Genomic DNA, 54,487 nt, shown 5'->3' on the forward strand with positions numbered 1-54,487 from the left:
TTCCGAGCCCTTTTCCAGCACGACGACCGTCAGGTCAGGATTGACCTGCTTCAGCCGGATCGCCGCCGAAAGGCCGGCCGGCCCCGCACCGACGATCACAACGTCGAATTCCATGCTCTCGCGTTCGGGGAGTTCCATTTGTTCGCTCATTCTTCTCTCCACCCCGCAACCCCTCAAAAGCCGCGGAAAGTCCCTCAGGTCGACCTGTCATGACAAATACCGGAAATCTTGTCGAGCCGTTCTGCGACAGACTTTCCCCGCTTTTGCGCATGACCTCATGATAGGTTCGCGAGTTTATTGACTTTAACGTAAACGTCAACCGACCGCTGGACGCCTGTCCGGCGATTGTCGGGATGCCCTTCGGCTGCTTGCTTGATTCCGGCTGCGGCCGGGACTACCCATTGCTGCGAGCCAACCGGAGAGACCCAACCCGATGTCCGAGATTATCCGATCGCTGCAGCGCGACTTGAACGATTTCGGCGATGAACTCCACCTTGTCGGAAGCGAGCGGCTGGGCGAGCGGCACCCCGGCGAGCATCCCGACAATTTCGGCGCCGGCGCCATGGCGCAGCCCGCAACGCCCGAGGCCGCCGCCGCCGTGATACGCTGGTGCGTGGAAAACGGCGTGCCGGTCGTGCCGCAGGGCGGGCGCACCGGCCTCGTCGGCGGCGGCGTCAGCCGGCCGGGCGAGCTCATTGTCTCCACCGCGAAGCTCAACCGCATCGAGGCGATCGATCCCCTCGCCCGCACCGCCACCGTGGGCGCGGGCGTGACCCTGCAGGCCCTGCAGGAGGCCGCGGCGGAATTCGGCCTTGCGCCCGGCATCGACCTTGCCGCCCGCGGCAGCGCCACCATCGGCGGCATGATCGCCACCAATGCCGGCGGGATTCTGGCCTTCCGCAACGGCGTGATGCGCCATCAGGTGCTCGGCATCGAGGCCGTGCTGCCGGAAGGGAGCCTGTTCAGCGACCTGACGCAGGTGCTGAAGGTCAGCGCCGGCCCGGATATCAAGCAGCTTCTCATCGGCTCGGAGGGCGCCTATGGCTTCGTCACCCGCGCCGTGCTGAAGCTGGAAAACGTCAATGCGATGCGCGCCACCGCGCTTGTCGGCGTGCCGAGCGCCGCCGCCGCGCTCGCCCTCGTCGCCCATGTCCGCGCCCGGCCCGCCCTGCAGCTCGAAGGCGCGGAACTGATGTGGGCTGGTTTTTTCCGCGACAGCGCCCGCGAGCGCGGCTTCGATCTCGACTGGCTGGACGGCGAGACGCCCGCCGTTCTCCTGATGGAGGTTTCCGCCGCCAGCGAGGAAGAGGCGCGCACCGCGCTGGAGGACGGACTTGCCGAATGCTGGGAGGCTCAGGCGCTGACCAGCGGCATCGTCGCCGCCTCGCTCGACCAGGCCCGCCGCTTCTGGGCGCTGCGGGAGGAAAGCGACTTCATCTATCGCCTGCATCCGGCCGCCCCCTCCTTCGACGTCTCCGTGCCGTCGGGCGCGCTCGACGCCTATGTCGCGGATCTCGGCGCGCGGCTGAAGGCCATCGATCCGGGCTTCGACGCCTATGTCTACGGCCATATCGCCGACGGCAATCTGCACATTTCCGTTTTCGGCGACGGCGCGGCGGCAGCCGCCATGAAGGCGCCCATCGAGGACGCGGTCTATGGCGGCGTCGCGGACTGCGGCGGCATCTTTTCCGCCGAGCACGGCGTCGGGCTGGAGAAACGCCGGGCCTACCTGACCTACGGCAACCCCGCCCGCCGGGCGGCGGCGCAGGCGATCAAGGCCGCGCTCGACCCGCACAACCTGTTCAACCCGGGCAAGGTGCCCTTCCGGGCCGATTGAGCCCGCACATTTGAGGATATCGTCATGGATCTCGGCATCACCGGCAAACGCGCGCTCGTTCTCGCCTCCTCGCGCGGCCTCGGCAAGGGCATCGCCGTCGCGCTCGCCCGCGAGGGCGCGCATGTGCTTCTGTGCGGGCGCAGCGCCGAAACGCTGGCGGCCAATTGCGCCGCCATCAATGCCGAAGGTCCCGGCCGGGCCGACTGGGTCGAGGCCGACCTCGGCGCGGACAGTTTCGTCGAGACGGTCGTCCGGGCCGTCGCGGAAAAGCTCGGCGGCATCGACATCCTCGTCAACAATTCCGGCGGGCCGACGCCGGGCTCGACCGAGGACATGAGCGAGGAAAAGCTGACCACCTATTTCCAGTCCATGGTGCTGCGCCTCATCACCCTCACCAACCGGCTGCTGCCCGGCATGAAGGAGCAGCGCTGGGGCCGCATCCTCACCGTCGCCTCCTCCGGCGTCATCGAGCCGATCTCGGGCCTGGCGCTCTCCAACACGCTGCGCCCGGCGCTCGCCGGCTGGTCGAAGACGCTCGCCACCGAGGTGGCGCAATACGGCGTCACCAGCAACATGCTGCTGCCCGGCAGCATCTTCACCGACCGGCTGAAGAGCCTCGACGCCGCCGCGGCCGAACGCAGCGGCCGGAGCGTCGAGGAGGTGAAGACCGCTTCGGAAAAGGCGATCCCCGCCCGCCGCTACGGCACCGTCGAGGAATTCGCCGCCACGGCCGCCTTCCTGTGCAGCGCGCCGGCAAGCTATGTCACCGGCAGCCTCGTGCGCTGTGACGGGGGCGCCGCGCACTCCGTCTGAACGGACAATGGGCCGTCTGAACGGACAATGAGCCGCCTGAACGGACCGCGGGCCGTCTGAACCACCGGCGGGGGACGGCAAGCCCCCTTGCCATTCCCCCGCGCCTGTGCCATTTCGCGCCCTCTTCTTTCCGGAGCGCATGCGATGCGCCCTTTCGCGCGACGCTTTCAGCGGCGTTTCAACACAATTTTACGATCAAAGGGGCACGGCGATGGCACGGGCACTCGGGCTCGACTTCGGCACGACGAACACGGTTCTCGCGCTTTCCACCGGCGGCGTGGACACACGCTCCATGCATTTCGAAAGCAGCGTCGGCACCACCGACACGATGCGCACGGCGCTGTCCTTCATGAAGGATCCGCTCGTCGGCGCGCAGGCGCTGAAGGTCGAGGCCGGACAGGCGGCCATCCGCCAGTTCATCGACAATCCCGGCGATTGCCGCTTCCTGCAGTCGATCAAGACCTTTGCCGCCAGCGCCCTCTTCCAGGGCACGCTGATCTTCGCGCGCCGGCATTCCTTCGACGACCTGATGGAAATCTTTCTGCGGCGCCTGAAGGCCTATGCCGGCGCGGACTGGCCGGCGGAGGTGTCGCGCATCGTCACCGGCCGGCCGGTGCAGTTCGCCGGCGCCAGCCCCGACCCGGCGCTCGCCCTCGAACGCTACAATGCGGCGCTGACCAAGCTCGGCTTTCCGGAAATCCACTATGTCTACGAGCCCGTGGCCGCCGCCTACTACTTCGCCCAGACGCTGAAGAGCGACGCCACCGTGCTCGTCGCCGACTTCGGCGGCGGCACGACGGACTATTCGCTGATCCGCTTCGAGCGGGAGGCGGGCCGCCTGAAGGCGACGCCCATCGGCCATTCCGGCGTCGGCATCGCCGGCGACCATTTCGATTCCCGCATGATCGAACATCTCGTCGCGCCGGAGATCGGCAAGGGCACGCATTTCAAGAGCTTCGACAAGGTGCTGGAAGTGCCCTCGGGCTACTATGCCAACTTCGCCCGCTGGAACCAGCTGTCGATCTTCAAGACGACGCGCGAGTTCAACGACCTGAAGTCGCTGGTCCGCTCGGCGCTGGAGCCGGAAAAGCTGGAACTCTTCATCGACCTCGTCGAGCATGACGAGGGTTACCCGCTCTATCAGGCGATCTCGGCCACCAAGATGGCGCTGTCGGCCGCCGACGAGGCGGAATTCCACTTCGCGCCGCTCGGGGCAGCCGGCCGCAAGGCGGTCAAGCGCGCCGATTTCGAGACCTGGATCGCCCCGGACCTCGCACGCATCGAAGGCGCGCTCGACGAGGTGCTGGAAAAGACGAACACCGCGCCCGGCGCGGTCGACAAGGTGTTCCTCACCGGCGGCACCTCCTTCGTGCCGGCGGTGCGGCGCATCTTCACCCGCCGTTTCGACGCCGGAAAGATCGAAAGCGGCGGCGAACTGCTCTCCATCGCCCACGGTCTGGCGCTGATCGGCGAGAGCGACGACATCGCGACATGGGCGTCGTGAGCCGGGGCATCGTGATTTGGGGCATCGCGAGGTGGACCGAATGACTCTGGCGCTTTCCTCGCGCGGCCGGCTCCGATAGGGTGAAGGCCATGAACGCCGCCCGAGACCTTCACCCCGCGCAACTGCGCTCGCTCCTGCATTTCTATGCGGATGCGGGCGTGGAATGGCTGCTGGAGGAAGAGGCGGTCGACCGCTTCGCCGAGTTCGAGGCGATGCGCGCGGCGCGCGGCATGCCCGCCGAGCGCGAAGCGCCGCCCGCATTTCAGCAACAGTCTGGCCAGCAGCAGCCCAATCCGCAGCAAGGCACCCGGCAGGCGCCCACGCGGCAGGAGCAGCCCCGCGCCGCTGCCCCTGCCCCCGCCATGCCGACCGTGGCGATCCCCGATAGCCAGGCCGTCGCCGAAGCGGAGTTCGCCGCCGGCAGCGCCCGCTCGCTGGAGGAATTGCGCACGGCGATGGAGGCCTTCAACGGCTGCAACCTGAAGACCAGCGCGCGCTGCCTCGTCTTTGCCGAGGGCAAGGCGAAACCCTCCGTCATGGTGATCGGCGCCATGCCGAACGCCGACGACGACCGCGATGGCCAGCCCTTTTCCGGCCGGCAGGGCGCGATGCTGGAGCGCATGTTCGCCGGCATCGGGCTGTCCCGTGCCGATCTCCTGCTCACCAATATCGTGCCCTGGCGTCCGCCGGGCAACCGCCCGCCCTCGCAGCGCGAAGCGGATATCTGCCGGCCCTTCATCGAACGCCAGATCGCGCTCGCCGAACCGAATCACCTGCTGGTGCTCGGCAATTTCGCGGCGCGATTCCTGTTCCGCTCGGCCGATACGATCCATCAACTGCGCGGGGAATGGCGTGAAATCGCCGTTGCCGGCCGCTCCGTCCCGGCTTTTGCCACGCTGCACCCGCAGGATCTGGTCACGGCGCCGATCAGCAAACGGCTCGCCTGGCAGGACCTGCTTGCTTTTCGTGCAGGGCTGAACGGCTGATCCGCCAAGGCGGATTCAATATTTTCAAACACTTATCTTCTGCCACTTTTCAGGCAGTAAAATACGTGCCGCCAAATTGCCTTGAGCATGAACAAAATATTTCATCAGCCATGCAGATTGAACATATCTGCCGGGCAGAATGTCGCATTGCAAAATCAATGCTGCGGCGCAATATAAGACCACGGGAGGGACAGAGTTTAAGGAAACGACCCATGACCGCCCGCTTTCGGCCCATCCATTCGAGCTTCGAGACGCTCCGCCATTCCGGTCTTCGCACCGGCCGCGGCTTCGGCGGCATCGCTGCCCCGGCCAACGAGCAGCTCACGGCCGCCGGCTTTGCCCGCATCAACCGCCCCGCTCAGCTCTTCTCCGACTTCATCACCCGCTGAACGGAACGGCGCATCCGCGCCGCCCATCGAACCATCCAGGAGCACGCCATGGCCCATATCCGCAAGCTGATGTCCGACATCGCCGATATCCGCGCCGCCGTGAACGCCGCCCGGGAATATTCCGTGCTGGCGTCCCTGCCGCGCGACGCCGTCCAGCGCCGCGACCCGCTCAATGCCTTCCTGCCCAACTGAGGCGGCCCAACCGAGACGGGATCGGCCCTGACCCGGCCGCGACCAGAATGCCCATCGTGGGAAGGCAGGACGCCTTCCCTCTTCATTCTTCCGCGCCCTCCGGCGGAAGCGCTCCGACGCCCCGTCCCCGGTTCGTCCTGTCCGGCCTTTCCCCGGCATGCCTTTCTGGCACCCTTCTCCTGAAATTCCTGTGGGTTCGGCCTTCCGGCGGGCTTTCTGGTTTACGCCAGCCGCTGTCGCTGTGGACAGGGCGCGGCCGTCGCAATAGAGCGACACTTCACCGAATGCCCCTCTCCCCGGAGCCTTCCATGCTGGCGAGCCTTGTCTCCATCCTGAGCCTGATGCTGTCCACCCTTCTGATGATGGTGGCCTTCGGCCTGCAAAGCTATGTCGTGCCCGTGCGCGCGGTCGCGGAGGGATGGTCGACGCAGACGATCTCGATGATCGCGACGGGTTATACGATCGGCTTCACGTTGTCCTGCATCGTCACGCCGAAATTCGTGCTGCTCGTCGGCCATGTGCGGGTCTTCGTCGCGCTGATCACGCTGCTCGCCATCGCCATCCTGCTCTGCGCGCTTGTCGTCGACTGGCGGGCCTGGATGCTGTTCCGCGCCATATCAGGCTTTGCCATTTCCGGCAGCTATCTCATCATCGAAAGCTGGCTGAACGAGCGGGTGACGAACGAGAACCGCGGCTCGGTCTTCTCGATCTATCTGATCACCACCATGGTCGGCACGATCGGCGGGCAATATCTCGTGCCGCTCGGCGATCCCTCCAACACCTCGCTCTTCATCCTGTGCGGCATCATCTTCTCCGTCGCGCTGCTGCCGACGGCGCTCACCTCCTCGCCGCTGCCCGCCCCGCCGACGCAGGCCCGCTTCAACGTTCAGCGGCTCTACCGGCGCTCGCCGGTCGCCGTCGTCGGCGCCTTCCTTGCCGGCGCGCTCTCGGGGGCCTGGCTCAATCTCGGCGGCGTCTTCACCCAGCGCAGCGGCCTTTCGACGGCCGAGGGCGCGACGCTGCTCGCCTCCGTGCTGGTCGGCAGCGCCCTGTCGCAGATCCCGATCGGCCGCGCCTCCGACCGCATGGACCGCCGCCTCGTCATGGTCGCCTGCGGCATCGTCGGCACGCTCGCCTGCCTTGCCATGGCCTTCGTCGCCGGCGGGCCGCCGGTGCTGCTCTATATCGTCGCCGCCTTCGTCGGCTCGGTGATCTTCCCGATCTATGCGCTCAACGTCGCCCATGCCAATGACCGCGCCCAGCCCGACGAATATGTCGAGGTCTCCTCGGGCATGATGATCGTCTACGGCGTCGGCACGATTTCCGGCCCGCTGATGGTCGGCCCGGTCATGGACCGATTCGGGCCGGGCTCGCTCTTCGTGGTGCTTGCGGTCTATTTCCTGCTCTACGGCGCCTATGCCGCCTGGCGCATCAGCCGCCGCGAGGCCAATGACGGCCTCGTCGCCAAGACGGACTTCCAGGCGATGACGGCCCAGCCGCTCGGCGCTGACGCCGCCGCCGCGGCCCTCCAGCCCGACAGCGTGACGGACGAGCGCATCGAGGACACGACGACGCCGGACTGGCGCTGAGAGCCTCTCAGCCCTGCGTCGTGTGGTGCCGCAGCTCGGCGCGGCGCTTCAGTTCGAGCCGGTGCTCTCGGAAGATGACGAAGATGCCGGCGCTGACGACGATGGCGGTGCCCGTCAGCATGGTGCTGGTGGGCACGTCGTCGAACAGCACATAGCCGACGATGAGGCCGAACACGATCGAGGTATATTCGAACGGCGCGATGGTCGAGACGTCGGCATAGCGGTAACTCGCCGTCAGCAGCAATTGCGCGATGCCGCCGCAAAAGCCCGCGAGCGCCATCATGATGAGCCCGGTCCAGCCGAGATCGATCCAGCCGAAGGGCAGCGTGCCGAGCGAGAAGACCGAGGCGAAGAGCGAGAAATAGAGCACGATGGTGGGCGTGCGCTCGGTCTGCACCAGCTTGCGCACCAGCACCATTGCGAAGGAGCCGAGCACGGCGAAGGCCATCATCGCCAGCGCGCCCATCGCCTCCGAGGAGCCGAAGCCGCCCTCGCGAAACAGCGTCAGGCGCGGCCAGCTGATGATGCCGACGCCCACCAGCCCGATCAGCACCGCGCACCAGCGATAGGGGCCGACCCGCTCTTTCAGGAAAAGCGCGGCGACGACGACGGTGACGAGCGGCAGGGCATAGCCGAGCGCGATGGATTCGGGCAGCGGCAGGTGTACGAGGCCATAGAAGCCGCAGCCCATGGACAGGATGCCGACGAAGCCGCGCTTGAAATGGCCGAAGATGTCGTTGGTGCGGAAGGCGTCGCGCAACTGGCCCTGCACGCCGAGGAAGACGATGATCGGCACCATGGCGAAGGCCGAGCGCAGGAAGGTGATCTGCCCTGCCGGAATTTCCCTGCCGGCCGCCTTGATGAGCGTCGACATGCACAGGAAGATCACGACCGACGCGACCTTGAGGAAAATCCCTTTCATGGGATTGGGCGATTGCATGTCCATGCGGGAACTCGGCACGGCCGGCGGGCCGTGGCATTCAGGCGTTGAGAAGATCGGAGATCCGATTCAGAAGATTGCAAGTCTAGCGGGATCGCTGACGGGATGGGATGAATTCTGGTGATGCGTCGCGGATATTTTTGATCGGACCGTCAAGACGAACGCCGTGCCGGAACGGCACAAATTTCTGTTTCCCCGCCCGCCGTGGAAATGAGATGTTAAGCGAAGACGCATATCTATTCGTGGAACTTGGGGGCAGACCGTCCCGGCGATCCGCCCTATCCTGCACGGAAGGGACGGAAACCGGGCGGCAAAGAGCAGGACATTTCCATGCGGACAGAGAACGGCCGGATCATCCATCTGGCAGACTATCGCCAGACTGACTTCGTTCTCGAACGCGTCGACCTGACCTTTGAACTGGATCCCACGGAGACCAAGGTCGAGGCCCGCCTGATCTTCCACCGCCGCGAAGGCGCCGACCTTGCCGCGCCGCTGGTGCTCGACGGCGACGAACTCGTCATGACGGGCCTGCTCTTCGACCAGATGGAAATGGACGCCGCCCGCTACGACGCGACGCCCGACAGCCTGACGGTCCGCGACCTGCCGGCATCCGAGCCCTTCGAGATCACGATCACGACGCTGATCAATCCGGAAGCCAACACGCAGCTGATGGGCCTCTACCGCACCAACGGCGTCTACTGCACGCAGTGCGAGGCCGAAGGCTTCCGCCGCATCACCTATTTCCCCGACCGGCCGGATGTGCTCGCCGTCTACACGGTCAACATCATCGCCGACAAGGCGAGCTGCCCGCTGCTCCTGTCGAACGGCAACTTCCTCGGCGGCGCCGGCTATGGCGAAGGCAAGCATTTCGCCGCCTGGTTCGATCCGCACCCGAAACCCTCCTATCTCTTCGCGCTCGTCGCCGGCGATCTCGGCGTGGTGGAAGACACGTTCACGACCATGTCGGAGCGTGAGGTGACGCTGAAGATCTATGTCGAGCACGGCAAGGAAGCGCGCGCGGCCTATGCCATGGACGCGCTGAAGCGCTCGATGAAATGGGACGAAGAGGTCTTCGGCCGCGAATACGACCTCGACATCTTCATGATCGTCGCCGTCTCCGACTTCAACATGGGCGCCATGGAGAACAAGGGGCTCAACGTCTTCAACGACAAATACGTGCTCGCGGACCCGGAAACGGCGACCGACCAGGACTATGCGAATATCGAGGCGATCATCGCCCACGAATATTTCCACAACTGGACCGGCAACCGCGTCACCTGCCGCGACTGGTTCCAGCTCTGCCTCAAGGAAGGCCTGACGGTCTATCGCGACCACGAATTCTCCGCCGACCAGCGCTCGCGCGCCGTCAAGCGTATCGCCGAGGTGCGCCACCTGAAGTCGGAGCAGTTCCCCGAGGATGCCGGCCCCCTCGCCCATCCCGTCCGCCCGGTCAAATACCGCGAAATCAACAACTTCTACACGACGACCGTCTACGAGAAGGGCTCCGAGGTCACGCGCATGATCGCGACCATCCTCGGCAAGGACGGCTTCAAGAAGGGCATGGACCTCTATTTCGAACGTCATGACGGCGATGCCGCGACGATCGAGGATTTCGTCACGTGCTTCGAGGAGGTCAGCGGCACCGATCTCGGCCAGTTCTCGCGCTGGTATCACCAGGCGGGCACGCCGCTGGTCAGCCTTTCCTCCAGCTACGACCAGGCGAAGGGCGAATTCACCCTGTCGCTGGAACAGATGATCCCGCCGACGCCCGGCCAGAGCACCAAGGAGCCGATGCACATTCCGCTGCGCTTCGGGCTCCTGTCCGCCGACGGCACGGAGGCGACGCCCTCTGCCGTCAGCGGCGCCGAGGTGACCGGCGACGTGCTGCACCTGAAGGAGCGCCGCCAGACGGTGACCTTCTCGGGCATCGCCTCGCGCCCCGTCGTCTCGCTCAACCGCAGCTTCTCCGCGCCGATCAACCTGCATTTCGAGCAGGCGCCGGCCGACCTTGCCCATATCGCCCGGTACGACAGCGACCTCTTCGCCCGCTGGCAGGCCCTGAACGACCTTGCCCTGCCGAACCTCGTCGACGCCGCCCGGAAGGCCCGCGCGGGCGAAACGGTCGAAACGAACCCGGTCCTTGCCGACACGCTGATCGCCATTGCCGGCGACGAGACGCTGGAACCCGCCTTCCGCGCCCAGGCGCTGGCGCTGCCGTCGGAATCCGACATCGCCCGCGAACTCGGCAGCAACAACGACCCGGACGCCATTCGCACCGGCCGCGAAGCGGTGCTCGCCTTCATCGCCAACCGCGATCCGTCCGTCTTCGCAAAGCTCTTCGACAGCCGCCGCACCGAGGGCGCCTTCACGCCGGATGCGACGAGCGCCGGCCACCGCGCGCTGCGCAATGCGGCGCTCGCCTATCTCGCCGTCGCCGACGGCAATCCGGTCCGCGCGGCGGAAGCCTTCGCGGCCGCCGACAACATGACCGATCTCAGCGCGGCGCTGACCGTGCTGGCGCATCGTTTCCCCGACGCGCCGGAGACGGCGGCGGCGCTGGAAACCTTCCGCACGCGCTTTGCCGACAATGCGCTGGTGCTCGACAAGTGGTTCTCGATCCAGTCGACCATTCCGGGCGACGGCGCGCTGGGGCGCGTCAAGGCGCTGATGGAAAGCGCGCATTTCAACAAGACGAACCCCAACCGCGTGCGCGCGCTGGTGGGCACCTTCGCCTTCTCCAACCCGACCGGCTTCAACCGGGCGGACGGCGCGGGCTACCGGTTCCTGGTCGACCAGATCCTGGAGATCGATCCCAAGAACCCGCAGCTCGCGGCCCGCATCCTCACCTCCATGCGCTCCTGGCGGGCGCTGGAAGAGGTGCGCTCGGATCACGCCCGCAACGCGCTGCGCGCCATCGCTGCGGGCGAGAAGCTCTCCTCCGACGTCTCCGACATCGTGGAGCGCATGCTGAAGGGCTGAGCCCTTCCCTCCTCACTTGTCCGGCGGGCAGACGCGGATCCGGTGACCATCCGGATCCAGCGCCACGAAGGTGCGGCCGAAGACCGCCGTGAACGGCGGCTGCTCGATGGTGACGCCGGCCGCCTTCCATTTTTCATGGAGGGCATCGATCTCGGCGTCCTCGTCCACGACGATGGCGATCTCCGAGCGGTTGCCGGTGCCGGCGGAGACGAAATCGTTCGCCGTCGTCGCCCACAGGCCAAGGCCGAGGCCGTTGTCGAAACGGAACGCGACGAAGCCCGGCGACTGGGCGACCGGCGCGCGCTCGAAAAGCGCCTCGTAGAAACGGCCGCTTGCGGCGGGGTTCCCGACATAGAGGATGAGAAGGTTGGGAGAGATCATCGGATCGTCCTTTCGTTTGCCGTGACGGGAGGACCCTAGGCGACACCACTGCCAAAAAGTGGCAGTAGCGTGCCATGGCCCGATCCGAACGACTGCTCAGCCTGCTCCAGATCCTCCGCCGCCACCGCCATCCGGTGAGCGGCTCCACCCTTGCCGGGGAACTTGGCGTCAGCATCCGCACGCTCTACCGCGACATCGCCACCCTGCAGGCGCAGGGCGCCGATATCGAGGGCGAACCGGGCGTCGGCTATGTGCTGCGCCCCGGCTTCATGCTGCCGCCGCTGATGTTCTCGCAAGGCGAACTCGAGGCGCTGATGCTCGGCTTCCGCTGGGTGCAGAAATTCGCCGACACGCCGGTCACGAAGGCGGCGAGCGACGCGCTCGCCAAGATCTCGGCGGTGCTGCCGGCGGACCTCAGGGACGAACTGGAAAACACCGCGCTGCTGGTCGGGCCGCGCAAGATCGTCGACAGCGAAATCGTCGACCTCACCGTGCTGCGGGCGGCCATCCGGCGGGAGCGCAAGGTCCACCTTGCCTATGCCGACGGGGCGGGCAGCGCCTCGGAACGCACCGTCTGGCCGGTGGCGCTCGGCTATTTCGAGGAGACGCGCATGCTCGTCGCCTGGTGCGAATGGCGGCAGGGCTACCGGCATTTCCGCACCGACCGCATGCAGGCGCTCACGCTGCTGGATGCACGTTATCCGCGTCGTCGCGCGGCGATGCTGAAGGAATGGCGGGAAACGGAGATGGGTCCGCGCCGCCCGCAAGCCGCCCGGGATGCAAAATCCCAACCATAAGAAATGGTTAAAAAACTTTTACCATTTCCTATGGACAAGCCGAATCACAATTGATTCATTAGGGCAGATTCGGGCGAGCGGCGCGCCGAATCGCGAGAGGGTACAAGGTTTGAAGACTATGGCGGACGCGCAACGAGGACGCGCATCCGGCGGGTGGACTCGTCTCAGATTTCCGGGAATGGCGGCCTGGGAAGATGAGTTGACGGGCCAGGCGAAGATTTTCGCCGGACCTGCCGCACGGCATCTGACACGGGCCGAGCCCGTGCTGAAACGGTCGATACCGATCCTGATCATCGCCTTCCTGTTCGTGGTCGGCATTTCGCGCATGGTCGGCATCATCGTCGAACATGACCGCATGGATACCAGCGTCAAGGATGCGACCTCGCTGACGGCTATCGCCGTGGGCGCGGTGTTTTCCGGCCCCATGGCCGACAGCCTCGCGCAGTCCGACCGCATGGCGGCCGAGGCCGCGCTCTCCCTTCATCTGCCGCAGGACCGCATGCAGCCGGGCGGCATCGTTCTCTTCGTCGAGGAGAAGGGCCATGTCTTCGGCGCATCGCTGGCCGCGGCGCGCTATGTCGGCCAGTCGCTCGCGCGCTTTTCGCCTGAGCTTGCCGCCAGCCAGTATTTCGGCGAACCGGGCGGCGCCTTCCGCACCCGCATCGGCGATCAGGATTACTACGCCGCGCTGGTGCAGATGCCGAAAGAGGGCGGTTTCATCGTCGTCGCCAATCCGCTCGGCCAGCTCGCCGCCCTGTGGCGCGACGAGGTGGCGCTGAACGTCACGCTGTTCGCCGGCATTTCGGCCATCCTGCTCGTCATCCTCTACGCCTATTACATCCAGGCCAAGCGCGCGCGCGATGCCGATGCGATCTTCGCCGAATCCAACCTGCGGGTGGAGACGGCGCTCGCCCGCGGCCGCTGCGGCCTTTGGGATTTCGACCTTGCCAACCGGCGGCTGTTCTGGTCGCGCTCCATGTATGAAATGCTCGGCATGCCGCCGCGCGACAGCGTGCTGTCCTTCGGCGCGGCCGCGCGCCTGATGCATCCCGACGACGACGGCATCTACCAGGTCGCCCGCGCCGTCGCGCGCGGCGAGGCCAAGCAGGTCGATCAGGTGTTCCGCATGCGCCACGCCGAGGGACACTATGTCTGGCTGCGCGCCCGCGCCCAGCTCATCCGCATGGCCTCCGGCCGCATGCACATCATCGGCATCGCCATGGACGTGACGGAGCAGCACCGGCTGGCCCAGCGCTACCAGGAGGCCGATCAGCGTCTGGCCGACGCCATCGAATGCACGTCCGAGGCCTTCGTGCTGTGGGACAAGAACGACCGGCTCGTCATGTGCAACGCGCATTACCAGCAGGCCTACGGCCTTCCCGACGACGTGCTGGTGCCGGGCATCGAGCGCGCGGCGGTGCATGCCGCCGCGGCCCGCCCGGTCATCGAGCGCCGCATCGCGGATGCGGACGGCACCGGCGTGTCGCAGACCAGCGAAGTGCAGCTCGCCGACGAGCGCTGGCTGCAGATCAACGAGCGGCGCACCCGCGACGGCGGCCTCGTTTCGGTCGGCACCGACATCACCATGATGAAGCGCCACCAGGTGCGCCTGCGCGAATCCGAACGCCGCCTGATGGCGACCATCGGCGACCTGTCGGCCTCGCGCGCCAAGCTGGAGCGCCAGAAGACCGAGCTTTCGCTCGCCAATGCCAATTACCAGGCGGAAAAGGACCGCGCCGAGGCGGCCAACCGCGCCAAGTCGGAATTCCTCGCCAACATGTCGCATGAGCTGCGCACGCCGCTCAACGCCATCCTCGGCTTCTCCGAAATCCTGCAGAACCAGATGTTCGGCCCCATCGGCTCGGACAAGTACCGCGAATATTCCCGCGACATCCACGAGAGCGGCCAGCACCTGCTCAACGTCATCAGCGACATCCTCGACATGTCGAAGATCGAGGCCGGCCATATGCGCATCAGCTGCGAGACGGTCGATCTCGCGCCGCTAATCGAGGAGACGATGCGCCTCACCATGCTGCAGGCGGAAAAGAAGAACATCACCGTCGAGGAAGCCTGCCCCGACCATCTCTTCACGGTGGCGGACCGCCGCGCCATGAAGCAGATCCTGCTGAACCTCCTGTCCAACGCCATGAAGTTCACCAACGAGGGCGGCCGGGTGAAGGTGCGCGCGCGCCGGGTGGACGGCGCGGTGACGCTGACCATCGCCGATACCGGCATCGGCATTCCGAAGTCCGCGCTGCAGAAGATCGGCCAGCCCTTCGAGCAGGTGCAGAGCCAGTATGCCAAGAGCAAGGGCGGCTCCGGCCTTGGCCTTGCCATCTCCCGCTCGCTCGCGCACCTGCATGGCGGCGCCATGCGCATCCAGTCGATCGAGGGCAAGGGCACGATCATCTCCGTGCGCATCCCGGACCGTGAACGGCTGGCGGCCCTGCACCTGGCGGCAGCTTGAGGCAAACCCGCCTGCAAGGATGATCCCCTTTTAGGAGACATTCCCGTTCACCGGAATGTCTCCCTGCGGCGTCACCCCTTCACCACGCCCTGGAAGATCTTGCGCACCGCCTTCGACACCCGGCGGATTTCCGCCTCCAGCGTGCGCAGGTCCGGGCAGTCGCCCGCCCGGCAGACGAGGTCGACGAGGCCGGCCGGCGCTTCCTTCGGGTCGAAGCCGCCATCGACGCAGAGACGCACGATCTGCGAGACCTCGGTATAGAGCACGAGCGCCTTCTGCACCGTGTCGAGATCGTTCGGGTCCATCATCGCACCCAGCACCGACAGCGCATCGCCCGTCGCCACGGCCTTTTCCGGCTGCGCCGCGCCGCGCGCGGGGGCGACGAGCGCCAGGAACTGCGCGATGAACTCGATGTCGATGAGGCCGCCCGGGATCAGCTTCAGGTCCCAGATATCCTTCGGCGGCTTTTCCTTGTCGATGAGGTCGCGCATCTCCGCGACGTCCCTGGCGACCTTGCCCGTCTCGCGCTTGCGGCCGAGCACCGAGCGGAAGATCGCCTCCGCCTCCTGCATCAGGCTTTCATCGCCGCAGAGCACCCGCGCGCGGGTCAGCGCCATGTGCTCCCAGGTCCAGGCCTCCTCCGCCTGATACTTGGCAAAGGCGTTGATGCGGGTGGCGACCGGACCCTTGTTGCCGGAGGGGCGGAGCCGCATGTCCACCTCGTAGAGCACGCCCTCGGCCGTCGGCGCGGACAGCGCCGCGATCAGCCGCTGGGTGATGCGGATGAAGTACTTCATGTTGTCGAGGGGTTTGGGGCCGTCCGACTCGAAGGCATCGCTGTCGTGGTCGTAGAGCAGGATGAGGTCGATGTCGGAGCCGGCGGTCAGCTCGAAGCTGCCGAGCTTGCCCATGCCGACCAGCGCCACGCGCCCGCCGGGGAACTTGCCATGCGCCGCCTCGATCTCCTCCAGCACCGCCTTCAGCGCCGCCGCGACGATGAGATCGGCGACATGGGTCAGGGCGCGCGCGGCCTGCTTGCCGGTGATCGCACCCGTCAGGAGGCGGATGCCGATGAGGAAGCGCTGTTCGGCGGCGATGATGCGCAGCCGGTCGAGGATTTCCTCATAGTGCCTTGCGCCGGAGACGAAGCCCTCGATGCGCGCGGCAAGATAGGCCCGCGTCGGCAGTTCGGCGAGAAGGCCGGGATCCAGCATGCCGTCGAAGACATGGGGTTTGGCCGCGATCACCTCGGCAAGGCGCGGGGCCGACGACATGATGTTGACGATGAGGGACAGCAGCGCCGGATTGTTGCCGAGCAGCGAGAAGAGCTGGATGCCCGCCGGCAGGCCGGAGATGAAATTGTCGAAGCGCAGCAGCGCCTCGTCCGCCCGCTTGCTCTCGCCGAAGACGCGTAGCAGTTCCGGCGTCAGTTCCGTCAGCCGCTCGCGCGCCTCGACCGATTGCGTGGCGCGGTAGCGGCCATAGTGCCAGGTGCGGATGGTGCGGGAAATATCCGCCGGCCGCTCGAAGCCTAGGCGCTTCAGCGTCTCCAGCGTGTCGGGGTCGTCCTTCTGGCCGGTGAAGACGAGGTTGCCGGTCTCCGAGGAAAGCTTCGCCTCCTGCTCGAACAGCGCCGCATAACGCCGTTCCACCGTCTTCAGCACCTCGACCAGCCGCGCGGAAAAGCCGGCCGTATCGGCAAAGCCGAGCATGAAGGCGATGCGCTTCAGTTCGGCTTCCGTCTCCGGAAGCACATGGCTCTGCTCGTCGCGCACCATCTGCACGCGATGCTCGACATCGCGCAGGAACCAGTAGGCCTCGGTCAGTTCCTCGGCCGTCGCCGCGTCGATCCAGTTCGCTTTGGCCAGTTCCTGCAGCATGGGCTCGGTGGCGCGCAGGCGCAGCGCCGGCACGCGGCCGCCGGCAATCAGCTGCTGCGTCTGCACGAAGAACTCGATCTCGCGGATGCCGCCGCGGCCGAGCTTGACGTTGTGCCCCTTCACGGCGATCTCGCCATGCCCCTTGTGCACATGAATCTGCCGCTTGATGGAATGGATGTCGGCGATGGCGGCATAGTCGAGATATTTGCGGAAGACGAAGGGCACCAGCCCCTTGAGGAAGGCCTCGCCCGCCTTGAGGTCGCCGGCGATGGGCTTGGCCTTGATGAAGGCCGCCCGCTCCCAGTTCTGCCCCCGGCCCTCGTAATAGAGCATGGCCGAATCGAAGGAGATGGCGAGCGGCGTCGCGCCGGGATCGGGCCGAAGGCGCAGGTCCGTGCGGAAGACGTAGCCGTCCGCCGTGCGCTCCTGCATGATGCGGATGAGGCGGCGCACGAGGCGCGAGAAGGTCTCGACCGTCTCGGTCGGATCGACCGCGACATTGGCCATCGGGTCGAAGAAGACGACGAGGTCGATATCGGAGGAATAGTTGAGTTCCGCCGCGCCGAGCTTGCCCATGCCGAGCACGATGAGGCCGGATTTCTCGCTCGGATGGGCGGGATCGGGCAGTTTCAGCTTGCCGCTGTCATGGGCCGAGAGCAGCAGGTGGTCGATGGCCGCCGAGGTGGCCGCCTCGGCGAGCGCCGTCAGCAGCGCGGTGGTCCGGCGCGCATCGAAGATGCGGGCAAGGTCGGCAAGCGCGGTGAAGAAGGCGACCTCCCGCTTGGCGACGCGCAGCCGCGTCATCAGCATGGCTTCCGTCACCTCGCCCTCCTCCGCCTTCCAGGCGGCGCGGGCGCGGGCGATGGCCGCCTCGATGGCGGGCAGGACCGGCTCGTCCAGCGCGCGGGCGAGCAGGCGCGGATCGATGCGCGCGGTGTCGCGCAGATAGGGCGAGAGCGTGAAGGCGGCGACGATGAAATCCTTGAGCGGCCCCTCCCCGGCAAGAAGCCGGGCGATGGCGGCGTGTTCCTTGCCCCAGTCCTTGAGGTCGGACAGCACCGACTTGACTTCCGTCTGGCTCAGGGGCCGGATCGGGGATGCCGAAAGATCGGAAAACCGCGTCGCTTCCGTCACGCTCATGATGTCTCCTCGCCGTTTTGACGAGGTGTATCAGTCCGCAGGGATGGGGAAAACCATCCGCACCGTCAGCCCCCGATTGTTTTCCCGTTCGGGATGGGTGGCGTCCAGCTCCAGCCGGCCCTGATGCATCTCCATCACCGCGCCGACCAGCGACAGGCCGAGCCCCGTGCCGGGCTTGGAGCGGCTGGCGTCGAGCCGCACGAAGCGCTTCACCACGTCCTCGCGCTTGTCGTCGGGCACGCCGGGGCCGCTGTCGGCGACCGAAAGCACCACGTCGCCGTCCCGCCTTGCCAGGGTTACGCGGATCTCCGCCTCGCCGCCGCTGCCCTCGGCATATTTGACCGCATTGTCGATGAGGTTGCCCAGCGCCTGGCCGACGAGTTCGCGGTTGCCCTTGATCTCGATGCCGTCGGCGATGTCGGTGACGAGCGTCAGGCCGGCATCCTCGGCCACCGGCTCGTAGAGCTCGGCGCTGTCATGGGCGATGCCGCTGATGTCGATGGCGCGCATTTCGGCCGGGGCCTGCCCCGCCTCGACGCGCGAGATCATCAGGAGCGCGTTGAAGGTGCGGATGAGCTGGTCGGATTCGCCGATCATCTCCTCCAGCGCGCCGCGATGATCGGCTCTCTCGCCGCCGGCCAGCGCCGCCTCCGCCTTGTTGCGCAGGCGCGTCAGCGGGGTCTTCAGGTCATGCGCGATGTTGTCGGAGACCTGCTTCAGCCCCTCGTTCAGCTTCTCGATGCGCCCCAGCATGGTGTTGAGCGATTCCGACAGGCGGTCGAATTCGTCGCCCGAGCCGCTGGTCGGCAGGCGCTGGGAGAGGTCGCCGGCCATGATGCGCTGGCTGGCATCCGACATGCGGTCCATGCGCCGGAGCGCATTGCGGCCGATCAGGTACCAGATGGCGAGTGCGCCGACGCCCATGACGCCGAGCGCCACCATCAGCGCCTGGCGCACCAGCCGGCGGAAATTCTCCGGCTCGCCGAGGTCGCGGCCGACCAGCACGCGCAGCCCGTTGGACAGCACGTTGACCTGCGCATAGGCCATCGGCCGGCTGTTGCCGCGCGCCTCCTCCTGGTAGCGCTGGTAGCGGAAGGGCGTTTCCGTCCAGCCTTCCGTGTCGAGCACGCCGGGCTGGATGGAGGCGACATTGCCGGCCAGCACCTCGCCGGTGGGGCTGGCGATGATGTAGAGATTGGCGCCCGGCTGGCGCGCGCGCCGTTCCAGCGTGCGCAGCAGGCCGTTCATGCCGCTGTTGTCGAAGATGCGCTCGATCTGCTCGCTCTCCTGCCCCACGGCTTCGCGCATCTGCTGTTGCAGCAGGCCTTCCGACATGGAGGAGACGTAGAAGACGAGGAAGGCCGCGCAGGCGGCGAAGAGCAGGAGATAGACCGCGGACAGGCGCACCGCCGTGGTGCGGTAGAGGGCGGTCAGCCGGCCGAGCAAACGCTGCATCAGCCCGCCGCCTCGTCCTTCATCATGTATCCGGCGCCGCGCACGGTGCGCAGCAGCGGCTGGTCGAAATCCTTCTCGATCTTCGAGCGCAGCCGCGAGACATGGACGTCGATGACATTGGTCTGCGGATCGAAATGATAGTCCCAGACATTCTCCAGCAGCATGGTGCGCGTCACCACCTGCCCGGCATTCTTCATGAGATATTCCAAGAGGCGGAATTCGCGCGGCTGGAGGAGGATTTCCCGGCCGGCGCGCTTGACCGTGTGGGAGAGCCGGTCGAGCTCGAGATCGCCGACGCGGTAGACCATGTCCTGCTCGGGCGTGCCCTTGCGGCGGCCGAGCACCTCGATGCGCGCCAGAAGCTCGCTGAAGGCATAGGGCTTGGGCAGGTAGTCGTCGCCGCCGGCGCGAAGGCCCGTCACGCGGTCGTCGACCTGGCCGAGCGCGGAGAGGATCAATACGGGCGTGTGGATGTTGCGGCGGCGCAGTTCCGTGATCAGCGACAGGCCGTCGCGGCGCGGCAGCATGCGGTCGATGACCAGCACGTCGTAGCTGTTCTCGGTGGCGAGGAACAGGCCGCTTTCACCGTCGCTCGCATGGTCGAGCACGATGCCCGCCTCGCGAAAAGCCTTGGAGAGATAGGCTGCCGCCTCCAGATCGTCTTCAACAATCAATATCTTCATCGCACCGACCTTACAGCATGTTCGACGGACCTTGGCTAGAGCGGCGGCGGCGGATGCCGGTTCGCCTGACGATCTCTAGCCTCTTGTTTTTGGCGCATTATCCGGCGCGAAGCGATGCCGCGCCTCCTGAAAGGCTTTCGGGCGCCCGATACGGCAGCGCCGCGAAACCTTTCGATCTCGCGGCGCCCTGGGCAGGGATTACGGAGCCGGTCAGCCCTGGTCGATGGGCAGCGCCAGGAAGCGGCTGCCGTCCTTGGTCTCGATCTGGAACAGCGCCTTGGAGCGGCCGTCCTTGCGGGCGCCCTCGATCACCTTGATCACCTCGTCGGCGGACTTCACGACCTGGTTGTTGACCGAGGTGATGCGGTCGCCTTCCTTGAGGCCGCGATCGCTGGCGTCGGAGTCCGGATCGACGGTGGTGACCGTCAGGCCGTCGTCGCCGGGCGTGACCGAGATGCCGAGATCGGCCAGCGCCTGTTCGCTGCTTTCCTGTTCCGGCGCGGCCTGGTCGGTGCTGGTCGCGGCCTGGATCTGTTCGCCGGCCAGCGTGCCGATCTCGACCGGGATGGTCTGAGCCTTGCCGTCACGCCAGACCGACAGGTCGACCTTCTTGCCGGGTGCGATATCGGCGACGCGGCGGGCAAGGTCACGCGGATCCTTGATCGGGTCGCCGTCGAGCGCCGTGATCACGTCACCCTTCTTGATGCCGGCCTTGGCGCCGGGCGAGTCGGCCTGCGGTTCGACGACGAGCGCGCCAGCGGCATCGGCAAGGCCGAGCGAGTCGGCGATGTCGCGGCTCACCGGCTGGATCTGCACGCCGAGCCAGCCACGGTCGACCTTGCCGTCCTTCATCAGGTCGGCGACGACGCCCTTGGCGACGGAGGCCGGAATGGCGAAGGCGATGCCGACATTGCCGCCCGACGGCGAGAAGATCGCGGTGTTGATGCCGACGACCTGACCGTTGAGGTTGAAGGTCGGGCCACCGGAATTGCCGCGGTTCACGGCGGCGTCCACCTGCAGGTAGTCGTCATAGGGGCCGGAGCCGATGTCGCGGCCGCGGGCCGAGATGATACCGGCCGTCACCGTGCCGCCGAGGCCGAACGGGTTGCCGACGGCCACGACCCAGTCGCCGACGCGGATCTGGCTGTCATCGGCGAAGCTGACATAGGTGAACTTGCGCTTGTCCTTCTCGTCGACCTTCAGCACGGCAAGGTCCGTGCGGCTGTCCTTGCCGACGAGCTTGGCGTCGAGCTCGGTGCCGTCGTTCATGACGACCGTGAAGGCCGAACCGTCATTGACGACGTGGTTGTTGGTGACGATGTAGCCGTCTTCCGAGATGAAGAAGCCGGAGCCCTGCGCGGTCGGGCGCAGATGCGGCTTGCGGCCCGGGCCACGATCGCCGAAGCGGCGATCCGGACCACGGTCGCCATGGAACTGGTCGGGGCCGCCGAATTCACGGAAGAAGCGCTTCAGCGGGTGGTCGTCGGGCAGTTCGTCAAAGCCGCGGCCGCCGAAGTTGAACGAGAAGTTGCTCTCGTCGTTGGCCGGCTTGATGTCGGACTGGACGCGAACGGAGACGACGGCGGGCGAGACAGCCTGCACGACGTCGGCGAAGCTGGCGACCTGGGGCGCCTGGACGGAAACGGCCTCGGCGAAACTTTCGGTGACGCGCGCGGGAATGCCGGTCGCCAGCATGACGGCCGCAAGTCCGGCGACGGTGGACGCCCTGAATACGGTCTTGAGGCCCGGACGGAATGCGGAAATCTTGGACATTCTTAGCACCTTTTCTCTCATCTCATGGCTGCTTTCGGCAACCGATGGGAAAGAGATAGGCCGCTTCACATTACGGCACACTATCCGCCGCATGAATTTTTGGTAATGTTGGGAAATCCCCGTCAGTCCCGCTTCAGCGCGCGGTCCAGCTCGGCCCGTTCGGCCTCGGTGAGCGGCGTTCCCGTCGGCTTTCCGCCGCGCTTGCGCACGAAGAGGACCATCGCCGTCGCGCCCGCGAGAAACAGCACGACGGGCGCGCCCCAGAGCAGCAGCGTCTCGCCGCGCAGGCGCGGATTGAGCAGCACGAACTCGCCGTAGCGCGAGACGACATAGGCGATCACCGCCTCGTCGCTGTCGCCGCTCTTCAGCCGGTCGCGCACGAGGAGCCTGAGGTCCCGGGCGAGTTCCGCGTTGGAATCGTCGATCGACTGGTTCTGGCAGACCATGCAGCGCAGCTCGGCCGAAAGCGCCCTGGCGCGGGCCTCAAGCGCCGGATCGTCGAGCACCTCGTCCGGGTTGACGGCGAAGGCCGGAAAGGCGGCCAGCAGCAGGCCGGCGGCGAGCAGCAGGCGGCGCATCATTCCGCCGCCTCCAGCGCGGGCTTGATCTTGCGCGCCTTCTGCGGCGCCCCGACGCGCAGGCGCCGGTCGAAGAGCGAAACCGCGCCGCCCGCCATCATGATCAGCGCGCCGATCCAGATGCACAGGATCATCGGCTTCCACCAGACGCGCACGACGATGCCGCCGTCGGCCATCGCGTCGCCCAGCGACACATAGAGCTGGCTGAGACCGAAGGTGCGGATGCCCGCCTCCGTCGTCGGCATGCGGCGCGCCGTGTAGAGACGCTTGGAGGACCAGACCTCCGTCACCGTCACGCCGCCGCGCGCCACGGTGAAGTGGCCGGATTCTTCCGAATAGTTCGGCCCCTGCCCGCGGCGCATGCCATCGAAGGTCAGCACGTAGCCGCCCGCCTCGACCTGCATGCCGGGCTTCATTTCCACGACATGCTCGGTCTCGAAGGCGGTGACCGCGATGACGCCGATGACCGTGACGCCGATGCCGATATGGGCGAGCGCCGTGCCGAAGGCCGAGCCCGGCAGGCCGATGAGCCGGCGCACGGCGACATTGCCCTTGACCTTGCCGATGCCGGCCCGCAGCGCGAGGTCCGTCACCGCGCCGGCGATCATGTAGAAGCCGATGGCGATGCCGAAATAGGCGAGCACCGGCCCGCCGCCATGCATGTACATCACCGCCGCCGCGACGACGAGGCCGGCGGCGACGGCCGCGAACAGCCGCTGCCCGGCGGCGAACACATCGCCGCGCTTCCAGGCGAGCAGCGGCCCGAAGGGCACGGCCAGCAGCAGCGGCAGCATCAAAAGGCCGAAGGTGAGGTTGAAGAAGGGCGGGCCGACCGAGATCTTCTCGCCCGTCAGCGCTTCCAGCACCAGCGGATAGAGTGTGCCGGTCAGCACGGTCGCCGCCGCCGTCGTCAGGATCAGGTTGTTGAGGACGAGCGCGCCTTCGCGCGAGATCGGCGCGAAGAGCCCGCCGGCCTTCAGCGTCGCGGCGCGGAAGGCGAAGAGCGACAGCGCCCCGCCGATGAAGAAGACGAGGATGGCGAGGATGAAGACGCCGCGCGTCGGGTCGGTCGCGAAGGCATGCACCGAGGTCAGCACGCCCGAGCGCACCAGGAAGGTGCCGAGCAGCGACATGGAGAAGGTGAGGATCGCCAGCAGCACGGTCCAGATCTTCAGCGCCTCGCGCTTTTCCATGACGAGCGCCGAGTGCAGGAGCGCCGTGCCGGCGAGCCAGGGAATGAAGGAGGCGTTTTCCACCGGATCCCAGAACCACCAGCCGCCCCAGCCGAGTTCGTAATAGGCCCAGTAGGAGCCCATGGCGATGCCAGCGGTGAGGAAGCTCCAGGCGGCGAGCGTCCAGGGCCGCACCCAGCGCGCCCAGGCCGCGTCGATCCGCCCCTCGATCAGCGCCGCGATGGCGAAGGAGAAACAGACGGAGAAGCCGACATAGCCGAGATAGAGCAGCGGCGGATGGATGGCGAGGCCGACGTCCTGCAGCACCGGATTGAGGTCCCGCCCCTCGGCGGGGGCCGGGGCAAGGCGCAGGAAGGGATTGGACGTGAGCAGGATGAACAGCGCGAAGGCGGTGGAGATGAGGCCCTGCACGGCCAGCACATTAGCCCGCAGCCGCTCCGGCAGGTTGGTGCCGAAGGTCGCGACCAGCGCGCTGAAGAAGACGAGGATGAGGAGCCAGAGCATCATCGAGCCCTCGTGGTTCCCCCACACGCCCGAGATCTTGTAGATCATCGGCTTCAACGAATGGGAATTCTCCCAGACATTGGCGACCGAGAAGTCGGAGACGACATAGGCGAATGTCAGCACCGAGAAGGAGAACAGCACCAGCAGGAAACCGGCAAGGGCCGCGGCGGGGGCCACGGCCATCAGCGAGCGGTCGTTCCTGACGGTGCCGACCAGCGGCAGCAGCGACTGGATGACGACCGTCGCCAGCGCCAGAACCAGGGCGTAATGTCCAAGCTCGATGATCATTTGATCGTTTCCTTGCCGGAGAGTTCGACGCCCTGCGCCTTCAGGCGATCGGCCACGTCCTTGGGCATGTAGGTCTCGTCATGCTTGGCGAGCACCGTGTCGGCGACGAAGAGCCCGTCCGTGCCGAAGGCGCCCTCGGCCACCACGCCCTGCCCCTCGCGGAAGAGGTCCGGCAGGATGCCCGTATAGGTCACCGGCACGGTGGACAGCGTGTCCGTCACGGTGAAGGTCACGGTCGAGCCGTCGCCGCGCTTGACCGTGCCGTTCTCGACGAGGCCGCCGAGGCGGATGCGCGTGCCCGGCGGCACATTGGCCTTGGCGAGATCGCCAGGCACGTAGAAATAGGCGATGGACTGGCTGAAGGCGAACATGACGAGCAGCACCGCCGCCACGAGGAAGGCGACGCCGCCACCGATCACTGCCAGACGTTTCTGTTTGCGTGTCATTGTCCGCTGCCCTCAGCCGAAATCGATAGGTCCCGGGCCAATGCCAGAAGCTGCTTGCCGTTCTCGCTGTCCGCCGGGAAGGTCTTGAGCGCAGCCTGTAGCGCCGCCTGCGCCTTCGGCCTTTGATCCAGCACAACATAGGAACGGATGATGCGCATCCATCCTTCGAAATTGTCGGGATTTTCCTCGAGCTTCGCCGCAAGCCCCTCGACCATGCCGGCGATCATCTGCTGACGGTCGCCCGCCGACAGGTCTTCCGCCGCCGCGACGTCGCCGGCGGTGGGATTGCCGAGCTGCCCCGCCGTCTCGCCGCCCTCGCCACCTGGGCCGTCAGCAAGTCCGGCAATGTGCTGGTTGACCAGCGGCAGCCACGGCGCGCCGGCCGGCGCTTCCTTCGCCAAGGCCTCGAAGGCGGCGCGCGCCTCGGGCTTCCTGCCTTCCTGCTCCAGCGCCAGCGCGAGATAGAACTTGGCGCGCGCATTGTCGGCCTTCAGCGCCAGCGACTGTTCGAGCTGCTTGCGCGCCTCCGTCGTGACGATGCCGTTGGCGAGCGCGATCAGGGTTTCCGCATGGCCGTCGAGCCGTTCGGTGTTCGGCCCCAGAATGCGGATCGCCTGCGCGAAGGCGTTCGCCGCATCCTCCATCCGGCCGCTGCGATAATAGATCGGCGCGAGAAGATCCCAGCCCGCCCCGTCATCCGGGTTGCGGGCCAGATGCGTTTCGGCGCGTGCGATCAGGATGCTGATGTCGTTGCCGGGATTGGCGAGGCGCTCGGCGAGCGGCTGGGCCGGAAGATCCGGCCGGCCGGTCGCAATGTAGAGACAGAGGCCGATGGCGGGGAGCACGACGATGACGAAGGCCTGCGCCAGCCGGTTGCGGCGCTCGGCCGGGCTTGCCCTGCCCTTCGCTTCCGCCTTGCTGGCGGCGATCAGGCGGCGCGCGACCTCCGCGCGGGCAAGCTCCGCCTCATGGGCGCCGATGAGCCCGGTCGCCTCGTCGCGCTCCAGCTCCTCGAGCTGGTCGCGGTAGACCTCCACGTCATGGCTGGCGTCGTCCGCGGCCGCCGCAGGGCGCCGCAGCAGGGGAAGGAGCAGGACGGCGGCGACGGCTGCCGTCAGAATGGCGACAAGAATCCAGAAAAGCATGATCGTTCAAATACTGGAACGCTGAGCGCTTTCCAATTCCCCTGGGAACAATGACGCGAATTTGAGGCGTTTCGCCGCAACCGCCGGAAAATCAGGCCGGACGATAAAAATCAGGAGAGCGGCGCCCAGGCGCCGTCCGCGTTGCGGCAGGCAGCTCCGCGCGTCACGGTATCGCGCCCCTCGAGCGTCAGCGTGTGGCTGTACTGCCGGCAGTTCTGCGAGCCGACCTGATAGGGGGCCGCCGCGACGACGGAGCCGGTGACGCCCTTGCCTTCCCAGACGACCGGCTGGCCGCCGGGCGCGGCTTCCAGCGCGCGGTATTCCGCTTCCAGCGCCCGCTGCATGTCCGCCTTGGAAAGCTGCGTGGCCGTGTTGCGGCTGATCAGCCCGCCCTGCAGGGCGGTGATATAGAGGGCAGCGCCCTTCGGGCCGGCAACGGCGGCACCGGCCGCACCCTTGCCGGATGTGGTCGTGCATCCCGAAACTGTCGCTAGTGCCAGAAGGAGGGGGAAAAAGGCGCCGCGCAAACCCGTCTTCATCCGCTGGGACCGTCTCTCTTCACGCAAGGGCAGCGGCAAGCCGCGCCGAAATTCGTCAATCCCGCAATCCTCATTATCGCGGGCTTCTCCCTTGTTGCATTGTCCGCCCTCTCAGGCAACATCCTTTGTGACGGCCGGCAGGACGAGCCGCGCCAGGAGCCCGCCGCGCGGTCCGCGCGACAGCCCGAAGGTGCCCTGGTATTCGGAGGCGATCTCGCTGACGATGGACAGGCCGAGGCCGGTGCCCGGCTTGCTTTCGTCGAGCCGCTTGCCGCGCTTCATCGCCTCGCGGATCTGGTCGGCTTCGAGGCCCGGCCCGTCGTCCTCCACCTCGATCACGATCCAGGCCTTGCGCGCATCGTCGCTGCCGCGAATCTCGGCCGGCGCGGCGAAGGCATTGATCGAGACCGCCGTGCGGGCGTAGCGCGCGGCGTTTTCCAGAAGGTTGCCCACCGTCTCCTCGACGTCCTGCTGCTCCATGGCCAGCACCAGGCCCGGCGGATCGACCGCAAGCGGGAACTGCTTGTCGGCGTTCAGCCGCCGCATCACACGCACCAGCCGCTCCAGCACGGGCTGGGTCTCGGTGCGGGCCAGCACCGATTCGCGCTGGGCGGCGATGCGGGCGCGGTTGAGATAGGACTGCACCTGGCTCTGCATCGCCTCGGCCTGCGTCTTCACCAACTCGCCCTGCGGGACGGGGATGAGGCGCGATTCGTTGAGCAGCACCGCGATCGGCGTCTTCAGCGAATGGGCGAGATTGCCGACCTGCATGCGCGCGCGCTCGACGATGCGCCGGTTGCTGTCGATCAGTGCGTTCACTTCGCTCGCCAGAGGCAGGATTTCCCTTGGAAAATCCCCGTCGAGCTGTTCGCTCTCGCCGGCGCGAATCTTCTCCAGCGCCTTGCGCGCCCGGTCGAGCGGGCGAAGGCCGATGAGGATCGCCGCCGCGTTGAGCAGCAGGCTGCCGACGCCGAAGCCGGCAAGCGCGAGATAGAGACTGCCGGAGAAATCGTCGATGTCCTTCTCCAGGACGTCGCGGTTGCCGACGACGCGGAAGCGCGCCGTGCGGCCCTCGTCGTCCAGCACCACTTCCGTCTCGCCCACCTCCACCTCGTTGCCGAAGGAATCGATGGTCGTATAGAAACGCTCATAGCGCGTGTCGAAGGGAATGCTGTCCGTGTCGGGGATCGGAATGCTGCCGGTGCCGAGCGAGGAGGAGGTCAGCGCCTCGCCTTCCAGCGCCCCGCCGATCGGCTCGACGATCCAGTACCAGCCCGATTGCGGCTGGAAGAAGCGGAGGTCGCCGAGCTGCGGCGTGCCGGCAAGCCGCGTGTTCTCGCCCGCCGAAACGGTGTTGATGACGTTGTAGAGCTGAGCCCGCAGAAGATCGCGGAAACTCCGCTCCGCGCTCTGCCTATAGAGCGTGGAAATGACGACGGCGATGACGACGAGCGCCACCGCGGCCCAGAGGGAGGCGAGGAAGAGGACGCGGAAGGTGAGCGAGCGGGAGCGCCTGGCCTTATTTTCCATTGGCCGGCGCTTGCATCCGGTAGCCGAGGCCGCGCACGGTCTCGATCAGGTCGACGCCGATCTTCTTGCGCAACCGCCCGACGAAGACCTCGATCGTGTTGGAATCGCGGTCGAAGTCCTGGTCGTACATGTGTTCCACCAGCTCGGTGCGCGAGACGACCTCGCCCATATGGTGCATGAGGTAGGAGAGGAGCCGGTATTCGTGCGAGGTCAGCTTCAGCGTCTCGCCGTTGACGGTCGCCTTGGAGCCCTTGGTATCGAGCCGCACCGGCCCGCAGACGATGTCGGGGCTGGCATGGCCGGCCGCGCGGCGGATGAGCGCGCGGATGCGCGCCAGCACCTCTTCGACATGGAAGGGCTTTGCCACATAGTCGTCGGCCCCGGCGTCGATGCCGGCGACCTTGTCGCTCCAGCGGTCGCGGGCCGTCAGGATGAGCACGGGCATGGCCTTGCCGTCGGCGCGCCACTTTTCGAGCACGGTGATGCCGTCCATCTCGGGCAGGCCGATATCGAGGATGATGGCGTCATAGGGTTCGGTGTCGCCGAGATAATGGCCTTCCTCACCGTCGAAGGCCTGGTCCACCACGTAGCCCGCTTCCTTCAGCGCCTCGCTCAGTTGCCGGCTCAGGTTGACGTCGTCCTCGACCACCAGGATGCGCATTCGCCCTCTTCCTATCTGCTATCTTGCCTGCCCGTATCGCCTGTCCGTCCGACCTGTCCCTCGGGCCTTACATCGGCACGCGGACGGTCACCTTGCGCGGGCGCGCATTGCCATTGCCGGGCACCAGCACGGTCACCACGCAGCTATCCCCATCCGGCTTGGCGGAGAGAAGCTCGCCGCCGGTCTGGGACACCACCTGCGCGGCCGCATTGCTGCAGTCGCCGGAAACCGTGACGACATCCCGCGCGATGCCCGTATCTACGGGCGCCGGGAGCATCAGGCTGGCCGCAAGCGCGGATATGAGAAGTGGCGAAGCCATGAACTTACTTTCAGGTGCGGATCATTCTGATGCAAGCAATAAACGATCCACGCTGAATGGCAAATGAATGCCCGAACGAACCCCGGCGACGCGCGCATGCCGTGGCGGCATCGAAGGTCAGGCCTTGTTAAACCTTTCAGATTATTATGGAAATCGGAAGACATCGACCAGAATGAGCAAAAACGCGCCGGTTCACGCAGGGTCGGGCGACGGCAATCGTCGAGTCTTTTGAATCCCTTGGCCGGTTCTGCTCGAAGACCGATTCAACGCCTTCACACGGTGAATCCGGCTGACGGCAAAGCGATTCATGTTTCTCCGTCATGCCGCTGATTTCATGGCTGAATTTCAGAGCCGCGCCCGCGCCGCGCGAGAACGGCCTTTCGCCTGCTCCCCATATGCCGACCATGCCGGCCGCCGCGCCTTCCCCTCTCCTTTTCTGCCGCCGCGTTCGGTGTTACGCTTGCCCGCATGATATCCGACGACCTCGCCACCATGGCGCTCGGCATGCCCGAGGCGCGCGAGAGTGCCCATTTCGGAAAGCGCGATTTCCGGGTGGGCGAGCGGATCTTCATGTCCCTGCCGGAGGCCGGCCGCGCGGTGCTCAAGCTGACGCCCGGTCAGCAGCTCCTGGTGCTGGAGACCGATCCGGGCCTCTGCGCGCCGGTGCCCGGCGGCTGGGGCCTCAAGGGCTGGACCTCGCTCTATTTCGACGGGGCGGACGGCGAGCGGGTGCGCGATCTCATCGGCATCGCCTGGCGCAACGTGGCGCCGAAGAAGCTCGTCACGGCGAGCCTCCACTAACCTATTTCTCTTCGCCCACTTCCAGCGGCCAGGTCACGAGATAGTCCTCGTAGTCCTCGAGATCGATGCCCTCTTCGCTGACCGTGCGCCCGCGCGCGGAAATGCCGGCCTGGTGCACGGTGTCGGGGTCGCCCGAGACCAGCGGATGCCACCAGTAGAGGTCATGCCCGTTGCGGATGAGCCGGTAGCCGCAGGTCGGCGGCAGCCAGGAGATTTCCGAGACGCTTTCGACGGTCAGGCGAATGCAGTCCGGCACGGTCGCCTGCCGGTTCTCGTAGTCCGAGCAGCGACAGCTTTCCCCGTCCAGCAGCACGCAGCGGATCGAGGTCCAGGCAATCTCGCCCGTCTCCCAGTCCTCCAGCTTGTTGAGGCAACAGAGCCCGCAGCCGTCGCACAGGCTCTCCCACTCCGCGTCGTTCATCTCGGCGAGCGTCTTGGTCTTCCAGAACGGCAGGTCGCCGGGCATTTCCGCAGTCTTCGTCGTCATGTCCGACCCCTGAACCCCTTGGCCGCAAAGGTCAAGGGCCCCGGCCGGTAACCCTTCCCCGCAAATTCCGTGTCTCTGCCCTCAAAAGGCTGATATCGTGCCCGAGGAACCGCCGGAATAACCGCCAGAATAACGGATGGTGAGAGGACGTTAACCGGGGACAGGCAGTGTCACGCCGCCGAACCCCGGGAATGCAAGAGACCGCGATCGTGGAAGACGACAGCCCGAAGCCCGAAACGCCCCGCCGCCGCAAGCGGCATATCTTCCTGCGCATCGATTCCTGGATCGACTCCACGGTCTGGAACGCCGGTTTCCGTGCGGCCGAGATCTGGGAGGAGATCACCATCTTCTTCCGCCGCTTCCAGGTGAAGGGCTGGAAGAAAGCCGTCTTCGAACTCGCCGGCGAAGGCATGAACCTCGGCACGGCCGGCTTCGTGCTGCTGCTCGCCCTTGCCCTGCCCGCCTTCGAGGAGACCAAGGGAAACTGGCGCGCCCAGAGCGATTTCGCCGTCACCTTCCTCGACCGCTACGGCAACGAGATCGGCCATCGCGGCATCATCCACGAGGATTCCGTCCCGATCGACGAATTGCCCGACCACCTCATCAAGGCGGTGCTGGCGACGGAGGACCGCCGCTTCTTCAGCCATTTCGGCATCGACTTCCTCGGCCTTGCCCGCGCCATGAACGAGAATGCGCGCGCCGGCGGCGTCGTGCAGGGCGGCTCCACGCTGACCCAGCAGCTCGCCAAGAACCTGTTCCTGTCGAACGAGCGCACCATCGAGCGCAAGATCAAGGAGGCGTTCCTCGCCCTGTGGCTGGAAGCGAACCTCTCCAAGAAGGAGATCCTGCGCCTTTATCTCGACCGCGCCTATATGGGCGGCGGCACCTTCGGCGCGGCGGCGGCGGCGCAGTTCTATTTCGGCAAGAACGTCACCGACGTAAACCTTGCCGAATCCGCCATGCTCGCCGGCCTCTTCAAGGCCCCGGCCCGCTATGCCCCGCATGTCAACCTGCCGGCCGCGCGCGCCCGCGCCAACGAGGTGCTGACCAATCTCGTGCAGGGCGGGCTGATGACCGAGGGCCAGGTGATAGCCGCGCGGCGCAACCCCGCGACCGTCATCGACCGCAACGAGAAGACCGCGCCGGACTTCTTCCTCGACTGGGCCTTCGACGAGGTGCAGCGCATCGCAAAGCCCTTCTCCCAGCATTCTCTCGTCGTGCGCACGACCATCGACATGGGCCTGCAGGCCGCCGCCGAGGAGGCGGTGGAAAGCGGCCTTCGCCAGTATGGCGAGAGCTACCGCGTCAAGCAGGGCGCGCTCGTGATGGTGGAAAACGGCGGGGCGGTGCGGGCCATGGTCGGCGGGCGCGACTACGGCGAAAGCCAGTTCAACCGCGCGACGCGGGCGCTGCGCCAGCCGGGTTCCTCCTTCAAGGCCTATACCTATGCGGCGGCCATGGAGTCGGGCATGACGCCGCAGACGACCATCGTCGACGCCCCGATCAGCTGGGGCGGCTGGTCGCCGCAGAACTACGGCCGCAGCTATGCCGGGCGCATGACGCTGATGACGGCGATGGCCAAATCCATCAACACCGTGCCGGTGCGCCTTGCCAAGGACAAGCTCGGCACGAAGACCATCGCCGCGCTCGCCAAGCAGATGGGCGTCGAGACGCCGCTGCGCACCGACAAGACCATGCCGCTCGGCACCTCCGAGGTCACCGTGCTCGACCAGGCCACCGCCTATGCCGTCTTCCCGGCCGGCGGCGTGCAGTCGCGCCGCCACGGCATCAGCCAGATCATCAATTACGACGGCGACATTCTCTACGATTTCGGCCGCGACGAGGCGCCTGCCGGCCGGATCCTCTCGGAAACGGCCAATGCCTCGATGAACCAGATCTTCGTCACCATTCCGGTGAACGGCACGGCGCGCCGCGGCGCGCTCGACCGCGGCATCGTCTCGGGCGGCAAGACGGGCACGACCCAGGCCTATCGCGACGCCTGGTATGTCGGCTTCACCGGCAACTACACGACCGCCGTCTGGTTCGGCAACGACGACTATACCTCGACCAACAACATGACCGGCGGCTCCCTGCCCGCCATGACCTTCAAGCGCCTGATGGACTATGCCCACCAGGGCATCGAGCTGCGCGCCATTCCCGGCATCGAGAACCCGCTGCCCGACGGCACGAAGGCGACGGAGGTCGCCGAAAAGCCCGACGACGAGAACCCCCTGCCCGCGCTGGTGCGCCCGCGTTCGCTCTCGGCCGACGTCACGAAGCTCCTGAAGGAGGTCGGCCGCGCGCTCGGCGAAGCCAAGCCGCTGAAGGCCGATGGCCGCGTGGCCGCGCTTGACGCGGCTCAAGCGAAGCGGACAGAGTGACGCAAAGCTGATTCCAACGGTCGATCCCTTGTTCCGAACGCCCCTCGTCATCGCCACAGCGCTCGCCGTCGCCTTCGGCCTCGGCATCCTGAGCTCGGTCTATGCACTGCGGGCGACCGTGGGCTTCGGCGCCATCGCGCTCGGCCCCTGGACCTCCTTCCCCACGGCCCAGACCATCGACGCCGATCCCTACGCCAAAGCCCACCGCGCGCGCGACGGACGGCTGCTGCTCGGCGGGGCGGAAGGTCTCACCTTCACCGCCGCCACCGACAGCGACAACCGCACGCTGGTGGAAAACTGCCGCTACGAGATAACGGGCATCACGCCGCCTGCCCGCCTGTGGACGCTGCATGCGGCCGACCGCAACGGCAATCCGCTGAAGGGCGCACGGCCGGACCTGCCGACGGGCCTCAACGCCTGGTCGGTGCTGCGCGGGGCCGACAGCGCCTTCTCCATCCGCATCGCCTCCACCGCGACGCCCGGCAACTGGCTGGCGGTGCCGGAGGGCACGGCGCCCTTCCTGCTCGTCATGACGCTGCTCGACACGCCCACCGCCGGCAGCTCCGGCGTCATCGACCTTGCCATGCCCGGCATCAAGCGCCTGGACTGCGCCGATGCGTAGTGTCCTCTACGCCATCGCGGTCGGCCTCATCGGCGCGGCGCTGCTGCACATCGTCATCATCCTGTCGCTGCCGAGCTTCACCGGACGCGATGCCTATACACGCGTGCAGACCTTCGGCGAGGCGAACCGCTTCTTCCCGCTGGCCAATGCCGGCGGCGACACGCTGGCGCCGATCAACGACGACCCGGCCATGAAGACCGCCGTCTGCGCCTTCTCGGTGGAAAACGGCCCGATCCGCCTCTTTGCGCAGGGCGACGTGCCCTTCTGGTCGCTCGCGGTCTATGACGGCGACTCCAACGAGGTCTTCAGCATGAACGACCGCACCTCGGTTTCCGGCGCGCTCGACACGCTGGTCGCAACGCCCATCCAGCTCATCGGCATCCGCAAGGCCGTGCCGCCCGAACTGGAACAGTCCATTCTGGTGGAGATGCGGGGAGAAGAAGGCTACGCCGTGCTGCGCACCTTCGTGCCCACGGAAAGCCGCCTGGAGGCGGCGACGGGCTTCCTTGCCGATGCAAGCTGCGAGCCCTTCACGCCCGAGCCATAAACGGCCCTTCAGCGCGTCGTGTCATCATGTGCCCGTCCATCCAGGGACGCGCCGATGCCATCCTCCGATCGCCGCTGCGCAGCGATCGGAATGCCTAGGGACGCCTGGCCGTATCGGAGACGCCGCGCTTGACCGCCTTGCCGCGCGGCGAAAGCATCGCGGGCGTCAGGCGCTCGTAGCGCACTCCGGTGAAAAGCAATATCTGCGCCGGTCCATCCCGGCGAACGGGCTCACGCCTTGGCGTTCGCGCCATCCATTCCTGCAATCGTACCACGTCTGCCATTCTCGCCTCCTGATGAAGAATCGAGACGGATGAAGCACTCCTACAAATCTCACCCTGCCCGCTTGAACGGGCCGGTGCATCCGGTTCCGTCACCCGGACGCGATAGGAGCAATGTCATCCCTGTCGCATACGGGTGGAAAACGGCGATACGGGCCAGAAGTTTCCCTGTCACGGGAAGTTGTCTGGTGGCCGCCCGGCATCCGGAACATCGCACCTTTCCCTGTAAAACGGCCCCTCACCTGTCGGCGAAGCACCGCTTCCATGGTCGAATCATAGCACGTCCACCGCAATAGACGAGCCGAACCATGCCCCCAAAATTAGCGAGGATCGGGTTAACATGCTGTTAATCTTACGCTGCCTCGACGACAAAAGCTGTTTCCGGGGGAACAGGTTTCCCGCCCCCCGGCCACGCCTGCGCCAGACATGTCCGGGCGCCCGCCGGACACCTGCACGGGACACGTAAAAACAGTGAATATGTTAAGGAAAAAACAATTTAGGCGGGCATTCGTTTCGCACAGTGAAACGTTTTCCAGCGAGGGGATAGGACCACTGAAGGAATTGGTATTCCTGCCGAAGGCGCGCTATTTTTGAAAATTCGTAATCGATAAAATTATCGATACCTCTTGCACGGCAGAGTTGACTTACACCCGAAAGTAGAAGAGCATAACTTTGAAATTTGCTGGCGGATTGAGCAGATGCCCCATCGCACGAAGGACGAAGCGCAGCTTAGAATGGCCATCGGCGTGACCAAGGTCAGCCGGCTTCAGGGCCAGAGCGCAGCGGAAGGGTTGCAAGCACTCAAGGAACACCTGGCCAATGTCAGAGCCTTGGAATGCTCGCAATCATCCCCTGATGCAGCGGAATCCGAGCCAGTGGAACCGCTTCGGCAGATAGAATAGCCTTCCGTCGGAACGTATGCTGGTTCTAACTGCGCAACGCGGTTGCCTGCCGCGCCGTTTCGGCCTCGTAGCTGCCGACATCGATGTCCATCGAGTGCGTCGCGGCCATCTCGATCATATAGGCAAGCTGCCAGTCGATCTCATCGGCCTGTTCCTTGAGCTGGCGCAACATCTGCGTGATGTAGCTTGCGCCCGGCAGGTTCGACCGTCTGGTCTTGGGAAAAACGACTTTCTTTGCATTTTCACGCATTTCAGTACCCCCGGTGTAGTAAGTGGTATCCTGCAACCTCAACGATACTACAAGCGCCACTCTCAGCAATCCCAATTAATAAATGATGAATATTTACACGCCATATGAGAAATTCTCAACGGATACAACCGATTGTAAACGCGCGTTTTGACGATCGTTAACAAAACCCTATCCCCTTCGCATGTTAAGAATTGCGTCGCGAACGGCCGCCAGGTTGTATCTTCCTGAGACGGCGCATCGCCTGCAAAACAGGCTTTCCCCACCCCGCTCCTATCGTGCCCGGCCTTTGCAACCCAAACGGCACTTCCTTGTAAACATTGCGGTTTCCGCGCGAGCAAGGTTAACGGCTCGCTAAGGTTTTTCCTCTACTTTTCATGAATGACAGCAGGGATCGGCAAGGGGCTGCCGGTTCGGGGATGACAGGTGTTTCGTGGCGGACAGGTTTCGCGAACTGGAGAGACCGCAGGCAGGGCGGCCGAAGGACATCGTTCTGATGGCCACGGTGTCCAGCTTCGAGAGCCTGCGCTTTCCGTCCAAGTCGGATCTGCGCCAGTTCGGCGAACTGTTCGAGCCGCTTTATGCCGCCTCCAGCGAAGAGGCGCGCCGACAGGCGGTTGCGGCGCTGTCGCGCTGCCCGCAGGTGCCTGACGAAATCGCCCTCTTCATCGCCCGCCAGCCCATCGCCATCGCCGCCATCTTCCTCATGGGCGCGCGCACCATCGCCGACGTCACGCTGATGCGCATCCTGCGCAGCACCGGGCCCGATCACGCCCGCGCCATCGGCCGGCGAGAGGACCTTTCGCCCGCCGTCATCGAGGCGCTGGTCGGCACCCATCAGGATCATGCAAGCCGGCGCACCGGCGAAGACCGCGAGGCCGCCCTTCGGGAAGCCGCGCGGCTGGAACGGGAAGAACAGATCCGCGAGGAGTTGCGCGCCCTGGTGCGCGCGGCGACGCCCGCCGTGGAAGCGCCCGTCCGGCTGGATCCGGCGAGCGAAACCCATCAGGCGCTCTTCGTGCGCTTCGCGCGCGCCGGAGAGGTCGGCATGCTTTCGGTGACGCTCGCCGATGCGCTCGCCTCCAGCCAATGGCTGTCCGAACGCATCCTGCTCGACGTCTCCGGCCGCCAGCTTGCCGAGACGCTGCTGGCGCTCGCTCTGCCGGCGGAAGACAGCCTGTTCATGCTGGCGAAAATCTATCCGCACCTGGCCGAAGGAGGCGCCGAAACGCTGCTCGCCTCGCTCGATCCGGCAGAAGCGACCCAAAGGGTCGAAAGCTGGCAGCGGGCGGATCGGTATACGAGCGGCGATGGCTTGCCGAAGGCGGCCAATGGGGATGCGGCGGGAGCGCAGACGGCTCCCGAAACCGGACGGCAACGCGCCGCCGGCTGAGCGGATTTCAGAAGACCCGGCGCTTGACCGGAACGCGCGCCGCCGCTTCGTGGCGCTCGGCGGAGAGCGCGGCCAGCATGGTCGCGACGAACATTCCCGAAATCAGCAGTGCAAGGGCGGGCAGCACGATAAACATGGGCGTTCTCCAGGGGTTGGGCACAGGCCGCTGCCTGTGTGCCCTCCTTTTCCCATGATGCCCGGCGCGCCGCTGTTCCCGCCGGAACAGGCCGCCCTTTCGACGCCGAAGCATGCTGCCTCGTCTGGAAATGAAGACTTCCTTTGTCGCATTGTCCGACGCCGAAGCACGCTGCGTCGACTGGAAATGCTTAGCGCCGGAAGAACCCGTCGTCCTTCGGCTCGTCGCCGGCAAAGTCGATGAGGTCGCCGAGGTCGTCCGTCTCGATGGTGACGACCCAGAGATCGCCGTCGAAGCGGCGCTCGCGCGCAATCGCCTCGGCCACCGCGTCGGCCTCGACCTGCGCCAGCCGTGTTTCGAACAGCCGCTGCCCGCTTTCGTCCTCGGCAAAGAAGCTTTGCGGGGCCGGCGCATGGAGGCTCTCGGCACTGCTGCGGAAAACCTGCCGCACGAACACCGCCCCCGCCTCCTCGGCGCCCTTGGCCTCCACGGCGGCGAAGTCGCCGCGCGCGAAGACGCGGCGCAGGAGAGCGGAAACGAAGATGTCGGTGCGAAGGCGCATGGCGGCGGCATACACGGCGCGGCGCATCAGGGCAACCGCGCAGGGGGCAACCGCGCAGGGGGGCAACCGCGCCGTCGCAAGACCTATGCGCGGATCGCCAGCCGCAGCCCGCCCCAGTGGCGGCCGTTGACGGTGATCGGCGCGGAAATGTCCTTCATCAGCACGAACTGGCCGCCGCCCATGTCGCGGCGATAGGTCTGCAGCAGGAAGGGTTCCGCATTGCGCCCCGCCGCAAGGCCCACGCGGTCGTTGAAGATGCGGCGGTTGCGGCAGTTGGCGGTGTTCCAGGCAGGATCGCCCGGCCTCTGCGGCTCGGAGAATTTGCGGTTGTGCGTCGGCAGGTAGCCGTTTTCGTCGACGGCGGCGCAAAACGCGATGCGCTCGTCGGCCGCGACGACCGGCTCCAGCACGGCCGGCAGCATGCGGTCGGTGAAATCGGTGAAGCGGGTCGTCATCTGTACCGGATCGGTGCCGGGGATCGGCCTGTATTGCCGGTCGAACAGCGCCTCCATGCCGATCGCGCCGCTTCGCACGGCGTCGGAGAACCGGGCGGAGATCTCGCCGGCCAGCCGCTGCACGAGCCTGACATAGGGGCTGTCGGGCGTCTCGATGCCGGCGCTGGCCGTCGCCTGGATGATGCGTTCGGAAATCGTCACCACTTCGCCCACCTTGCCGGAGGCGGCCTGCAGCATCGCGTTGCCCTGGGCAAGCTCGCCCGAGGCCGCGCCGATGGAGCCGGCGAAGGCGCTGCATTCCTTGTCCACCGCGCCGGTCGTCGCGGCAAGCGCGGAGGCGCTGTCGAGGATCTTCGACATCACCGCTTCCACGCCGGCGAAGGAGCCCTGCACGGCCGAGGCGGTCGTCTTCACGCCCTCGGCGGAAACGCGCGCGCCCTCGCCCGCCACCTCCAGCCGGTCGATCCGGGCGCGCAGTTCCTGCAGAGTCTTCTGGATCGCGGCCGTCGTGCTCGAGGTCTCCAGCGACAGCGTGCGCACCTCCGCCGCCACCACGGCGAAGCCCTTGCCCGCCTCCCCCGCCCGCGCCGCCTCGATGGCGGCGTTGAGCGCCAGAAGGTTGGTCTGCCGCGCGATGGTGCCGATGGCGTCGGCAAGCCGCCCGACATCGGCGAGCGCGCCGGAAAAGGCCGATATTTCCGTGCCGATCTCGTTGGAGGCCGTCACCATATGGTCGATGGCGGCAATGGACCCGTTCAGTTGCACCGCCTGCTCGCCCAGCACGGTGCGGGCGCTGGCGGCAAGCTGGTCGGTCTCGCCGAGCGCGCGGGCGATGTCGCCGTTCGCCCCGGCAATCGCCGTCGCCGACTGGGTGAGCCGCGCGAAGAGCGCCGCATGCTCGCGCGATTGCGCGGCGGTGTCCTGGATGGAACCGGCGATGTCGACGAGATGAAGGCCGAGCGCGGAGGCCTCGGAGGCCAGCGCGCCGACGACCCGGCGAAGGGTGCCGGCATCGGCGGATGGCGGCGGCATTTCGGCTTCAGGGTTGTGCGCAGTCTCACGCAAGGCAGCGTTGGACATGGCTCGACGATCCTCCCGGTGATCTAGGGATCATCCGGCAGACATGGTTAATTCTTTCTTTCGGAAAACCTGGAAGGGCGGCAGGTTGTAGGCGTAAGACTTTCGTCGAACACGGCGCGTCAGAGCGCGCCGATATCCTTCAGCTTGGCGAGCACCTGCTCGTTGGGCTCGCCCGTCACCGGCAGGCGGTAGTGCTTCTCGAAGTGGCGGATGGCCGTGCGCGTCTTGTCGCCGATGAGACCGTCGACGGCGATATCCGTATAGGCGATATTGCTGAGGCCCTTCTGGATCCGCATGACCAGATCGCTCGGCGCGGGCCTTGCCACGGCCGAGGTGACGGCGGGGTCCGCTTCCGCCTGCATGATGGCGGCGGCGACCGGATCGGTCTCCGCTTCGGCCTGCGTCTGGGCGGGGCGCGTCTCGATGACCTTGGCCACCTCGTCGAAGGGCCGTTCGCCGGGCGTCACGTCGGTGACCTCGGGCAAGGGCTGCTCCTCTCCCTCGCGCTCGATGAGGAAGGTGGTCACGTCGTGCGGTTCGGGCCTGGTGGCGGTGAAGCCGAGCGAATTGTCGTGCGAGCGCATCTTCAGGAAGGGCGCGGGGTGGCCGCCCGGCTGGTACCAGAGCGCGTTGGCCGCGACGAAGGAGAAGACGACGAGAAAGGCGCAGGTGCCGCCGACGGCGCTCGGATAGCGCGCGGCAAGGCCGCCGAGCGCGGCAAGCCCTGTCAGCACGACGTTCGGCCGGTGCTGCGGCTGGTTGCGCCCGCCGGAACGGCCCTTGCGGGCCTGCGGGCGCCGCTCAGGCTGTTTTCTGACGTGCGCGTTCATCTTGCGTGTCCTTGCCATCGTGCGACGGCTGGTAGACGGTCTCCATGGCGGCCGCAAGGCGCGGCGGGAAATCGACGGTGGACGACGGCGCCATCTGCTGCTCGTCGTCGCCTGCAATGCCCGAGCCGTCGGCCGGCACGCGGACGGTGATGACCGTGCCCTCGCCCTGGCGGCTCTCGATGAGGAAGGTGCCGCCATGCAGCGCGACGAGGCCCTTGACGAGCGACAGGCCGAGGCCGGTGCCTTCGTACTTGCGGGTATATTCGTTCTGCACCTGCATGAAGGGCTGGCCGATCAGCGCCAGCTTGTCGGCGGGAATGCCGATGCCGGTGTCGCTGACGGTCAGGATGAGGTCCCGGCCCTCGCGCGCCGCGTCGATGGTCACGACGCCGCCGCGGTCGGTGAACTTGATGGCGTTGCCGACGAGGTTGATCAGGATCTGCTGGATCGCCCGCTGGTCGGCCACGGCCTCGCCGATGGCGCGCGGCACGCGACTCGTCAGCTTGATGCCCTTGTCACGCGCCTGAAGGCCCAGCATCTGCTCACAGGCCCTGACGCTGTCGGCGACGATGAAGGGCTCCGTCAGAAGCTCGTAGCGGCCGGCCTCGATCTTGGACACATCCAGCATGGTGTTGACGACGGAGAGCAGGTGCGAGCCCGACTGATGGATCAGCGCGACATATTCCCGCTGCCGGTCGTTCTCCAGCTTGCCGAAATATTCGCCCGACAGGATGTCGGAGAAGCCGAGGATGGCGTTCAGCGGCGTGCGCAGCTCGTGGCTGACGGCGGCGAGGAAACGCGTCTTGGCATCGTTGGCGGATTCGGCTTCGGCGGTCTTGCGTGCGCTTTCGCTGCGCAGGCGCGCCTCTTCGGAAATGTCGCGCGACTGGGCGAGCACCGCACCGAGCGTCCCGTCCGGGCCGGCCAGCGCCGTCATTTCCACGCGCATATGCGTGAACTGCTCGGCATCCGCCTCGAGGCGCGGGCGGTCGATGCGGACGTCGACGGTCTCGCGCGTCGCGCCCTGGCGCAGGCGATCGATGGCGGCGACGAAGCCGAGCCGGTCGGACACATGGATCTGGTCGAGATAGCCGCGGCCCATCGGATCGCGCATCCAGGAGAGCATGTCGGCACGGTCGCGGCCATGCACGGCTGTGACGAAGCCGCGCGCATCGTGCAGCGTCACGAGACCGGCGAAGAGATCGTAGGGCGAAACGGCGGGCGGAGCGGTCTCCGCCATCGTCTCGGCGAAGGTCTTGCCCTTGATGGGCCGCTGCGGGCGCACGGCCGAGACGGCGGCGGTCAAGAGCGCGCCGGCGCCGGCAAGCGCAACGCCGGCCGGCAGCGCGGCGGAAGCGGGCATGATGGTGGAGAATGCGAGCGGCAGGCCGGGAACGGCGGCGAGCAGCGCGAGCGTCGTCGCACGCAGCGGCGCGGAGGGGCGGGCCTCGACGGCATCCATGCCAGCAACGGCGCCCAGGCGGGCTGCCATTCTGTCAGCGATGGTGGTCAATTGGCGCAACGCAAAACCCTGCCGTTTATGTTCTTTTGTGTGAGCCCAAAATCGCATCGGCGACTTAAGGAAAGAATAAACGCTGGGGGCCGAAAGACGCTCAAAAAGGCCCAAAAGTCCCATTTCGGGGCAATCCAACGGCCATTCGTCCGGCGTGGTTAACGGGGCGTAAGCGCCTCATTTTGCGGCATTTTTCTGTTCACATTAACTTCTGGGGCAAAGCGGCCCGGCTGGCCTTACCGGCATTCCGGGCGCTGGCGGCGGCGGGGCGCGCCATCATCCTTAACGGCGATCGCTAAAATCTGCCTCAAATGCCCTTAAAGTGCCGAAAGGTCGCATTTTAATCAAAACTGGGCAAAACCTGAGTGATTCCGGCAAAGGGGAATTTCCTTCCCGCCCCTATTCTCGCATCAACGGTTCGCCAAGGACCAATCAAGCCGAAGGCCGCCAAGAGCCGAGGCGCTAACGAGGATGGCAAGCGATGTGGTTTCTGATCAAGGGAACGTTCTGGTTCTCACTGGTTCTCGTCCTTCTTCCCTTCCTGGACGCGGAATCCTCCGCGAAGCTGGAAAAGGGGCCGACGGTCGAACTCGGCGATACCTTCAGCGCCGCCAGCGAAGCCATCGGCTACGTGACCGCCATGTGCCTGGAAAAGCCCGACGTCTGCCAGAAGGGTTCGGAAACCTTCGTCGCCCTCGGCCACCGGGCCCGTGAAGGCGCCCGCATCGCCTACCAGTTCCTCGACACCCAGTTCGCCGAAGAGGGCGCCGACGTCGCCAAGGCCGGCCCGACGAAGAAGGAAGCGCTCGACCAGCCGCTTCCGGCCGTCGCCGAAGTGGACGCCGACGCCGAAGTCATCACCGGCACCGTCGCCATCCCGACCCGCCGTCCCGACCACAAGGGATAAGCCACCCTCTCGACTGCGCCGTTCGCCTCGGAGCGGCACCCCAAGTTTTATTGCCTGCCACGTTTTACTGCCTGCCTGACTCGTTGCTTTGCAACCGCCGCACGGACCCGTTCCCTGCGGCGTTTCTTTTTGTGCGTAGCGGTTTGCGGTTCAAATCCTTGGCGCCCTCGCCTATATCAAGGGCGAAGCCGAGCATTTTCAGCCAAAGCGTTGTCGCGTTGGCGTCGGACAATGCGAGACAGCAACAGGATAGAGCAATTGCGGTCACCGCAGTCGCTCTCAAGACGGAACGCCATGGCCACGCTGCAACAGATCGTCGACGACTTCGCCTTCCTCGAAGAATGGGAAGACCGCTACCGCTATGTCATCGAGCTCGGCAAGGCGCTGCCGGATCTGGCCGAGGACAAGCGCACGGCGGCCCACAAGGTGCAGGGTTGCGCCAGCCAGGTCTGGCTCGTCAGCCATGCCGAAGGCGGCGCGGATCCGCTCATGACCTTCGAGGGCGATTCGGACGCCCATATCGTGCGCGGCCTCGTCGCCATCGTGCTCGCCATCTATTCCGGCAAGCGCGCCTCCGAGATCGCGGCGCTCGACGCGCTGGACACCTTCAACACGATCGGCCTCGTCGAGCACCTCTCCTCCCAGCGCGCCAACGGCCTGCGCTCGATGGTCCGGCGCATTCGCGAAGAAGCGGCGCTGAAGGTGGCCGCCTGATCCATCGCCGGGACCGAACGGTATCAAACGGCCAACCTCCTCGCGATCCGATGCGCATCGCCCACAATCAGCAAAGCAAAAGGCCGGACCCTTGCGGATCCGGCCTTTCTGATCTCTACGGCAATGTCTGAAAGACGGCCGAAGGACGGCTTACTTGCCCTTGCGGCGCTGGCCGAGGCCCATTTCCTTGGCGAGGCGCGAACGGGCCTCGGCATAGGCGGGCGCGACCATCGGGTAATCGGCCGGCAGGTCCCACTTCTCGCGGTACTCTTCCGGGGTCATGCCGTAGTGGGTCATCAGGTGGCGCTTCAGCGACTTGAACTTCTGGCCGTCTTCCAGGCAGATGATGTAGTCGGGCTGAACCGACTTCTTCACCGGCACCGGCGGCTTCGGCTTTTCAGCAGCGACGGGCGCTTCGACAGCGGCGGCCGGCTGGGTCGTGTTGTTCAGCGCGGCATGCACATCGGCGATCAGGCCGGGCAGCTCTGCAACCGGAACGACATGGTTGCCGACATAGGCGGCGACGATATCCGCAGTCAGTTCAACGAGCAGATTCGAGGCGACGCCGATGGTTGTTTCAGTCATGCTTTTTCTCCTGTCGGGCAACGTGGAAGTCGATGGCCCCTCCCATCGACATGATTGTGGAATTTCATGTAAAGCCCGGTCACGATCGATTGCCTGGCGGCGTTAATGTTCGTCTGCGCCATGGCAGTCAAACACCGCCATTGCATTTGAATATAACTTTTGGCCGCCTAGACCGCCGTTCGCCACTCGAATTTCTGTCCGTAATACATGCCACCAGGGTATGACTACGGCATCAACTCAACCTAGACAGGAAAACCGCGTGCAAGCTAAATCAACCGAAATGCTTTACTTCGCTTGAGATATCATTCCTCAATTGATTGTCCAGTATTATTTTGAATCGGCGAAGGATATCTTCGAGTAACCCGGCCATTCTGTCGTAATGCGACCGTTACTCCTAAAATTTAGGGGTCACGATTTCTGCAAAGCGTTAACGCTTCTTGGTGGCGCGCTCGCGCGCTGCGCGCATATCGTCGACCACGGTCCGCTGCGTCAGGCGGTAGCCCGCGCCATGCGCCGCCTTGGCCACCAGGTGGGCGGCGATCGGCGCCGTCAGCACGAAGAAGACGAAACCCGCCAGCGCCCGCGTGAAGATCGCCGCGTCCATGGCATGGATGCCGGCGGCGAAAAGCATGAGGCCGGAGCCCACCGTGCCGGCCTTGGAGGCGGCGTGCATGCGGGTATAGACATCCGGCAGGCGCACGATGCCGAGCGCCGCCAGGAACGTGAAGACGCCGCCGACGACCAGCATCGCGCCCACAACCAGTGCAAGAACGAGGTCCATCATCGGCGCACCCTTCCCTTCCGGCCCCTCTTTGCCTGCCGTGCGGGTTGCGGCTCGGGCGCTTCCTCCTCGTCCGCCTGCCGGCCCTGCCGCTCGACGAAGCGCGCGAAGGCGACGGTGGCCAGGAACCCGACGAGGCCGAGCGCGATGGCGATGTCGATATAGAGGTTGAAGCCGGTCTTGATGGCGATGACCGCGATGAAGCCGATGGCGATGGCGACCAGCATGTCGAGCGCGACGATGCGATCCGGCAATGTCGGCCCCTTGACGACGCGATAGGCCGTCAGGAACAGCGCGGCGGCCATCAGGAAGAGCGCGATCGCCACGGCGACGGAAAGGATCGTCTGCGCGTCCATCAGCGGAAGGCCTCCAATATGCTCTTCTCGAAGCCGTTGGCGATGTCGCGCCGGGTGCCGACGGGATCGGAACAGTCGAGCGCATGCACGTAGAGCACCTTGCGGTCGGGCGAGACGTCGACGGAAAGCGTGCCGGGGGTCAGCGTGATGAGATTGGCGAGCAGCGTGATTTCGAAATCCCGGTCGACGGTCAGCGGGAAGGCGAAGATGCCGGGCTTCAGCGTCATTTTCGGACTTGCCACCAGCACCGCCACCTTCCAGGCCGACAGCGCCAGTTCCTTGACGAAGAGCACGACCAGCGCCAGCAGCTTCAGCGGCCGGATGCGTCGCCCGTCGGGATGCACATGGCCGCGGATGAGAAACAGCGACAGCGCGCCCGCGGCGATGCCGAGCAGCAGGTTGGGAATGGTGAAGCTGCCGGAGACGGCAAGCCAGACGAGCGCGAACAGCGCGATGGTGACGGCCGGACGCATGGTCAGGTCCCTCCCGGGAAGACGGAACCGATATAGGCGCGCGGATCGGCAAGGCCCTGCGCGGCGGCCTGGATGGTGGAGAGCAGCGCATCGGGGAAGAGGCCGAAGCCCACCGTCAGCGCCGTCAGGACCGTAAGCGGCAGCAGCGCGCCGGCAGGCACGGCCTCCGCCGGCAGCGCGTCCTGCGCCGGCCGCCAATAGGCGAAGAGGAAGACGCGGCCGACCGCGATGGTGGTGAGGAAGCCGGTGAGGAAGACCGTCGCCGTCAGCCACCAGGCGCCGATATCCAGCGCCGCCTTCGCCACCATGACCTTGGGCCAGAAGCCGGAGAACGGCGGCAGGCCGGAGACGGCGAAGAACAGCACCAGCGATAGCGCCGAGAAGAAGCCCGAGCGCGTGTAGAGCCCGCCCATGCGGTTCAGGTCGAAGCTGCCGGCAAGGCGCCCGGCAAGACCCGCCGCCATGTAGAGCGCCGTCATGACCACCATGGAATGCAGCGCATAGAAGATCGCCCCGCCCACGCCGCCGGGGCTGCCGAGCGACAGGCCCGCCAGCATGACGCCGATGCCGGAAATGACGACATAGCCGAGCAGGCGTCGGATATCGCTCTGGCCGAGCGCGCCCAGCGCGCCGAGGATCATCGTCGCCGCGCCGGCAAGCGCGATGAGGAAGCTCAGTTCCTCCCGCTCGACCGGAAAGAGCATGACCAGCGTGCGCAGCAGGGCATAGATGCCGACCTTGGTGAGCAGGCCGGCGAAGAGCGCCGACACGACGATGCGCGGCGTGTGGTAGGAGGCCGGCAGCCAGAAGTTCACCGGGAAGGCCGCCGCCTTCATGCCGAAGGCCAGCAGATAGAGCGTGGCGAGCGTCATCAGCGGCAGGTCGGCGCGCCCGGCCGCCGCCTTGGTGGCGATGTCGGCCATGTTGAGCGTGCCGAAGATGCCGTAGAGATAGCCCGTGGTGACGAGGAACAGCGTCGTCGCGATGAGGTTGAGGAAGGCGTATTTGATCGCGCCGTCGATCTGCCGCGGCTCCGAACCCAGCGTGATCAGGCCGAAGGACGAGATCAGCAGCACCTCGAACCAGACATAGAGGTTGAAGATGTCGCCGGTCAGGAAGGCGCCCGACACACCCGCCATCAGCAGCAGCAGGAACGGATAGAAGCCGTAGCGCCGGCCGCTGCCGTCGATCTCGGTCAGCGCATGCACGCCGCCGGCCAGCGCCACCACCGCGCCGGCAAGCGCAAAGAGCACGCCGGCAAGGTCCGCCGTAAACGCGATGCCGAAGGGCGGCAGCCAGCGGCCCATGACCATGGTGACGGGGCCGTTCTGCGCGACATGCGCCAGCAGCAGCCCGTCCAGCACGACGAGAACGAGGAGCGCCGGCACGGCGAGCAGCCCCTGCAGGCGCAGCGACTTGCGCATCATCAGGAGCAGCGCGCCCGTCAAGAGGCACCAGACGGGCGGCAGCACGACCAGCCAGTCGGCGAGCGCGACCGGGGTCGTGACGAGGGCGGCGGAAAGATCGGTGGGCGAAGCGGCCATTGGCGGGGCGGGTCCTGTCAGTAGCCGGTCGGCGGAAGGGGATCGTTCTCCGGCTCGGCCAGGCGCATCTCGTTGCCGTTGTCGGTGCCGAGATCCTGGTAGGCGCGGTAGACGAGCACGAGAAGGAAGGCGAAGAAGGAGAAGGAAATGACGATCGCCGTCAGGATCAGCGCCTGCGGCAGCGGATTGGCCGTCAGCCCCACCGGCACGTCGTGCCCGGCCGGAATGATCGGCGGCACCTCGCGCATCAGGCGGCCGCTGGTGAAGAGCAGCAGGTTGACGCCGTTGCCGAGCAGCACGACGCCGAGCAGCACACGCACCAGGAACTTCGACAGCATCAGGTAGACGGCGGCGGCGAAGAAGAGACCGATGAGCAGGACGAAGGGCACTTCCATCAGATGTCCTCCTCCGCTTCCAGCGCCAGCGCGATGGAGGTGATCGATCCCACCACGACGAGATAGACGCCTGTGTCGAACAGCATGACGCTGGAGAGCGGGATCTCGACGCCGAGCACGACGGGATAGATCCACAGCCCCGTCATGAAGGGCACGGCGAAGACCATGGACAGAAGGCCGGCGACGGCCGCCATGACGAGGCCGAAGGCGGAGATCGCCATGGGGTGGAAATGGAGCGCCCTGCGCACGGCCGGAATGCCATTGGCGATGCCGAAGATCGCCAGCGCCGAGACCGCGATCAAGCCGCCGATGAAGCCCCCGCCCGGCTCGTTGTGGCCGCGCAGCAGCACGAAGAGCGAGAACAGCACCATCAGGGCGGTGAGGAACGGCGCGACCGTGCGGAAGATGAGGGTGTTCATGCGGCGCCTCCCGAATGCGTCATCATGCCCTCCCCTTGCGGATGCGGATGATCGACAGCACCGCCAGCCCCGTCACCATGACGACGGCGATCTCGCCGAGCGTGTCGGTGCCGCGGAAGTCGACGATGATGACATTCACCACATTGGCGCCATGCGCGATGGTCTTGGAATAGAGGTTGAAGAAATCGGTGAGCGCCGGATCGAAGCGGCCCTGCACGACCTTCAGCAGGTAGAGCGCGAAGCCGAGGCCGCAGGCGATGGCGATCACCGCGTCGGGGATCTTTTCGCGCAGCGGCCGGTGGTCGCGCGGCGTCAGCTTCAGCCGCGTCATGGCGAGCGCCAGGATGACGACCGAGAGCGTCTCGATCATGAACTGGGTGAAGGCAAGGTCGGGCGCGCCGAAGAGCAGGAACAGGAGCGCGACGCAGAAGCCCTGGATGCCCAGCGCCAGGATGGCCGCCAGCCGGCTCCTGGCCGTCAGCACCGCGCCGATGCCGACGATGGCGAGCACGATGACCGCAAGCTCGTGGAACGGGATATGCGCCGGCCAGACCGGCAGTCGCGGCCCCTCGCCGAAGACGACCGGCGGCACCAGCAGCGCCAGCGCGATCACCGCGAAGGTGGCGGTCATGTAGATTTCCATGCGGCCCGGCTGGAGCAAGCGCGTCACCCCCGTGGCGCCGCGCACGAGCCCTGACATCGCCTGGTCGAAGCCCCGATCCGGCCCCCAGCCGATATCCTCGATCAGCCGGTTCGCCGCCGCGCGGGCCGTGTCGATCCACAGGAAGACGAGGACGCCGAAGGCGACCGTGGCGAGGGAGAGGACGAGCGGCACGCTGAAATGCGGCACCGCCGAAATGGTGACCGTTTCCGGCTTGCCGGCGATGGCCGAGGCGAGCGGCGAGGTCAGCATCGCATGGGCAATGGCGGAGAAGAGGCCGATCGTCAGTCCCTTGGCGGCGAGCAGCATCGGGCCGATCCACAGCAGCGCGGGGCCTTCATGGGCGTGTTTCGGCGTTTCGACGGCGGGGCCGAGGAAGGGTTTCAGCGCCACCGCGAAGGCGACGGCGAACATCAGGCCGTTGCCGATGATGGCGGCCAGCGTGAAGGCGATGGCGCGCGGGCTGCTGCCGGCAAGCGCCGCATAGACCTCCTCTTTGGCGAGAAAGCCGAAGAAGGGCGGCAGGCCGCCCATGGAGAGCGCGGCGAGAAGCGCGGCGAGGAACGTGACGGGCATGGCGCGCCGGAGACCGCCGAGCTTCGTGATGTCGCGCGTGCCGGCCTCGTGGTCGATGAGACCGGCCACCATGAAGAGCGCGCCCTTGAACAGAGAATGGGCGACGAGGTAGAGCGCCGCCGCCGCGACAGCGTGTTCGGACCCGTAGCCGGTCAGCATGACGAGCAGGCCGAGCGAAGCCACCGTCGTATAGGCGAGCATCAGCTTCAGGTCGCTCTGGCGGATGGCGAGCACGCTGCCGACCAGCAGCGTCAGGCCGCCGAAGGCCGGCAGGATGATCTCCCAGGCGGGCGTGTCGCCCATGACGGGGTTGAGCCGCATCAGCAGGTAGACCCCGGCCTTCACCATGGTCGCCGAATGCAGATAGGCCGAGACGGGGGTCGGCGCCTCCATGGCGTTCGGCAGCCAGAAATGGAACGGGAACTGCGCCGACTTGGTGAAGGCCCCGCCGAGGATGAGGAAGAGCAGCGGCAGGTAATAGGGGCTCGCCCGCACCTCCGCGCCGAAGGACATCAGGAGCGAGAGCTGCGTGACGTCGGTGACGTTCCACAGAAGCAGCAGGCCGGCGAGCAGGAACAGCCCGCCCCCGCCCGTCACCACCAGCGCCTGCAGCGCCGCCCGGCGCGAGGCCTCGCGCGCATGGTCGAAGCCGATCAGCAGGAAGGAGGTGATGGAGGTCAGTTCCCAGAAGACGAAGAGCATCAGGAAGCTGTCGGAGGCGACGAGGCCGAGCATCGCGCCCATGAACATCAGGATGAAGGAGAAGAACCGCCCCTGATGCGGGTGCCCCTTCAGATAGCCGCCGGCATAGAGCACGATCAGGGCGCCGATGCCGGAGATCAGCAGCAGGAAGGCGAGCGACAGACCGTCGATCAGCCAGGAGAAGCTGACATTGTAGGACGGCACCCAGGCATAGCCGCCGGTGACGATCTCGCCGCGCGTGATCTCCGCGTTGAAACCGAGGAAATGCAGGAAGACGGCGAGCGGCACGAGCGCCAGCGGCCAGGCCGCGTTGTGGCCGAGGAGCCGCGTGAGGCCGGGCGCGACCAGCGCGCCGAGAAACGGCAGACAGAAGGCAAGAAAGGTCAGGCCCATCGTGTCTGGTGTCATTCCTGTCGCCGCCCCTCTCCCCGCATGCGGGCTTTGCCCGTCGTTGTCCTTGAAATCCGTCAGAGCGCTGTTTCTATGTCGGTTTGCCCGAAATCGCCACCCTTGAACAGCAAGGGCGCGGCGTTTTCACCCACCTTGATCGGTTTCACCCTCCGGCATGCGAAGGTCGAGCCTGGGGAAATAGGTGCGGTAGCGCCCCGCATCGCGGGTGATCAGCGTATGGCCGCCAACGGCGGCATGCGCGCCGATAAAAAAATCGGGCAGGACGCCGGTGCGGCTGCCACCCGCCCTGCGATAGGCTTGAAAGGCCTTGCCGGCAAGAAAGAGCGCTTCGCGCGGCAACGGCAGGTGCTCCAGCCCGGCGGCAGCGACCATCGCATCGAGATCGGCGATGTCGCGGTAGCGCACGGACAGTTCGGCGTAGATCACGTCATTGATCGCGATAGGACCGGCAAGCGCAGCAGCCTCGAGCGCGGCGATCGACCAATCGGCCCACGCGGCGTCGCCGGTCACGAGGTCGAGCAGCACATTGGTGTCGACCAGAAACGTCGTCATTCGTCGCCGCGCGTCAGCGCCATGATCTCATCCGTCGTCATCCCCGCCCCTGCCTGCCCGCGCAACTGCGCGAACCGGCTCTCGGGACGGCGCTTTTCCAGCGGCTCGACGACGACGCTGCCATCCTCGACCCGGCGGAACTCGACCTTGCTGCCGGGACCGATACCGAGAAAATCGCGCACGGCCTTCGGGATCGTCACCTGCCCCTTGCTCGTAACCGTGGCGCCCATGAGTAATACCTCTCTTTCAACAGGTATTACTCTAGCGCAAATGTCCTCGGATGGCCACACCGGGCATTGCGGCGTCCTCGCCGATTGTCTTGCCACAATCGAGGCCCTATCTATGGAGCCGACAGGAGGACGCCATGAGCGACACGACGACGTTGAAGGTCAACAAGACGAAGGAAGAGTGGCGGCAGATCCTGACGCCGGAGCAGTTCCGCATCACGCGCGAACACGGCACGGAACGCGCCTTCTCCAGCCCGGATTTCGATTTGTCCAAGAAGGGCACCTATCGCTGCATCTGCTGCGAGCGGCCGCTCTACCGGTCGGAGGCGAAGTACAATTCCGGTACCGGCTGGCCGAGCTTCTACCAGCCGATCGAGCCCGGCGCGGTGACCGACCATTCCGACCGGTCCTATGGCATGACGCGCACGGAAATCCGCTGTGCGGATTGCGACGCCCATCTCGGCCACGTCTTCCCCGACGGCCCGCCGCCGACGGGCCTGCGCTACTGCATGAACGGGGTGGCGCTCAGCTTCGACGAGGATTGACGGGGCTGAGCCTGGAGACGTTCCGGCGAATTCCGGTTCGCCGGAATTGCCGCAGGCTCGTGTTTTGCCGCTGGACGCGTTCTAGCGCTTGGGAACCTTCAGTTCCATGCAGGTCAGGTCCAGCCAGCGGCCGAACTTGATGCCGACCTCGTTGAACCGGCCGACGACGCGGAAGCCCAGCCTTTCGTGCAGCTTGACCGAGGCGGTGTTCTCCGCCTCGATGCCGGCGATCATGACGTGGATGCCGTTGAAGCTGGCGCGGTCGATCAGCGCCTTCAGCAGCTTCTTGCCGGTGCCGGTGCCGCGTCCGTCCTTGTGCACGTAGACGGAGTGCTCGACCGTGTGGCGGTAGCCGTCGAAGGCGCGCCAGTCGCCATAGGAGGCATAGCCGACGATCTGCTTGCCGCGCGCGGCGACGAGAACGGGAAAGCCGCGTTCGCGGCGGGCGGCGAACCAGGCCTTGCGGTTGTCGAGATCGACGACGGAATCGTTCCAGATCGCCGTCGTGTTGTTTACGGCATCGTTGTAGATGTCCATGATACCGGGGAGATCCGCCTCCACGGCATCGCGTATCGTTATGTCCATGGTTCCCCCCGGTTTTGCCTCATGCCATACAGGACGAGCGGGAAAGCTGTCCAGCCTGCTTGCGCCGCCGGGCGATGAAACGCCTGCCTTTGTCCGTTTCCATCAAGACGCAACAACGAGTAGCCGCCCGTGCAACGCTTTTTCCTTCTCTTCCTGCTGCTTTTCCCCGCCGCCGCCCTCGCCGAGGATTGGCAATCCTATGCCAATGCCCGCTTCGGTTTCGCGGTGGACATTCCGCCCGGCTTCACCCTCGTGCAGGAGGCCGAGAACGGCGACGGGCGCACCTATGCCAGGGGCGAGGCGAAGCTTTCCGTCTTTGCGAACTATCTTGCGACCGGGCCCTTCGAGGACGAGGTCGCCGCGCGGCGCAAGACCTATCTCGATGAAGGCTGGGATCTCAGCTACGACCGGCAGACGGCCGGCTGGGCGAGCCTTTCCGGCACGCTCGTCGATTCCATCCTCTATCACCGGATGATCGCGCTGTGCGACGCCGCCGCCGCATCCTTCGTGCTGGACTATCCGCAGTCGATGAAGGCGGAGATGTCGCCGTTCGTCGGCAGGCTGGTGAAGTCGCTCCGCCCGGCGGAGGGCTGCACGAGCGCCCAGGGCGCGGCGCCCGCCGCGCAATAAAATCATGCGCCGGAAACGACGCTGGTGACGACCGCCGAGTAATGCACCGCGGCGGCCGCCACCACGAAACCGTGCCAGATGGCGTTCTGGAAGCGCAGCTTCTCCCAGACATGGAAGACGACGCCGACCGAATAGAGCACGCCGCCGACGACGATCAGCGTCAGCGTGGCGACGGAAAGGTGCGTCAGCAGCGGGCCGGCGGCGAAGACGCCGCTCCAGCCCATGCCGAGATAGATGAGGATCGCCAGCCGGTCGTAGCGGCCGGGGAAGAGGAACTTCAGCGCCACGCCCGCCGCCGCCATCACCCAGATGAAGACGAGCATGCCCGCAAGGAAAGGGTCCTCGATGCCGCGCTGCAGGAAGGGCGTGTAGGTGGCGGCGATCAGCACGAAGATCGCAGAATGGTCGAAGCGGCGCAGATGCCACTTCACCTTCGAGACGGGCCAGAGATTGTAGGCGAAGGACGTGGACAGGGCGAGCACGAGGCCGACGCCATAGACCCAGGCGGCGGCCAGTTGCCCGCTGGACGCCCAGACCGTGGCGTAGAAGATCAGCGCGGTGACGCCGACCAGCGCGAAGACCACGCCGACGCCATGCACGACGCCGTCGGCGATCACCTCGTACCGGTCATAGTTCCACTTCACGCCCTTGATTTCCACGACGGCCTGCCCTGCATTTCACGTTGGGCCATCGTGACCTTTTTGCCTCGCGCGGGCAAGGGCTTAGGTGGCATCCGGGGATCACGAATCTTTGCCCCGTGACACGGTTGGCTCATGGACGCGCAATGCATTCCTCGCAGAGCGCGGCATGCGGGACGGCGGCAAGGCGAGCCGGCGAGATGGCCTGGCCGCATTTGGCGCAGAGGCCGAAGGTGCCGGCGGCGATGCGGTCGAGCGCGGCGTCGATGGCCTGAAGTTCCTTGAGGCCCGTGGTGCCGAACTCCTCCAGCACCTCGTCGTTCTCCCGCTCGATGGCGCGGTCGGCGCTGTCGCCGCTCTTCAACGTGTCGAGGTCCTTCTCGATCTTGTGCAACCGGCCGTAAAGCTCGCGCTTGCGGGTCAGAAGAATGTCCTTGTAGTGCGCGAGGTCCGTCACGGTCGCATCTCCTTGGGTTCGACTGGCCTGAAACTGGCATTGCCGCCGCGGGCGGGCATTGATCGGGATCAAGCCGGAGGCCATCATCGTCAACGCTGCGTTGACGGTAAATCGCCGAAACGTCGTCTTTCGTGAACGCGCGCGTTCCGCCATATTCCGTTCAACACAACGGTTTCCATCCGGAAACCGAAACAGGGATCATAGCATGACGGACCTCGACAGACGGACATTCCTCGGCGCCGCCGCCGCGGGCATCGCCGCCGGCAAGGCCGGCCCCATTCGCGCGGAGACCGCCACCATGACAACCACCGCCACCACAGCCACCCACGCCGTCGACATGCCGGCCTTCGTCGATCATTCGCACCTGACGGTGGTCGACCTGCCGATGGTTTCGGCCTTCTACCAGCAGGTGATGGGCCTTTCGGTGCTGGACACAGCGGCGTCAGGCGAAACGCTCGGCGTTGCCGGCCGGCCGCTGCTCACGCTGACGACGGGGGCGAACGCCGCCCGCGCGCCGCGCAATGCGCCGGGCCTGTTCCACACCGCCTTCCTCGTGCCGAACCGCCGGGAACTCGGCCGCTGGCTCGCCCATGCCGCGCACAACAACGTGCAGCTCACCGGCGCTTCGGATCACCTCGTCAGCGAGGCGATCTATCTCGACGACCCCGAAGGCAACGGCATCGAGATCTATCGCGACCGCGACCGTTCGGAATGGACCTATGTGCCCGACGGCACCGTGAAGATGGCGACGCACCGGCTGGACCTGCAGGCGCTCTACGACGAGGCCCCGAAAGATGGCTGGACCGGCCAGGAAAACGGCACGGTCATCGGCCATATCCACCTGCAGGTCTCCGACATTCCGCAGGCCAACACGTTCTTCCAGGGCGTGCTCGGCCTCGACATCATGTCGAGCTATCCGGGCGCGAGTTTCTTCGCCACCGGCAAGTACCACCACCATGTGGCGGCCAATGTGTGGAATTCGCGCGGCCAGCCGAAGCGCGAGGGCGCCATGACCGGCCTTGCCGACTATACGATCCGCTTCAACGAACCGGCAAAGCTCGAAGCGGCCGTCAGGAAGCTCGACG

At 66.1% G+C, this 54,487-nt stretch carries 57 protein-coding genes (1 of these 57 cut by a window edge); 21 read left to right on the forward strand and 36 right to left on the reverse strand.

Features of this window, described 5'->3' with window-relative positions:
- Positions 1-150, reverse strand: a 150-nt coding sequence (locus V8U06_RS24965) for an FAD-binding protein (RefSeq protein ID WP_427143043.1), incomplete at its 3' end; no start/stop codon positions are given.
- A gap of 283 nt (positions 151-433) precedes the next feature.
- On the opposite strand from V8U06_RS24965, the gene V8U06_RS24970 reads away from it, so the two are divergent.
- From V8U06_RS24970 to V8U06_RS25000, 7 genes are all read left to right on the forward strand, one after another.
- On the forward strand, positions 434-1,837 hold the full coding sequence (locus tag V8U06_RS24970; RefSeq protein WP_427142982.1) for an FAD-binding oxidoreductase: 1,404 nt from the start codon (positions 434-436) through the stop codon (positions 1,835-1,837).
- 24 nt (positions 1,838-1,861) lie between these two features.
- Positions 1,862-2,650 (forward strand): SDR family oxidoreductase, encoded by a 789-nt coding sequence (locus V8U06_RS24975; protein ID WP_427142983.1) that lies wholly within the window; start codon positions 1,862-1,864, stop codon positions 2,648-2,650.
- Positions 2,651-2,861: 211 nt separating this feature from the next.
- On the forward strand, positions 2,862-4,154 hold the full coding sequence (locus V8U06_RS24980; protein ID WP_427142984.1) for an Hsp70 family protein: 1,293 nt from the start codon (positions 2,862-2,864) through the stop codon (positions 4,152-4,154).
- 89 nt (positions 4,155-4,243) lie between these two features.
- On the forward strand, positions 4,244-5,140 hold the full coding sequence (locus V8U06_RS24985; protein WP_427142985.1) for a uracil-DNA glycosylase: 897 nt from the start codon (positions 4,244-4,246) through the stop codon (positions 5,138-5,140).
- Between the two features lie 212 nt (positions 5,141-5,352).
- A complete protein-coding gene (locus V8U06_RS24990; protein WP_226919883.1) occupies positions 5,353-5,529 on the forward strand; it encodes a hypothetical protein in 177 nt (58 codons plus the stop codon).
- Between the two features lie 48 nt (positions 5,530-5,577).
- Complete coding sequence (locus V8U06_RS24995) at positions 5,578-5,721, forward strand: hypothetical protein (RefSeq protein WP_427142986.1); 144 nt, start codon at positions 5,578-5,580, stop codon at positions 5,719-5,721.
- Between the two features lie 308 nt (positions 5,722-6,029).
- Positions 6,030-7,310 carry an MFS transporter gene (locus V8U06_RS25000; RefSeq protein WP_427142987.1) on the forward strand — a complete coding sequence of 427 codons (1,281 nt, stop codon included), beginning with the start codon at positions 6,030-6,032 and terminating at the stop codon, positions 7,308-7,310.
- A gap of 7 nt (positions 7,311-7,317) precedes the next feature.
- On the opposite strand, the gene V8U06_RS25005 is transcribed toward V8U06_RS25000, so the two are convergent.
- The gene (locus V8U06_RS25005; protein WP_427142988.1) at positions 7,318-8,256 is read right to left on the reverse strand and encodes a DMT family transporter; all 939 of its coding nucleotides are present in this window, start codon (positions 8,254-8,256) and stop codon (positions 7,318-7,320) included.
- Between the two features lie 324 nt (positions 8,257-8,580).
- On the opposite strand from V8U06_RS25005, the gene pepN reads away from it, so the two are divergent.
- A complete protein-coding gene (gene pepN, locus V8U06_RS25010) occupies positions 8,581-11,229 on the forward strand; it encodes an aminopeptidase N (RefSeq protein WP_427142989.1) in 2,649 nt (882 codons plus the stop codon).
- Between the two features lie 12 nt (positions 11,230-11,241).
- On the opposite strand, the gene V8U06_RS25015 is transcribed toward pepN, so the two are convergent.
- Positions 11,242-11,610, reverse strand: a complete 369-nt coding sequence (locus V8U06_RS25015) for a VOC family protein (RefSeq protein ID WP_226919888.1) — start codon at positions 11,608-11,610, stop codon at positions 11,242-11,244.
- A gap of 74 nt (positions 11,611-11,684) precedes the next feature.
- Here V8U06_RS25015 and V8U06_RS25020 point away from each other — a divergent pair, with 74 nt between their 5' ends.
- Together V8U06_RS25020 and V8U06_RS25025 are read left to right on the forward strand one after the other, a co-directional pair.
- Positions 11,685-12,407, forward strand: a complete 723-nt coding sequence (locus V8U06_RS25020; RefSeq protein ID WP_427142990.1) for a helix-turn-helix transcriptional regulator — start codon at positions 11,685-11,687, stop codon at positions 12,405-12,407.
- Positions 12,408-12,516: 109 nt separating this feature from the next.
- Positions 12,517-14,874, forward strand: coding sequence for a PAS domain-containing sensor histidine kinase (locus V8U06_RS25025; RefSeq protein WP_427142991.1), 2,358 nt, complete (start codon positions 12,517-12,519; stop codon positions 14,872-14,874).
- A 71-nt stretch (positions 14,875-14,945) separates the two neighbouring features.
- On the opposite strand, the gene V8U06_RS25030 is transcribed toward V8U06_RS25025, so the two are convergent.
- From V8U06_RS25030 to V8U06_RS25085, 12 genes are all read right to left on the reverse strand, one after another.
- Complete coding sequence (locus tag V8U06_RS25030) at positions 14,946-17,894, reverse strand: bifunctional [glutamine synthetase] adenylyltransferase/[glutamine synthetase]-adenylyl-L-tyrosine phosphorylase (RefSeq protein WP_427142992.1); 2,949 nt, start codon at positions 17,892-17,894, stop codon at positions 14,946-14,948.
- Between the two features lie 30 nt (positions 17,895-17,924).
- Positions 17,925-19,349 (reverse strand): sensor histidine kinase, encoded by a 1,425-nt coding sequence (locus V8U06_RS25035; RefSeq protein WP_427142993.1) that lies wholly within the window; start codon positions 19,347-19,349, stop codon positions 17,925-17,927.
- On the reverse strand, positions 19,349-20,032 hold the full coding sequence (locus V8U06_RS25040; protein ID WP_226919893.1) for a response regulator transcription factor: 684 nt from the start codon (positions 20,030-20,032) through the stop codon (positions 19,349-19,351). The genes V8U06_RS25035 and V8U06_RS25040 overlap by 1 nt, the downstream gene beginning before the upstream one ends.
- A 210-nt stretch (positions 20,033-20,242) precedes the next feature.
- Positions 20,243-21,805, reverse strand: coding sequence for a Do family serine endopeptidase (locus V8U06_RS25045; RefSeq protein ID WP_226919894.1), 1,563 nt, complete (start codon positions 21,803-21,805; stop codon positions 20,243-20,245).
- Between the two features lie 122 nt (positions 21,806-21,927).
- Positions 21,928-22,386 (reverse strand): cytochrome c-type biogenesis protein, encoded by a 459-nt coding sequence (locus tag V8U06_RS25050; RefSeq protein ID WP_427142994.1) that lies wholly within the window; start codon positions 22,384-22,386, stop codon positions 21,928-21,930.
- Positions 22,383-24,368, reverse strand: a complete 1,986-nt coding sequence (locus tag V8U06_RS25055) for a heme lyase CcmF/NrfE family subunit (protein ID WP_427142995.1) — start codon at positions 24,366-24,368, stop codon at positions 22,383-22,385. Before V8U06_RS25055 ends, V8U06_RS25050 begins: the two co-directional genes overlap by 4 nt.
- Positions 24,365-24,814 carry a cytochrome c maturation protein CcmE gene (gene ccmE / locus V8U06_RS25060; RefSeq protein ID WP_226919897.1) on the reverse strand — a complete coding sequence of 150 codons (450 nt, stop codon included), beginning with the start codon at positions 24,812-24,814 and terminating at the stop codon, positions 24,365-24,367. Before ccmE ends, V8U06_RS25055 begins: the two co-directional genes overlap by 4 nt.
- Positions 24,811-25,959: a c-type cytochrome biogenesis protein CcmI gene (gene ccmI / locus V8U06_RS25065; protein WP_427142996.1), complete on the reverse strand. Its 1,149-nt coding sequence runs from the start codon at positions 25,957-25,959 to the stop codon at positions 24,811-24,813. Before ccmI ends, ccmE begins: the two co-directional genes overlap by 4 nt.
- 110 nt (positions 25,960-26,069) lie before the next feature.
- Positions 26,070-26,498 carry a hypothetical protein gene (locus tag V8U06_RS25070; protein WP_427142997.1) on the reverse strand — a complete coding sequence of 143 codons (429 nt, stop codon included), beginning with the start codon at positions 26,496-26,498 and terminating at the stop codon, positions 26,070-26,072.
- Positions 26,499-26,609: 111 nt separating this feature from the next.
- A complete protein-coding gene (locus V8U06_RS25075; RefSeq protein WP_427142998.1) occupies positions 26,610-28,028 on the reverse strand; it encodes an ATP-binding protein in 1,419 nt (472 codons plus the stop codon).
- The gene (locus V8U06_RS25080) at positions 28,018-28,689 is read right to left on the reverse strand and encodes a response regulator transcription factor (protein WP_226919901.1); all 672 of its coding nucleotides are present in this window, start codon (positions 28,687-28,689) and stop codon (positions 28,018-28,020) included. Before V8U06_RS25080 ends, V8U06_RS25075 begins: the two co-directional genes overlap by 11 nt.
- Before the next feature lie 67 nt (positions 28,690-28,756).
- Positions 28,757-29,008, reverse strand: a complete 252-nt coding sequence (locus tag V8U06_RS25085; protein ID WP_226919902.1) for a hypothetical protein — start codon at positions 29,006-29,008, stop codon at positions 28,757-28,759.
- A gap of 468 nt (positions 29,009-29,476) precedes the next feature.
- Here V8U06_RS25085 and V8U06_RS25090 point away from each other — a divergent pair, with 468 nt between their 5' ends.
- The gene (locus tag V8U06_RS25090; protein ID WP_226919903.1) at positions 29,477-29,809 is read left to right on the forward strand and encodes an MmcQ/YjbR family DNA-binding protein; all 333 of its coding nucleotides are present in this window, start codon (positions 29,477-29,479) and stop codon (positions 29,807-29,809) included.
- A gap of 1 nt (position 29,810) precedes the next feature.
- On the opposite strand, the gene V8U06_RS25095 is transcribed toward V8U06_RS25090, so the two are convergent.
- Positions 29,811-30,296, reverse strand: coding sequence for a YcgN family cysteine cluster protein (locus tag V8U06_RS25095; RefSeq protein ID WP_427142999.1), 486 nt, complete (start codon positions 30,294-30,296; stop codon positions 29,811-29,813).
- 191 nt (positions 30,297-30,487) lie between these two features.
- Here V8U06_RS25095 and V8U06_RS25100 point away from each other — a divergent pair, with 191 nt between their 5' ends.
- The 3 genes from V8U06_RS25100 to V8U06_RS25110 are packed head-to-tail and all read left to right on the forward strand — an operon-like array spanning position 30,488 to position 33,846.
- A complete protein-coding gene (locus V8U06_RS25100; protein ID WP_427143000.1) occupies positions 30,488-32,677 on the forward strand; it encodes a transglycosylase domain-containing protein in 2,190 nt (729 codons plus the stop codon).
- A gap of 28 nt (positions 32,678-32,705) precedes the next feature.
- Positions 32,706-33,299 carry a DUF1214 domain-containing protein gene (locus V8U06_RS25105; protein ID WP_427143001.1) on the forward strand — a complete coding sequence of 198 codons (594 nt, stop codon included), beginning with the start codon at positions 32,706-32,708 and terminating at the stop codon, positions 33,297-33,299.
- The gene (locus V8U06_RS25110; protein ID WP_427143002.1) at positions 33,292-33,846 is read left to right on the forward strand and encodes a DUF1254 domain-containing protein; all 555 of its coding nucleotides are present in this window, start codon (positions 33,292-33,294) and stop codon (positions 33,844-33,846) included. Before V8U06_RS25105 ends, V8U06_RS25110 begins: the two co-directional genes overlap by 8 nt.
- Before the next feature lie 94 nt (positions 33,847-33,940).
- On the opposite strand, the gene V8U06_RS25115 is transcribed toward V8U06_RS25110, so the two are convergent.
- Complete coding sequence (locus V8U06_RS25115; protein WP_427143003.1) at positions 33,941-34,129, reverse strand: hypothetical protein; 189 nt, start codon at positions 34,127-34,129, stop codon at positions 33,941-33,943.
- Between the two features lie 695 nt (positions 34,130-34,824).
- On the opposite strand from V8U06_RS25115, the gene V8U06_RS25120 reads away from it, so the two are divergent.
- Positions 34,825-35,028 carry a hypothetical protein gene (locus V8U06_RS25120; protein ID WP_226919909.1) on the forward strand — a complete coding sequence of 68 codons (204 nt, stop codon included), beginning with the start codon at positions 34,825-34,827 and terminating at the stop codon, positions 35,026-35,028.
- Positions 35,029-35,053: 25 nt separating this feature from the next.
- On the opposite strand, the gene V8U06_RS25125 is transcribed toward V8U06_RS25120, so the two are convergent.
- A complete protein-coding gene (locus tag V8U06_RS25125; RefSeq protein WP_427143004.1) occupies positions 35,054-35,278 on the reverse strand; it encodes a hypothetical protein in 225 nt (74 codons plus the stop codon).
- A 493-nt stretch (positions 35,279-35,771) separates the two neighbouring features.
- Here V8U06_RS25125 and V8U06_RS25130 point away from each other — a divergent pair, with 493 nt between their 5' ends.
- Entirely contained in the window at positions 35,772-36,668 is an 897-nt protein-coding gene (locus V8U06_RS25130; RefSeq protein ID WP_427143005.1) for a DUF2336 domain-containing protein, read from the forward strand.
- 7 nt (positions 36,669-36,675) lie between these two features.
- On the opposite strand, the gene V8U06_RS25135 is transcribed toward V8U06_RS25130, so the two are convergent.
- The 5 genes from V8U06_RS25135 to V8U06_RS25155 all read right to left on the reverse strand — a co-directional run bounded on the left by V8U06_RS25135 (position 36,676) and on the right by V8U06_RS25155 (position 41,223).
- Positions 36,676-36,804 carry a hypothetical protein gene (locus V8U06_RS25135; RefSeq protein WP_256463807.1) on the reverse strand — a complete coding sequence of 43 codons (129 nt, stop codon included), beginning with the start codon at positions 36,802-36,804 and terminating at the stop codon, positions 36,676-36,678.
- 190 nt (positions 36,805-36,994) lie between these two features.
- Positions 36,995-37,366 carry a DUF1491 family protein gene (locus V8U06_RS25140; protein WP_226919912.1) on the reverse strand — a complete coding sequence of 124 codons (372 nt, stop codon included), beginning with the start codon at positions 37,364-37,366 and terminating at the stop codon, positions 36,995-36,997.
- 83 nt (positions 37,367-37,449) lie between these two features.
- Positions 37,450-38,901, reverse strand: a complete 1,452-nt coding sequence (locus V8U06_RS25145; protein WP_427143006.1) for a methyl-accepting chemotaxis protein — start codon at positions 38,899-38,901, stop codon at positions 37,450-37,452.
- A gap of 119 nt (positions 38,902-39,020) precedes the next feature.
- Positions 39,021-39,731 carry a peptidoglycan-binding domain-containing protein gene (locus tag V8U06_RS25150; protein WP_427143007.1) on the reverse strand — a complete coding sequence of 237 codons (711 nt, stop codon included), beginning with the start codon at positions 39,729-39,731 and terminating at the stop codon, positions 39,021-39,023.
- Entirely contained in the window at positions 39,703-41,223 is a 1,521-nt protein-coding gene (locus tag V8U06_RS25155) for a sensor histidine kinase (RefSeq protein WP_427143008.1), read from the reverse strand. Before V8U06_RS25155 ends, V8U06_RS25150 begins: the two co-directional genes overlap by 29 nt.
- Before the next feature lie 502 nt (positions 41,224-41,725).
- Between V8U06_RS25155 and V8U06_RS25160 the strand changes: the two genes are divergently transcribed.
- Together V8U06_RS25160 and V8U06_RS25165 are read left to right on the forward strand one after the other, a co-directional pair.
- Positions 41,726-42,151, forward strand: coding sequence for a DUF5330 domain-containing protein (locus tag V8U06_RS25160; protein WP_427143009.1), 426 nt, complete (start codon positions 41,726-41,728; stop codon positions 42,149-42,151).
- Between the two features lie 294 nt (positions 42,152-42,445).
- A complete protein-coding gene (locus V8U06_RS25165; RefSeq protein WP_427143010.1) occupies positions 42,446-42,865 on the forward strand; it encodes a SufE family protein in 420 nt (139 codons plus the stop codon).
- A 150-nt stretch (positions 42,866-43,015) separates the two neighbouring features.
- Here the strand turns inward: V8U06_RS25165 and V8U06_RS25170 are convergent, their stop codons facing one another.
- From V8U06_RS25170 to V8U06_RS25215, 10 genes are all read right to left on the reverse strand, one after another.
- Positions 43,016-43,450 (reverse strand): MucR family transcriptional regulator, encoded by a 435-nt coding sequence (locus tag V8U06_RS25170; RefSeq protein ID WP_427143011.1) that lies wholly within the window; start codon positions 43,448-43,450, stop codon positions 43,016-43,018.
- Positions 43,451-43,877: 427 nt separating this feature from the next.
- Positions 43,878-44,234 carry a monovalent cation/H(+) antiporter subunit G gene (gene mnhG / locus V8U06_RS25175; RefSeq protein WP_427143012.1) on the reverse strand — a complete coding sequence of 119 codons (357 nt, stop codon included), beginning with the start codon at positions 44,232-44,234 and terminating at the stop codon, positions 43,878-43,880.
- A complete protein-coding gene (locus V8U06_RS25180; RefSeq protein WP_427143013.1) occupies positions 44,231-44,587 on the reverse strand; it encodes a cation:proton antiporter in 357 nt (118 codons plus the stop codon). The genes mnhG and V8U06_RS25180 overlap by 4 nt, the downstream gene beginning before the upstream one ends.
- Positions 44,587-45,060 (reverse strand): Na+/H+ antiporter subunit E, encoded by a 474-nt coding sequence (locus V8U06_RS25185; RefSeq protein WP_427143014.1) that lies wholly within the window; start codon positions 45,058-45,060, stop codon positions 44,587-44,589. The genes V8U06_RS25180 and V8U06_RS25185 overlap by 1 nt, the downstream gene beginning before the upstream one ends.
- 2 nt (positions 45,061-45,062) lie before the next feature.
- The gene (locus tag V8U06_RS25190) at positions 45,063-46,604 is read right to left on the reverse strand and encodes a Na+/H+ antiporter subunit D (RefSeq protein ID WP_427143015.1); all 1,542 of its coding nucleotides are present in this window, start codon (positions 46,602-46,604) and stop codon (positions 45,063-45,065) included.
- 17 nt (positions 46,605-46,621) lie between these two features.
- Complete coding sequence (locus tag V8U06_RS25195) at positions 46,622-46,999, reverse strand: Na+/H+ antiporter subunit C (protein WP_226919923.1); 378 nt, start codon at positions 46,997-46,999, stop codon at positions 46,622-46,624.
- On the reverse strand, positions 46,999-47,418 hold the full coding sequence (locus V8U06_RS25200; protein WP_427143016.1) for a Na(+)/H(+) antiporter subunit B: 420 nt from the start codon (positions 47,416-47,418) through the stop codon (positions 46,999-47,001). The genes V8U06_RS25195 and V8U06_RS25200 overlap by 1 nt, the downstream gene beginning before the upstream one ends.
- Positions 47,419-47,440: 22 nt before the next feature.
- Entirely contained in the window at positions 47,441-49,765 is a 2,325-nt protein-coding gene (locus V8U06_RS25205; protein WP_427143017.1) for a putative monovalent cation/H+ antiporter subunit A, read from the reverse strand.
- Between the two features lie 126 nt (positions 49,766-49,891).
- Entirely contained in the window at positions 49,892-50,320 is a 429-nt protein-coding gene (locus tag V8U06_RS25210; protein ID WP_427143018.1) for a type II toxin-antitoxin system VapC family toxin, read from the reverse strand.
- Positions 50,317-50,550 carry an AbrB/MazE/SpoVT family DNA-binding domain-containing protein gene (locus tag V8U06_RS25215; protein ID WP_427143019.1) on the reverse strand — a complete coding sequence of 78 codons (234 nt, stop codon included), beginning with the start codon at positions 50,548-50,550 and terminating at the stop codon, positions 50,317-50,319. The genes V8U06_RS25210 and V8U06_RS25215 overlap by 4 nt, the downstream gene beginning before the upstream one ends.
- A 134-nt stretch (positions 50,551-50,684) precedes the next feature.
- Here V8U06_RS25215 and msrB point away from each other — a divergent pair, with 134 nt between their 5' ends.
- The gene (gene msrB, locus V8U06_RS25220) at positions 50,685-51,092 is read left to right on the forward strand and encodes a peptide-methionine (R)-S-oxide reductase MsrB (protein ID WP_226919928.1); all 408 of its coding nucleotides are present in this window, start codon (positions 50,685-50,687) and stop codon (positions 51,090-51,092) included.
- A gap of 81 nt (positions 51,093-51,173) precedes the next feature.
- Here msrB and V8U06_RS25225 read toward each other — a convergent pair whose 3' ends face one another.
- Positions 51,174-51,677 (reverse strand): GNAT family N-acetyltransferase, encoded by a 504-nt coding sequence (locus V8U06_RS25225; RefSeq protein WP_226919929.1) that lies wholly within the window; start codon positions 51,675-51,677, stop codon positions 51,174-51,176.
- Positions 51,678-51,806: 129 nt separating this feature from the next.
- Here V8U06_RS25225 and V8U06_RS25230 point away from each other — a divergent pair, with 129 nt between their 5' ends.
- Positions 51,807-52,307 carry a hypothetical protein gene (locus V8U06_RS25230; protein WP_427143020.1) on the forward strand — a complete coding sequence of 167 codons (501 nt, stop codon included), beginning with the start codon at positions 51,807-51,809 and terminating at the stop codon, positions 52,305-52,307.
- Positions 52,308-52,309: 2 nt separating this feature from the next.
- Here V8U06_RS25230 and trhA read toward each other — a convergent pair whose 3' ends face one another.
- Together trhA and V8U06_RS25240 are read right to left on the reverse strand one after the other, a co-directional pair.
- On the reverse strand, positions 52,310-52,966 hold the full coding sequence (trhA, locus tag V8U06_RS25235) for a PAQR family membrane homeostasis protein TrhA (protein WP_226919931.1): 657 nt from the start codon (positions 52,964-52,966) through the stop codon (positions 52,310-52,312).
- Between the two features lie 112 nt (positions 52,967-53,078).
- Entirely contained in the window at positions 53,079-53,402 is a 324-nt protein-coding gene (locus V8U06_RS25240) for a TraR/DksA family transcriptional regulator (protein ID WP_427143021.1), read from the reverse strand.
- A 298-nt stretch (positions 53,403-53,700) separates the two neighbouring features.
- On the opposite strand from V8U06_RS25240, the gene V8U06_RS25245 reads away from it, so the two are divergent.
- Positions 53,701-54,487, forward strand: partial view of a VOC family protein gene (locus tag V8U06_RS25245; protein ID WP_427143044.1) — the 5' portion only. 83 nt of this gene lie beyond the right edge of the window; 787 of the gene's 870 nt are visible here — the first part of the coding sequence; the start codon lies at positions 53,701-53,703; its stop codon lies off the right edge, out of view.

The organism is Shinella sp. G-2 (assembly GCF_050172695.1).
In the GTDB taxonomy this organism is placed as follows: Bacteria; Pseudomonadota; Alphaproteobacteria; order Rhizobiales; family Rhizobiaceae; genus Shinella.

What these genes read in the sequence shown, in the direction of transcription:
- V8U06_RS24970 (WP_427142982.1), top strand. Translation starts at nt 434, where the DNA reads ATGTCCGAGATTATCCGATCGCTGCAGCGCGACTTGAACGATTTCGGC.
- V8U06_RS24975 (WP_427142983.1), top strand. Translation starts at nt 1,862, where the DNA reads ATGGATCTCGGCATCACCGGCAAACGCGCGCTCGTTCTCGCCTCCTCG.
- V8U06_RS24980 (WP_427142984.1), top strand. Translation starts at nt 2,862, where the DNA reads ATGGCACGGGCACTCGGGCTCGACTTCGGCACGACGAACACGGTTCTC.
- V8U06_RS24985 (WP_427142985.1), top strand. Translation starts at nt 4,244, where the DNA reads ATGAACGCCGCCCGAGACCTTCACCCCGCGCAACTGCGCTCGCTCCTG.
- V8U06_RS24990 (WP_226919883.1), top strand. Translation starts at nt 5,353, where the DNA reads ATGACCGCCCGCTTTCGGCCCATCCATTCGAGCTTCGAGACGCTCCGC.
- V8U06_RS24995 (WP_427142986.1), top strand. Translation starts at nt 5,578, where the DNA reads ATGGCCCATATCCGCAAGCTGATGTCCGACATCGCCGATATCCGCGCC.
- V8U06_RS25000 (WP_427142987.1), top strand. Translation starts at nt 6,030, where the DNA reads ATGCTGGCGAGCCTTGTCTCCATCCTGAGCCTGATGCTGTCCACCCTT.
- V8U06_RS25005 (WP_427142988.1), bottom strand. Translation starts at nt 8,256, where the DNA reads ATGGACATGCAATCGCCCAATCCCATGAAAGGGATTTTCCTCAAGGTC.
- pepN (WP_427142989.1), top strand. Translation starts at nt 8,581, where the DNA reads ATGCGGACAGAGAACGGCCGGATCATCCATCTGGCAGACTATCGCCAG.
- V8U06_RS25015 (WP_226919888.1), bottom strand. Translation starts at nt 11,610, where the DNA reads ATGATCTCTCCCAACCTTCTCATCCTCTATGTCGGGAACCCCGCCGCA.
- V8U06_RS25020 (WP_427142990.1), top strand. Translation starts at nt 11,685, where the DNA reads ATGGCCCGATCCGAACGACTGCTCAGCCTGCTCCAGATCCTCCGCCGC.
- V8U06_RS25030 (WP_427142992.1), bottom strand. Translation starts at nt 17,894, where the DNA reads ATGAGCGTGACGGAAGCGACGCGGTTTTCCGATCTTTCGGCATCCCCG.
- V8U06_RS25035 (WP_427142993.1), bottom strand. Translation starts at nt 19,349, where the DNA reads ATGCAGCGTTTGCTCGGCCGGCTGACCGCCCTCTACCGCACCACGGCG.
- V8U06_RS25040 (WP_226919893.1), bottom strand. Translation starts at nt 20,032, where the DNA reads ATGAAGATATTGATTGTTGAAGACGATCTGGAGGCGGCAGCCTATCTC.
- V8U06_RS25045 (WP_226919894.1), bottom strand. Translation starts at nt 21,805, where the DNA reads ATGTCCAAGATTTCCGCATTCCGTCCGGGCCTCAAGACCGTATTCAGG.
- V8U06_RS25050 (WP_427142994.1), bottom strand. Translation starts at nt 22,386, where the DNA reads ATGATGCGCCGCCTGCTGCTCGCCGCCGGCCTGCTGCTGGCCGCCTTT.
- V8U06_RS25055 (WP_427142995.1), bottom strand. Translation starts at nt 24,368, where the DNA reads ATGATCATCGAGCTTGGACATTACGCCCTGGTTCTGGCGCTGGCGACG.
- ccmE (WP_226919897.1), bottom strand. Translation starts at nt 24,814, where the DNA reads ATGACACGCAAACAGAAACGTCTGGCAGTGATCGGTGGCGGCGTCGCC.
- ccmI (WP_427142996.1), bottom strand. Translation starts at nt 25,959, where the DNA reads ATGCTTTTCTGGATTCTTGTCGCCATTCTGACGGCAGCCGTCGCCGCC.
- V8U06_RS25070 (WP_427142997.1), bottom strand. Translation starts at nt 26,498, where the DNA reads ATGAAGACGGGTTTGCGCGGCGCCTTTTTCCCCCTCCTTCTGGCACTA.
- V8U06_RS25075 (WP_427142998.1), bottom strand. Translation starts at nt 28,028, where the DNA reads ATGGAAAATAAGGCCAGGCGCTCCCGCTCGCTCACCTTCCGCGTCCTC.
- V8U06_RS25080 (WP_226919901.1), bottom strand. Translation starts at nt 28,689, where the DNA reads ATGCGCATCCTGGTGGTCGAGGACGACGTCAACCTGAGCCGGCAACTG.
- V8U06_RS25085 (WP_226919902.1), bottom strand. Translation starts at nt 29,008, where the DNA reads ATGGCTTCGCCACTTCTCATATCCGCGCTTGCGGCCAGCCTGATGCTC.
- V8U06_RS25090 (WP_226919903.1), top strand. Translation starts at nt 29,477, where the DNA reads ATGATATCCGACGACCTCGCCACCATGGCGCTCGGCATGCCCGAGGCG.
- V8U06_RS25095 (WP_427142999.1), bottom strand. Translation starts at nt 30,296, where the DNA reads ATGACGACGAAGACTGCGGAAATGCCCGGCGACCTGCCGTTCTGGAAG.
- V8U06_RS25100 (WP_427143000.1), top strand. Translation starts at nt 30,488, where the DNA reads ATGCAAGAGACCGCGATCGTGGAAGACGACAGCCCGAAGCCCGAAACG.
- V8U06_RS25110 (WP_427143002.1), top strand. Translation starts at nt 33,292, where the DNA reads ATGCGTAGTGTCCTCTACGCCATCGCGGTCGGCCTCATCGGCGCGGCG.
- V8U06_RS25115 (WP_427143003.1), bottom strand. Translation starts at nt 34,129, where the DNA reads ATGGCAGACGTGGTACGATTGCAGGAATGGATGGCGCGAACGCCAAGG.
- V8U06_RS25120 (WP_226919909.1), top strand. Translation starts at nt 34,825, where the DNA reads ATGCCCCATCGCACGAAGGACGAAGCGCAGCTTAGAATGGCCATCGGC.
- V8U06_RS25125 (WP_427143004.1), bottom strand. Translation starts at nt 35,278, where the DNA reads ATGCGTGAAAATGCAAAGAAAGTCGTTTTTCCCAAGACCAGACGGTCG.
- V8U06_RS25130 (WP_427143005.1), top strand. Translation starts at nt 35,772, where the DNA reads ATGGCCACGGTGTCCAGCTTCGAGAGCCTGCGCTTTCCGTCCAAGTCG.
- V8U06_RS25135 (WP_256463807.1), bottom strand. Translation starts at nt 36,804, where the DNA reads ATGTTTATCGTGCTGCCCGCCCTTGCACTGCTGATTTCGGGAATGTTC.
- V8U06_RS25140 (WP_226919912.1), bottom strand. Translation starts at nt 37,366, where the DNA reads ATGCGCCTTCGCACCGACATCTTCGTTTCCGCTCTCCTGCGCCGCGTC.
- V8U06_RS25145 (WP_427143006.1), bottom strand. Translation starts at nt 38,901, where the DNA reads ATGTCCAACGCTGCCTTGCGTGAGACTGCGCACAACCCTGAAGCCGAA.
- V8U06_RS25150 (WP_427143007.1), bottom strand. Translation starts at nt 39,731, where the DNA reads ATGAACGCGCACGTCAGAAAACAGCCTGAGCGGCGCCCGCAGGCCCGC.
- V8U06_RS25155 (WP_427143008.1), bottom strand. Translation starts at nt 41,223, where the DNA reads ATGGCAGCCCGCCTGGGCGCCGTTGCTGGCATGGATGCCGTCGAGGCC.
- V8U06_RS25160 (WP_427143009.1), top strand. Translation starts at nt 41,726, where the DNA reads ATGTGGTTTCTGATCAAGGGAACGTTCTGGTTCTCACTGGTTCTCGTC.
- V8U06_RS25165 (WP_427143010.1), top strand. Translation starts at nt 42,446, where the DNA reads ATGGCCACGCTGCAACAGATCGTCGACGACTTCGCCTTCCTCGAAGAA.
- V8U06_RS25170 (WP_427143011.1), bottom strand. Translation starts at nt 43,450, where the DNA reads ATGACTGAAACAACCATCGGCGTCGCCTCGAATCTGCTCGTTGAACTG.
- mnhG (WP_427143012.1), bottom strand. Translation starts at nt 44,234, where the DNA reads ATGATGGACCTCGTTCTTGCACTGGTTGTGGGCGCGATGCTGGTCGTC.
- V8U06_RS25180 (WP_427143013.1), bottom strand. Translation starts at nt 44,587, where the DNA reads ATGGACGCGCAGACGATCCTTTCCGTCGCCGTGGCGATCGCGCTCTTC.
- V8U06_RS25185 (WP_427143014.1), bottom strand. Translation starts at nt 45,060, where the DNA reads ATGCGTCCGGCCGTCACCATCGCGCTGTTCGCGCTCGTCTGGCTTGCC.
- V8U06_RS25190 (WP_427143015.1), bottom strand. Translation starts at nt 46,604, where the DNA reads ATGGCCGCTTCGCCCACCGATCTTTCCGCCGCCCTCGTCACGACCCCG.
- V8U06_RS25195 (WP_226919923.1), bottom strand. Translation starts at nt 46,999, where the DNA reads ATGGAAGTGCCCTTCGTCCTGCTCATCGGTCTCTTCTTCGCCGCCGCC.
- V8U06_RS25200 (WP_427143016.1), bottom strand. Translation starts at nt 47,418, where the DNA reads ATGAACACCCTCATCTTCCGCACGGTCGCGCCGTTCCTCACCGCCCTG.
- V8U06_RS25205 (WP_427143017.1), bottom strand. Translation starts at nt 49,765, where the DNA reads ATGACACCAGACACGATGGGCCTGACCTTTCTTGCCTTCTGTCTGCCG.
- V8U06_RS25210 (WP_427143018.1), bottom strand. Translation starts at nt 50,320, where the DNA reads ATGACGACGTTTCTGGTCGACACCAATGTGCTGCTCGACCTCGTGACC.
- V8U06_RS25215 (WP_427143019.1), bottom strand. Translation starts at nt 50,550, where the DNA reads ATGGGCGCCACGGTTACGAGCAAGGGGCAGGTGACGATCCCGAAGGCC.
- msrB (WP_226919928.1), top strand. Translation starts at nt 50,685, where the DNA reads ATGAGCGACACGACGACGTTGAAGGTCAACAAGACGAAGGAAGAGTGG.
- V8U06_RS25225 (WP_226919929.1), bottom strand. Translation starts at nt 51,677, where the DNA reads ATGGACATAACGATACGCGATGCCGTGGAGGCGGATCTCCCCGGTATC.